This is a genomic window from Streptomyces sp. AC627_RSS907 (assembly GCF_019049165.1).
Genome location: NZ_JAGMUE010000092.1, coordinates 1 through 55,204, shown reverse-complemented (window position 1 = coordinate 55,204; position 55,204 = coordinate 1). Strand labels below are relative to the sequence as shown.

Sequence of the window (55,204 nt, the reverse complement as noted above, 5' to 3'; positions counted from 1 at the left end):
GCTGATCCAGAACCAGGTCCGTACGGGTCTCGCCCGTATGGAGCGCGTCGTGCGCGAGCGCATGACCACCCAGGACGTCGAGGCGATCACGCCGCAGACCCTGATCAACATCCGGCCGGTCGTCGCCTCCATCAAGGAGTTCTTCGGCACCAGCCAGCTGTCCCAGTTCATGGACCAGAACAACCCGCTGTCGGGGCTGACGCACAAGCGTCGTCTGAACGCCCTCGGCCCGGGTGGTCTCTCCCGTGAGCGGGCCGGCTTCGAGGTCCGTGACGTCCACCCGTCGCACTACGGCCGCATGTGCCCGATCGAGACGCCCGAAGGCCCGAACATCGGTCTGATCGGCTCGCTCGCCTCGTACGGCCGGATCAACCCGTTCGGCTTCATCGAGACGCCGTACCGCAAGGTCGTCGACGGCCAGGTCACCGACGAGGTGGACTACCTGACCGCCGACGAGGAGGACCGCTTCGTCATCGCGCAGGCCAACGCCACGCTCAACGACGACATGCGGTTCGCCGAGGCCCGCGTGCTGGTCCGCCGTCGTGGCGGCGAGGTCGACTACGTCCCCGGTGACGACGTCGACTACATGGACGTCTCGCCGCGCCAGATGGTGTCGGTCGCGACCGCCATGATCCCGTTCCTCGAGCACGACGACGCCAACCGTGCCCTCATGGGCGCGAACATGATGCGTCAGGCGGTGCCGCTCATCAAGAGCGAGTCCCCGCTGGTCGGCACCGGCATGGAGTACCGCTCCGCCGCCGACGCCGGCGACGTGGTCAAGGCCGAGAAGGCGGGTGTGGTCCAGGAGGTCTCCGCGGACTACATCACCACCACCAACGACGACGGCACGTACATCACGTACCGCCTGGCCAAGTTCGCCCGCTCCAACCAGGGCACCTCGGTCAACCAGAAGGTCATCGTCAACGAGGGCGACCGGGTCATCGAGGGCCAGGTCCTCGCCGACGGTCCGGCCACCGAGAACGGCGAGATGGCGCTCGGCAAGAACCTGCTGGTCGCCTTCATGCCGTGGGAGGGTCACAACTACGAGGACGCGATCATCCTGTCGCAGCGCCTCGTGCAGGACGACGTCCTCTCCTCGATCCACATCGAGGAGCACGAGGTCGACGCCCGTGACACCAAGCTCGGCCCCGAGGAGATCACCCGGGACATCCCGAACGTCTCCGAGGAGGTCCTCGCCGACCTCGACGAGCGCGGCATCATCCGCATCGGTGCCGAGGTCGTCGCCGGCGACATCCTCGTCGGCAAGGTCACGCCCAAGGGTGAGACCGAGCTGACCCCGGAGGAGCGCCTGCTCCGCGCGATCTTCGGTGAGAAGGCGCGCGAGGTGCGCGACACCTCCCTGAAGGTGCCGCACGGTGAGATCGGCAAGGTCATCGGCGTCCGCGTCTTCGACCGCGAAGAGGGCGACGAGCTGCCCCCGGGCGTGAACCAGCTGGTGCGCGTCTACGTCGCGCAGAAGCGCAAGATCACCGACGGTGACAAGCTCGCCGGCCGTCACGGCAACAAGGGCGTCATCTCCAAGATCAACCCGATCGAGGACATGCCGTTCCTGGAGGACGGCACGCCCGTCGACATCATCCTGAACCCGCTGGGTGTCCCGTCCCGAATGAACCCGGGACAGGTCCTGGAGATCCACCTCGGCTGGCTCGCCAGCCGCGGCTGGGACGTCTCCGGCCTCGCGGAGGAGTGGGCGCAGCGCCTCCAGGCCATCGGCGCCGACAAGGTCGAGCCCGGCACCAACGTCGCCACCCCGGTCTTCGACGGTGCGCGCGAGGACGAGCTCGCCGGTCTGCTCCAGCACACCATCCCGAACCGCGACGGCGAGCGCATGGTGCTCCCGACCGGCAAGGCGCGGCTGTTCGACGGCCGCAGCGGTGAGCCGTTCCCGGACCCGATCTCGGTCGGGTACATGTACATCCTCAAGCTCCACCACCTGGTCGACGACAAGCTGCACGCCCGGTCGACCGGCCCGTACTCGATGATCACCCAGCAGCCGCTGGGTGGTAAGGCCCAGTTCGGTGGCCAGCGCTTCGGTGAGATGGAGGTGTGGGCGCTGGAGGCTTACGGCGCCGCGTACGCCCTCCAGGAGCTGCTGACCATCAAGTCCGACGACGTGACCGGCCGCGTGAAGGTCTACGAGGCCATCGTCAAGGGCGAGAACATCCCTGAGCCCGGCATCCCCGAGTCCTTCAAGGTGCTCATCAAGGAGATGCAGTCCCTGTGCCTCAACGTGGAGGTGCTGTCCTCGGACGGCATGTCCATCGAGATGCGTGACACCGACGAGGACGTCTTCCGCGCTGCGGAGGAGCTCGGCATCGACCTGTCCCGGCGCGAGCCGAGCAGCGTCGAAGAGGTCTGACGGGAGTTTCGGCAGGCCTTGAGCGATCAAGGCCTGCCGGCCCCAGGACCCCCGTTTCAGACCCCAAGACTCACAACCCTGAGAGGGATTGACGCATAGTGCTCGACGTCAACTTCTTCGACGAGCTCCGGATCGGTCTGGCCACCGCTGACGACATCCGTCAGTGGAGCCACGGCGAGGTCAAGAAGCCCGAGACCATCAACTACCGCACCCTCAAGCCCGAGAAGGACGGACTCTTCTGCGAGAAGATCTTCGGTCCGACCCGGGACTGGGAGTGCTACTGCGGCAAGTACAAGCGCGTCCGCTTCAAGGGCATCATCTGCGAGCGCTGCGGCGTCGAGGTCACGCGCGCCAAGGTGCGCCGTGAGCGGATGGGCCACATCGAGCTGGCCGCTCCCGTCACCCACATCTGGTACTTCAAGGGCGTTCCGTCGCGGCTGGGCTACCTGCTCGACCTCGCCCCGAAGGACCTGGAGAAGGTCATCTACTTCGCGGCGTACATGATCACGTACGTCGACGAGGAGCGCCGCACCCGCGACCTGCCCTCGCTGGAGGCCCACGTCTCCGTCGAGCGCCAGCAGATCGAGAACCGCCGCGACGCCGACCTCGAGGCCCGCGCCAAGAAGCTCGAGACCGACCTGGCCGAGCTGGAGGCCGAGGGTGCCAAGGCCGACGTGCGCCGCAAGGTGCGCGAGGGTGCCGAGCGTGAGATGAAGCAGCTGCGCGACCGTGCGCAGCGCGAGATCGACCGCCTCGACGAGGTGTGGAACCGGTTCAAGAACCTCAAGGTCCAGGACCTGGAGGGCGACGAGCTGCTCTACCGCGAGCTGCGCGACCGCTTCGGCACCTACTTCGACGGCTCGATGGGCGCCGCCGCGCTGCAGAAGCGCCTGGAGTCCTTCGACCTCGACGAGGAGGCCGAGCGCCTCCGCGAGATCATCCGCACCGGCAAGGGCCAGAAGAAGACCCGTGCGCTCAAGCGCCTCAAGGTCGTCTCCGCGTTCCTGCAGACCAGCAACAGCCCCAAGGGCATGGTGCTGGACTGCGTGCCGGTCATCCCGCCGGACCTGCGTCCGATGGTGCAGCTCGACGGTGGCCGCTTCGCGACCTCCGACCTGAACGACCTGTACCGCCGCGTGATCAACCGCAACAACCGCCTGAAGCGGCTTCTCGACCTCGGCGCGCCCGAGATCATCGTGAACAACGAGAAGCGCATGCTCCAGGAGGCCGTCGACGCGCTCTTCGACAACGGTCGTCGTGGCCGCCCGGTCACGGGCCCCGGCAACCGTCCGCTGAAGTCGCTGTCCGACATGCTCAAGGGCAAGCAGGGCCGCTTCCGTCAGAACCTGCTCGGTAAGCGAGTCGACTACTCGGCGCGTTCCGTCATCGTCGTCGGCCCGCAGCTGAAGCTGCACCAGTGTGGTCTGCCCAAGGCCATGGCGCTGGAGCTCTTCAAGCCGTTCGTGATGAAGCGCCTGGTCGACCTGAACCACGCGCAGAACATCAAGAGCGCCAAGCGCATGGTCGAGCGCGGCCGCACGGTCGTGTACGACGTGCTGGAAGAGGTCATCGCGGAGCACCCGGTTCTGCTGAACCGTGCGCCCACCCTGCACCGCCTCGGCATCCAGGCCTTCGAGCCGCAGCTGGTCGAGGGCAAGGCCATCCAGATCCACCCGCTCGTCTGCACCGCGTTCAACGCGGACTTCGACGGTGACCAGATGGCCGTCCACCTGCCGCTCTCCGCGGAGGCGCAGGCCGAGGCCCGCATCCTGATGCTGTCCTCGAACAACATCCTCAAGCCGGCCGACGGCCGTCCGGTGACGATGCCGACCCAGGACATGGTCCTCGGTCTGTTCTTCCTCACCACCGACGGCGAGGGCCGCGACCTCAAGGGCGAGGGCCGTGCCTTCGGTTCCGCCGCCGAGGCGATCATGGCGTTCGACGCGGGCGACCTGTCGCTCCAGTCGAAGGTCGACATCCGCTTCCCGGTGGGCACCATCCCGCCCCGCGGCTGGGAGCCCCCGGCCCGCGAGGAGGGTGAGCCGGAGTGGCAGCAGGGCGACACCTTCACCCTGAAGACCACGCTGGGCCGCGCGCTCTTCAACGAGCTGCTGCCCGAGGACTACCCGTTCGTCGACTACGAGGTCGGCAAGAAGCAGCTCTCCGAGATCGTCAACGACCTCGCCGAGCGCTACCCGAAGGTCATCGTGGCGGCGACGCTCGACAACCTGAAGGCGGCCGGCTTCTTCTGGGCGACCCGTTCCGGCGTCACCGTGGCCATCTCCGACGTCGTCGTTCCCGAGGCGAAGAAGGAGATCGTCAAGGGCTACGAGGCGCAGGACGAGAAGGTCCAGAAGCAGTACGAGCGCGGTCTGATCACCAAGGACGAGCGCACGCAGGAGCTCATCGCGATCTGGACCAAGGCGACCAACGAGGTCGCCGAGGCGATGAACGACAACTTCCCGAAGACCAACCCGATCTTCATGATGGTGAACTCGGGTGCACGAGGCAACATGATGCAGATGCGTCAGATCGCCGGTATGCGTGGTCTGGTGTCGAACGCGAAGAACGAGACGATCCCGCGTCCGATCAAGGCGTCCTTCCGTGAGGGCCTGTCCGTGCTGGAGTACTTCATCTCCACGCACGGTGCCCGTAAGGGTCTGGCGGACACCGCTCTGCGTACCGCCGACTCGGGTTACCTCACGCGTCGTCTGGTCGACGTCTCCCAGGACGTGATCATCCGCGAGGAGGACTGCGGCACCGAGCGCGGTCTGCGGCTGCGGATCGCCGAGCGCGGCGCCGACGGTGTCCTGCGCAAGACGGACGACGTCGAGACCAGCGTGTACGCCCGCATGCTCGCCGAGGACGTCGTCATCGACGGCAAGGTGATCGCGCCGGCCAACGTCGACCTCGGTGACGTGCTCATCGACCAGCTGGTGCACCACGGTGTCGAGGAGGTCAAGACCCGCTCGATCCTGACCTGCGAGTCCCAGGTCGGCACCTGCGCCATGTGCTACGGCCGCTCGCTGGCCACCGGCAAGCTGGTCGACATCGGTGAGGCGGTCGGCATCATCGCCGCCCAGTCCATCGGTGAGCCCGGTACCCAGCTGACGATGCGTACCTTCCACACCGGTGGTGTGGCCGGTGACGACATCACCCAGGGTCTGCCGCGTGTCGTCGAGCTCTTCGAGGCCCGTACCCCGAAGGGTGTCGCCCCGATCTCCGAGGCCTCCGGCCGCGTCCGGATCGAGGAGACCGAGAAGACCAAGAAGATCGTCGTCACCCCGGACGACGGCAGCGACGAGACGGCGTTCCCGATCTCGAAGCGTGCCCGTCTGCTGGTGGCCGAGGGCGACCACGTCGAGGTGGGCCAGAAGCTCACCGTGGGTGCCACCAACCCGCACGACGTGCTGCGCATCCTGGGTCAGCGTGCCGTCCAGGTCCACCTGGTCGGCGAGGTCCAGAAGGTCTACAACTCGCAGGGCGTGTCGATCCACGACAAGCACATCGAGATCATCATCCGGCAGATGCTGCGCCGTGTGACGATCATCGAGTCCGGCGACGCCGAGCTGCTGCCCGGCGAGCTGGTCGAGCGCACGAAGTTCGAGACCGAGAACCGTCGCGTGGTCCAGGAGGGCGGTCACCCGGCCTCCGGTCGTCCGCAGCTGATGGGTATCACCAAGGCCTCGCTGGCGACCGAGTCGTGGCTGTCGGCGGCGTCCTTCCAGGAGACGACCAGGGTCCTCACGGACGCGGCGATCAACGCCAAGTCCGACTCCCTGATCGGTCTCAAGGAGAACGTCATCATCGGTAAGCTCATCCCGGCCGGTACGGGCCTGTCCCGCTACCGCAACATCCGGGTCGAGCCGACCGAGGAGGCCAAGGCCGCGATGTACTCGGCCGTCGGCTACGACGACATCGACTACTCGCCGTTCGGCACGGGCTCCGGCCAGGCCGTTCCGCTGGAGGACTACGACTACGGTCCGTACAACCAGTAAGCGAGTCGTCCGGTACGGCTGCTGAGACCGAAGGGCGGTCACCCCGTGGGGTGGCCGCCCTTCGGCGTGTGCGCGTCGCACCGCGCGGGGGCCGGTCGCACCGCGCGGGGGCCGAGGGCCGGGGCGCGGCGTGGTGCCGCGGGGCGGAAGGCCGGCTCCGTGCCGCCGGGCGCGAGGTGGAACGTCCGCTCTGCGAGGGAGACGGGGGCGCGGTGCGGAGGCAGGCGGCGGAGCGTGACGCGTGAGGGAGCCGACAGCTCGTCCGTGCGGCGGTACGGGGCGGGCCTGGCCGTCCGTGCGGCGGTAAGGGGCGGGGCTGGCCGCCCGTGAGGCCGTTCCCACGTGCCGCGCGGCGCGTCCCGGGCGGCCACGTCTCCCCGGACCGCCATGGACCGGCGCCGTACCGCGGACGCCGAGGGGCCGCCGCCCGTCGTCGCGGAGCCGGGCCCGGACCGGACCGGCCCGGCCCGGGCGGCACGGGACCACCGCGGTGGGGCCGCGGCCCGTCCGGGGGGCGGCACGGCGGCTGCCCAGGGCCCGTACGCGGTCCGGGACGCGGCGACGACTGCCCGGCCCGACCGGTCGGGCCGGGCAGCGTCAGAGCCCGGACGGACGCCGTGACGCCGGACGGGCGCCGTGACGCCGGGACGCCGGAGGGGCGCCGCGGCGCCCGGCCCGGGCTGCGGGGCCGTTACGGCACGCCGAGCTCGAAGATGACGTAGTGGGCGTACCAGCCGGAGGCGATCGCGGCCGTGGTGAAGAAGACCGCCAGGGCCGGGCGCCGCAGGCGGCTCAGGGCCGCGGCCGGGGCGAGGAGCAGGGGGAAGGCGGGCAGCAGGTAGCGCATCGTGTTGCCGAACATCTGCTGGGTGCCCAGGACGGTGACGATCGTCGCCAGGGTGTACGCGACCAGCACCAGCGGGGGGCGCTTGCGCAGCATCAGGGCGATCAGGAAGGGCAGCGCCAGGACCAGCTGCAGCGAGAGCAGGTCCGGGGTGGAGAAGGCGAAGGGGTAGTCGCCGCGGCCCACCGCGAGGTTGCGCAGCACGTCCAGGGTGTAGGCGCCGTAGTCGAAGAAGTGCGCCCAGCCCTCGCGCTGGAGCGTGAAGTACGCCGTGGCCTCGCCGGTGCTGTAGCCGACCCAGGCGATGTAGCCCAGCAGGCCCAGGGGCGCGACGACCATGGCGTAGACCGGGCCGCGCACCCCGTGTTCGCGTCGGCTCGCGGGGCGCGCGAGCGTCACCAGCGCGGCGAGTCCCACGGCACCTATGAGCACGGCGGACGTGGGACGGTTCAGGCCCGCGGTGAAGGCGAGCAGGCCTGCCGCCACCCAGTGCCGGGTCATCACGGCGTAGCAGGTCCAGGCGGCGAGGGCGACGAACAGGGACTCGGAGTACACCGCCCACTCGACGCCGGCGCCCGGGGCCACGGCCCACAGCCCGGCGGCGACGGTGCCGGCCCGGGCTCCCGCGATCAGGGAGATCACGGCGTAGATCCCGGCCGCGGCGACGAACGACGACAGGACGGAGACCAGGATCCCGGAGCCGTACAGGCCGAGGCCCGTGGACTCCGAGACCATGCGGATGAGGGCCGGGTAGAGGGGGAAGAAGGCGACCGAGTTCTGCTGGACCGTGAACAGGCCCTCGGAGTCGAGCCGCACCAGCGCGGGGTCGTAGCCGTGCTCGGCGACCTGGAGGTACCACCAGCCGTCCCAGGTGGCCAGGACGTCCCACCAGTGGGCGCCGCCGCCGAAGCGCGGGTTCTTCCCCCGGTAGTCCCCGGCGTACTCCAGCAGGGAGGCGAAGACCGCGAGGCCGACGAGCTTCGTGACGCCGTACAGGACGAGCGGGGCCAGGTAGGGCCGGGCGCCGGGCGGCAGGGCGGGGGGCCAGGTCCGCCAGGAGCGTTCCCGGTGCTCGTCGGTCGGCCGTTTCCCCGCGCCGGCCGACGCGCCGGTCGCCGTGCCGTCGGCAGCCGTGTCCATGGCTGTCATCCCCCTGGGTCCGCCCTCATCCGTCAGTTGCTGCCATAAGATCGCACAAGAGTCGCACATCTGTGCTCAGTGTCAGGCCGAGGGGAGGCGCGGTGCCCGAGGAACGGGACGCGGGGCAGCACGAACCGGTCGTGCTGTCGGTCGTCATTCCGATGTACGACGAGGAAGAGGTCCTGCCCGCGCTGGTCAGCAGGTTGCGGCCGGTCCTGACGGAGCTGGGGGTCCGCCACGAGGTCGTCGCGGTGGACGACGGCAGCGGTGACCGCACGGCGGAACTGCTCGCCGCCTTCCGGCTCGGCTGGCCGGAACTGCGCGTGGTCGCGCTGCGGCGCAACTCGGGGCACCAGGCCGCCCTCACCGCCGGGCTGGACCGGGCGGTGGGCGCCTACGTGGTCAGCCTGGACGCAGACCTCCAGGATCCGCCGGAGAAGATCCCCGACATGCTGGCGCTGGCCCGCGCCGAGGGCCTCGACATCGTGTACGGCGTCCGGGTCGACCGCAGTAGTGACTCCGGGTTCAAGCGGTGGTCGGCGGGCGCCTACTACCGGCTGATGCGGCGCCTGGCGGGTCCCTCGGTCACCGCGCAGGCGGGCGACTTCCGGCTGCTCAGCCGGGCCGCCGTGGAGGCCCTGAAGGCCCTGCCGGACCAGCAGCGGGTCTACCGGCTCCTCGTGCCCTGGCTGGGCTTCCCGAGCGGGCAGGTCACCTACGAGCGCGCGCCGCGCACCGCGGGCCGCACGAAGTACCCGCTGGGCCGGATGATCCGCCTGGCGGTCGACAGCGTCACCGGCTTCTCCGCGGCCCCGCTGCGGCTGGCCACCTGGCTGGGCGCCGGTGCCTTCGTGGTCTGCCTGGGGCTGCTGGTCTACACGCTGACCGCCTTCGCCCTGGGCAGTACGGTGCCCGGCTGGACCTCCCTCTTCACCGGGGTGGTGTTCATCGGAGCCGTCCAGCTCATCTGCGTCGGCCTGCTCGGCGAGTACGTCGGGCGCATCTACACGGCCGTGCAGAACCGGCCGACGTACTTCGTCCGCCACGACACGGCGACGTCACCGGCCGAGGACGAGACCGGCGGCACCGGGGCCGGCGCCCTCCCGCGCGACCCCGCGCGACCGCCGGACGGGACGAGCCTCCCGGTGCCGCGGGCCTGAGGCGCCGGGACGGCGGCGGGCGGTGCGCCGGATGCCCGTGCCGGTGCCCGCACGGCGCGTGGGTGTCTGCGCGCCGGGTGCGGGCCGGTCTCGCGGTCGACGTGCCCGTGTGCCGGCGAAGCCCGGCTCCCCGCGGGGCGGGCGCGGCCCGTGTTCGAGCGGGCGCCGCCCGGGGGAGGATCGGGAGGAACCGGTGCGAGACGGGTGTCGCCGCCGGTCCCGCGCATTTGTTTTGACCGCAGCGAATGCGATAGGTACGCTCAGACCTTGTGCCTGGGGTGTGCCCTGGCCCTTGTGCGTGCCTTGAACCGCACTGGGGGTCGTGAACGGCCACCGCAATCCGCGCTTCCTTCCGCCTGGCGGGTGGTTCCGCGGCATTCGACACACCCGACCGCGTGGGTCGGAGATGTTCCAGGTTAGCTTCACCATTCGGCACACAGAAACCGGAGAAGTAGTGCCTACGATCCAGCAGCTGGTCCGTAAGGGCCGGCAGGACAAGGTCGAGAAGAACAAGACGCCCGCACTCGAGGGTTCCCCTCAGCGTCGTGGCGTCTGCACGCGTGTGTTCACGACCACCCCGAAGAAGCCGAACTCGGCCCTGCGTAAGGTCGCGCGTGTGCGTCTGACCAGCGGTATCGAGGTCACTGCTTACATTCCGGGTGAGGGACACAACCTGCAGGAGCACTCCATCGTGCTCGTGCGCGGCGGCCGTGTGAAGGACCTGCCGGGTGTTCGCTACAAGATCATCCGCGGTTCGCTTGACACCCAGGGTGTGAAGAACCGCAAGCAGGCCCGCAGCCGTTACGGCGCCAAGAAGGAGAAGTAAGAATGCCTCGTAAGGGCCCCGCCCCGAAGCGCCCGGTCATCATCGACCCGGTCTACGGTTCTCCTCTGGTGACCTCCCTGATCAACAAGGTGCTGCTGAACGGCAAGCGCTCCACCGCCGAGCGCATCGTCTACGGCGCCATGGAGGGCCTGCGCGAGAAGACCGGCAACGACCCGGTCATCACGCTGAAGCGCGCTCTGGAGAACATCAAGCCGACCCTCGAGGTCAAGTCCCGCCGTGTCGGTGGTGCGACGTACCAGGTCCCGATCGAGGTCAAGCCCGGTCGTGCCAACACGCTCGCGCTGCGCTGGCTGGTCGGTTACTCCCGCGCCCGCCGCGAGAAGACCATGACCGAGCGTCTGCTGAACGAGCTCCTCGACGCCTCCAACGGCCTGGGTGCCGCTGTGAAGAAGCGCGAGGACACGCACAAGATGGCCGAGTCCAACAAGGCCTTCGCGCACTACCGCTGGTAGTCGCTACCCACATCGAGACCGAGAGAAGACTGAAGCCTTATGGCTACCACTTCACTTGACCTGGCCAAGGTCCGCAACATCGGGATCATGGCCCACATCGACGCGGGCAAGACGACCACCACCGAGCGGATCCTGTTCTACACCGGTGTGTCGTACAAGATCGGTGAGGTCCACGACGGCGCCGCCACGATGGACTGGATGGAGCAGGAGCAGGAGCGTGGCATCACGATCACGTCTGCTGCGACCACCTGTCACTGGCCGCTCGAGGACAACGACTACACGATCAACATCATCGACACCCCGGGGCACGTCGACTTCACCGTCGAGGTGGAGCGTTCCCTGCGTGTGCTCGACGGTGCCGTGACCGTGTTCGACGGTGTCGCCGGTGTCGAGCCGCAGTCCGAGACGGTGTGGCGTCAGGCCGACCGTTACGGCGTGCCGCGCATCTGCTTCGTGAACAAGCTGGACCGCACCGGCGCCGACTTCCACCGCTGCGTGGAGATGATCTCGGACCGCCTGGGTGCCCAGCCGCTGGTGATGCAGCTCCCGATCGGTGCCGAGGCCGACTTCCAGGGCGTCGTGGACCTCGTCCGCATGAAGGCGCTCGTGTGGTCCGCCGACGCGGCCAAGGGCGAGATGTACGAGACCGTCGACATCCCGGCCACGCACACCGAGGCCGCCGAGGAGTGGCGCGGCAAGCTGGTCGAGGCCGTCGCGGAGAACGACGAAGAGATCATGGAGCTGTTCCTGGAGGGCCAGGAGCCCACCGAGGAGCAGCTGTACGCCGCGATCCGTCGCATCACCATCGCCTCCGGCAAGTCCGACGACACCACCGTCACCCCGGTGTTCTGCGGCACCGCGTTCAAGAACAAGGGCGTCCAGCCCCTGCTCGACGCGGTCGTGCGCTACCTGCCGACCCCGCTCGACGTCGAGGCCATCGAGGGCCAGGACGTCAAGGACCCCGAGGTCGTCATCAAGCGCAAGCCGTCCGAGGACGAGCCGCTGGCCGCGCTCGCGTTCAAGATCATGAGCGACCCGCACCTCGGCAAGCTCACCTTCGTCCGGGTCTACTCGGGCCGCCTGGAGTCCGGCACCGCGGTGCTGAACTCCGTCAAGGGCAAGAAGGAGCGCATCGGCAAGATCTACCGCATGCACGCCAACAAGCGTGAGGAGATCGAGTCGGTGGGCGCCGGCGACATCGTCGCCGTCATGGGCCTGAAGCAGACCACCACCGGTGAGACGCTGTCCGACGAGAAGAACCCGGTGATCCTGGAGTCCATGGACTTCCCGGCGCCGGTCATCGAGGTCGCGATCGAGCCCAAGTCCAAGGGTGACCAGGAGAAGCTGGGTGTCGCCATCCAGCGTCTCGCGGAGGAGGACCCCTCCTTCCAGGTGCACACCAACGAGGAGACCGGCCAGACCGTCATCGGCGGTATGGGCGAGCTTCACCTCGAGGTGCTGGTCGACCGGATGAAGCGCGAGTTCAAGGTCGAGGCCAACGTCGGCAAGCCGCAGGTCGCCTACCGTGAGACGATCCGCAAGGCCGTCGAGCGCGTGGACTACACCCACAAGAAGCAGACCGGTGGTACCGGTCAGTTCGCCAAGGTGCAGATCGCGATCGAGCCGATCGAGGGCGGCGACGCCTCGTACGAGTTCGTGAACAAGGTGACCGGTGGCCGCATCCCGAAGGAGTACATCCCTTCGGTCGACGCCGGTGCGCAGGAGGCCATGCAGTTCGGCATCCTGGCCGGCTACGAGATGACGGGCGTCCGCGTCACGCTCATCGACGGTGGCTACCACGAGGTCGACTCCTCCGAGCTCGCGTTCAAGATCGCCGGTTCGCAGGCCTTCAAGGAGGCCGCGCGCAAGGCTTCGCCCGTGCTCCTGGAGCCGATGATGGCCGTCGAGGTCACCACGCCCGAGGACTACATGGGTGAGGTCATCGGCGACATCAACTCCCGCCGTGGCCAGATCCAGGCCATGGAGGAGCGGGCGGGTGCCCGCGTCGTGAAGGGCCTCGTGCCCCTGTCGGAGATGTTCGGCTACGTCGGAGACCTCCGCAGCAAGACGTCGGGTCGCGCAAGCTACTCGATGCAGTTCGACTCCTACGCCGAGGTTCCCCGGAACGTCGCCGAGGAGATCATCGCGAAGGCCAAGGGCGAGTAACGGACTCCGTTTAACGGACCCCCCGCACACGCTTTAGGCTTGACCCCGGAGCCTGCAAGGGTCATTCCGCCGCCAACCCGGCGGAATGACCCGGGTCCGGGTTTCCCAGCAAAGATCACCTGGCGCCGATGAGTAAGGCGTACCAGAACCACTCTCAGGAGGACCCCCGTGGCGAAGGCGAAGTTCGAGCGGACTAAGCCGCACGTCAACATCGGCACCATCGGTCACATCGACCACGGTAAGACGACCCTCACGGCCGCCATTACCAAGGTGCTGCACGACGCGTACCCGGACCTGAACGAGGCCTCGGCCTTCGACCAGATCGACAAGGCTCCCGAGGAGCGCCAGCGCGGTATCACCATCTCCATCGCGCACGTCGAGTACCAGACCGAGACGCGTCACTACGCCCACGTCGACTGCCCCGGTCACGCGGACTACATCAAGAACATGATCACGGGTGCGGCGCAGATGGACGGCGCCATCCTCGTGGTCGCCGCCACCGACGGCCCGATGCCGCAGACCAAGGAGCACGTGCTCCTGGCCCGCCAGGTCGGCGTTCCGTACATCGTCGTCGCCCTGAACAAGGCCGACATGGTGGACGACGAGGAGATCCTGGAGCTCGTCGAGCTCGAGGTGCGTGAGCTCCTCTCCGAGTACGAGTTCCCGGGCGACGACGTTCCCGTCGTCAAGGTCTCCGCTCTGAAGGCCCTCGAGGGCGACAAGGAGTGGGGCAACTCGGTCCTCGAGCTCATGAAGGCCGTGGACGAGGCCATCCCGGAGCCCGAGCGTGACGTCGACAAGCCGTTCCTGATGCCGATCGAGGACGTCTTCACCATCACCGGTCGCGGTACGGTCGTCACCGGCCGCATCGAGCGTGGTGTCCTCAAGGTCAACGAGACCGTCGACATCATCGGCATCAAGACCGAGAAGACCACCACCACGGTCACCGGCATCGAGATGTTCCGCAAGCTCCTCGACGAGGGCCAGGCCGGTGAGAACGTCGGTCTGCTCCTCCGTGGCATCAAGCGCGAGGACGTCGAGCGCGGCCAGGTCATCATCAAGCCGGGCTCGGTCACCCCGCACACCGAGTTCGAGGCGCAGGCCTACATCCTGTCCAAGGACGAGGGTGGCCGCCACACGCCGTTCTTCAACAACTACCGTCCGCAGTTCTACTTCCGTACGACGGACGTGACCGGCGTCGTGACCCTCCCCGAGGGCACCGAGATGGTCATGCCGGGTGACAACACCGAGATGAAGGTGGAGCTCATCCAGCCCGTCGCCATGGAAGAGGGCCTGAAGTTCGCCATCCGCGAGGGTGGCCGGACCGTGGGCGCCGGCCAGGTCACCAAGATCAACAAGTAAGCTCCGCTTGCTTGTCGGTCGACCTGACCTGACATGGGCTGATGCCTGAAAGGGCCCGTACGACTTCGGTCGTACGGGCCCTTTCGCATGCCCTCGCGGCGTGTCCTCCCTCCGTGGTCCCGCACCCCGGGCACCGGACGCCGCCGCCCCACGCCGCCGGCCTCGCGGAGGCCGGTCATGCACGGATGCCCGCGAGCTCCACCGACCGGCGGCGCAGGGCCAGCGCGGCCGGGACGACCGACGCGGCCACGGCGAGCACCGCACAGGCACCCACGGTCACACCGATGGCCCCCCACGGCAGCGCGGGAGTGGGCCGTACCGAGAGCAGACCCAGCGCCGCCCACATCCCGGACAGGTTGAGCCCGGCGACGCCCAGCCCGAGGAACGCGCCGACCACGACGACCATCAGCGACTCGGCACCCACCAGGCGCAGCACCTGGCCGTTGCCGGCCCCGGCCAGCCGCAGCACCGCCAGGTCGCGGACCCGGTCGGAGGTGGCCATCACCATCGTGTTGACCAGGGAGATGCCCGTGTAGAGCAGGGCGATGCCGAGGACGAGCAGGAGGCCGAGCCGGGTGGAGCGGTTGGTCTGCGGGCAGGTCGCGGTGACCCACTCGTCGCCGGTGAGCACCTGTCCGCCGGCCGACCGCACCGCCTCGCGCAGGAGGGCGGCCACGGCCCCGCTGTCGGCGCCGTCGGCGAGGGCGACGTCCACCCGGTCGACGGGGGCGGCGGGGGCGTTGGCCGCGGTGACGTAGACGCCGTTGTCGCCGGTGCCGGTGTGCATCACCGCGGCGATGCGCAGCGTCCTCCGCGTGCCGTCCCCGAGCCACACCCGCACGCTCTGCCCCACGGAGCGCCGCTCCCATTCCTCGTTGACGATGATCGAACCGTCGTCGAGGCCGGACACCCGGCCGGCGGTGAGCGGAAGCCGGGCGGTGGCGGCGAGCGCCTCGGGGCCGGTGACGGCACGCGCCTCGGACTTCACGAGCGCCACGCCCTCCTCCAGGACGTACACCGCGCTCGACGAGGTCGGCGACACCTCGGCGCCGGGCACGGCGCGCAGCCGCTCCACGGTCCGCGCGTCGAAGCCCGTGCCGCCGCCCGGCGCGGTGACGACGAAGGCGGCGGTGGTCCGCTCGCGCGTCTCGGTGGCCTTCGCCTCGTTCAGCGTGGCGGTGGCACCGAGCAGGGATCCGGCGAGGGCGACCGTGACCAGCACGGGCGCCGCGACGGCCGCGGTACGGCGCACGCCGGCGGCGGCGTTCTCCCGGACCAGCATGCCCGTGGCGCCCGGCAGCCGGGCCGGAAGCCAGGCCAGCAGCCGGGTCAGCGGGCGCACCACGACCGGCGCGAGCAGCGCGACCGCGCTGATCAGCAGCATCGGCCGGCTCACATAGGTCTTGCGCTGCAGCAGGTCGCCCGGGTCACCGGCCAGGGAGACGCCCAGTGTCACCAGCGCGGTCAGCAGCAGCCCGGCACCGAACAGCCACCGGCCCCGGGTCATCGCCCCGGCGTCGACGGAGGCTTCGCGCAGTGCCTCGACGGGGCCGGTGCGTCCCGCCCGCCACGACGCCGCGACCGCGCCGCACAGGGCGACGAGGAGTCCCGTCCAGAAGGCCGTGTGGTACGGCCAGGTGTGGTCGCCGATGGCGAACCAGGAAGGGGCCAGGCCCTCGTCGACCACCCACGCCGCCAGCCGCGGTGCGCCGTACGAGCCGAGCAGGCAGCCGGCCGCGGAGGCGAGCACGCCCACGACGAGGGCCTCGGTGAGCACCATCCGGCGGACCTGCCCCGGCGTGGCACCCGCGGTGCGCAGCAGCCCGAACTCCCGCCGCCGCTGGGCGACCGCGAAGGCGAAGGTGGACGCCACGACGAACACCGAGACGAAGGCGGTGACGCCACCGGCCGTGCCGAACAGGGCGTTCATCGCGGTCAGCGCCTCGCCGTCCCGCTCGGGGTCGGCGTCGGCGTAGCGCCGGTCGGTGCCGGTGAGCACCTGGACGCCCGTGCTGTCGCGCACCGCGCCCCGTACCGCGGACGCCTCCGCGTCGACCACCAGCTGCACGCTGGTCGGGGAGAGCCGGGCGGCCCGCGCGTCGGTGAAGAAGACGGCGTCCTCGAACCCGCGGTCGGGCACGGTACCCACGACCCGCAGGGTGCCCCGATCCGTGCCCAGGCGGTCGCCCGGCGCGGCCCAGCCGCCGGTGACGACGACCTCGTCGGCCGTGCGCGGCGCGCGGCCCGCGTCGAGGGCGTACGGGGCGAACGCGGCGGTCGACCAGGGGTGGCCCACCAGGCCACCGGGCCCGCCCTCGGCCCGTACGGGGAAGGACCGGTCCTCGACGACCGGGCCGAGCCGCTCCAGCTTCGCGACGGTCCGGGCGGGCACGGCCCGCGGCTGCGCGAGCTTCTGCGTACGGTCGCCGATCGGCGTCGGCACCCGCAGGGTGTCCTGGCCCCGGACCACCACCGGCGCGGCGGCGAACCGTTCCGGCGCACGGCCGGGCGCGTCCAGTGAGGACGCCAGGGCCAGACCCGTCACGGTGAGCAGGGCGACGCCCAGCGACAGCGCGACGAAACTGCCGGCGAAGGTGACCCAGCGGGTGCGCAGGGTGCGCAGCGCGGTGCTCAGCACGGGGTGGCCTCCGGAGTGTTCGTGCGGGTGGGGGCGGTGGCGGTGGCGGTGGCGTCGGTTCGGGGGAGGTCGCCGTGGAGCGGGCGGACGGAGGTCACCCGGTGGGTGCGCGGGGCGGTGCTCAGCACGGGACCGCCTCCAGCGTGGTCATGCGGGCCGCGATGGCGGGGGCGTCGGCGCCGGCCAGTTCGTCGTGGAGGCGTCCGTCGACGAGGAAGACGACGCGGTCGGCGTAGGAGGCGGCCACCGGGTCGTGGGTGACCATGACGACCGTCTGGCCCTCGCGGTCGACCATGCCGCGCAGCAGTGTCAGCACCTCGCGCCCGGTCCGCGAGTCCAGGGCGCCGGTCGGCTCGTCACCGAACAGCACATCGGGGCGGGTGATCAGCGCGCGGGCCAGGGCGACGCGCTGTTGCTGGCCGCCGGACATCTCGGTGGGCCGGTGCCGGGCCCGGTCACCGAGGCCGACCTGGGCGAGCACCTCACGCACCCGGGCCCGGGGAGGACGGCGGCCTGCCAGCCGCAGCGGGAGCGCCACGTTCTGCTCGGCGGTCAGCGACGGCAGCAGGTTGAACGCCTGGAACACGAACCCGATGCGCTCCCGGCGCAGCAGGGTCAGCCTCCGTTCGCTCAGCCCGGTCAGGTCGGTGCCGCCGACCACCACCGACCCCGACGTGGGCCGGTCCAGGCCCGCGGCACACTGCAGCAGGGTCGACTTGCCCGAGCCGGAGGGGCCCATGACGGCGGTGAACGTGCCCCTCGGGAAGGCGAGGGAGACCTCGTCGAGGGCCGTCACGGCACTGCCGCCCACCCCGTACCGTCTGCTGACGGAGCGCAACCGGATCGCGTCGTCGTTCATCTCTTCCGTCCCCACTCGTCGGCTTCTGCGTCGGTGACTCCACGAAACCGCCCGTGACCACCCCGGCGCAGTGCGGCAGGGGTGAGAAGTGGGGTGGGGCAGGCCATACCCCGGGTCCTCCTCCCGGGCCCATGGTTCCGCCGCCCGCCCCGGCTCTACGGTGATCCGCATGCATCCTCGGAATGTGTGGCAGGCCATGGCCCGCCCCGGCTTCCTGCTGTCCGCGTGGCCGTGGCGTTCGCTCGCCTACCTGGTGACCGGGGCGGTGGCCGGTGCCGTGACCCTGGTGGGGATCGCCGCCGCGGTGGCCGTCGGCGGTGTCCTCGCCGTCGTCCTGGTGGGCCTGCCGCTGCTGCTCCTCACCGCCCTCGCCGGCCTCCCCGTCGCCCAGCTGGAACGGCTCCGGCTGCGCCTGGTCGACCGCGACCCGGCAACCGGCCGGCACCGGCAGCCCGCCGCGGCGGGCCTGCGGGCCTGGCTGACGACCCGGCTGCGGGAGCGGGCGACCTGGCAGGAACTCGGCTACGCCCTGCTCTTCGCCGGCCTGCTCTGGCCGGTGGACGCCCTCGCCGTCACCACTGCCCTGGCCCTGCCGCTCGCCACGGTCGCCACCCCGCTGCTGATGGCCACCGTCGGCGACGGGGAGGAGGCCAAGGTGCTCAAGCAGTGGACGGTCACCACCTGGCCGACCGCGTGCGCGGTGGCGGTGCTGGGGCTGCTGCTCCTCGCCCTGGGCGCCTATGCGCTGGGCCTGGTGGCGGGCGCGCGGGCCGAGCTCGCCCGCGTACTCGTGGGGACCCCGCGCGAGGGCGACCTGGGCGAGAGGGTCGTCGAACTCACCCGCTCCCGCGTGCGGTTGGTGGACGCCTTCGAAGCCGAGCGGCGCCGGATCGAACGCGACCTGCACGACGGCGCCCAACAGCGCCTCGTCGCGCTGACGATGTCCCTCGGACTGGCCCGCCTCGACGCACCGCCGGGCCCCCTCGCCGACCAGCTGGCCAAGGCCCACGGGGAGGCGGGGAAGGCGCTGGAGGAGCTGCGCGAGCTGATCCACGGCATCCATCCCAAGGTGCTCGCCGACTACGGACTGGAGGCCGCGGTCGACGACGCCGCCGACCGGTCCGCCGTCCCCGTCGACGTACGCCTGGAGCTGCCCGGCAGGCTGCCCCAAGCAGTGGAGGCCGCCGCCTACTTCGTGGTGTGCGAGGCCCTCGCCAACGTCGCCAGGCACAGTGGCGCCGACCGCGCGGAGGTCACCGGCGGGCACGGCGACGGACGGCTGCTCCTCCAGGTCCGCGACGACGGCCGGGGCGGCGCGGCGGCCGGGGCGGGCAGTGGGCTGACCGGGCTCGCCGACCGGGTGTCGGTACTGGATGGCAGACTCTCCCTGTCCAGTCCGCCGGGCGGCCCGACCCTGTTGCGCGTGGAGATTCCTTGCGAGTTGACCGAACGCTTCGCGTAGTACTGGCCGAGGACAGCGTGCTGCTGCGGGACGGGCTGATCGGCCTGCTCACCCGCTGCGGCCACGAGGTCGTGGCGGCCGTCGGGGACGCGGAGGCACTGGTCGCGGCCGTGGAGGAGCACACCCCGGACGTCGTCGTCACCGACGTCCGCATGCCGCCCGGCTTCCAGGACGAGGGCCTGCACGCGGCGGTGCGGCTGCGGGAGAAGCGCCCCACCCTGCCCGTCCTCGTCCTCAGCCAGTACGTCCAGCGGGCCTACGCGGCCGAACTGCTGGACTCCGGCGACGGCACGGGCGTCGGCTACCTGCTGAAGGACCGCGTCGGCCAGGTCGAGGAGTTCGTCGACGCGCTGTCCGAGGTCGCGGACGGCGGCACGGTCGTCGACCCGGAAGTGGTACGCCAGTTGCTGCGCCGCCGCCGCGACCCCCTGGAGCGGCTCAGCCCGCGCGAGCGGGAGGTGCTGGCCCTGATCGCGGAGGGAAGGTCCAACGGCGCCATCGCCCGCGAACTCGTCGTCTCCGAGGCGGCCGTGGGCAAGCACATCGGCAGCATCCTCACCAAGCTCGACCTTCCCCCGGCAACCGAGACGCACCGCAGGGTGCTGGCGGTCCTGGCGTATCTGCGGGCCTGATCCCGAGGCGGCGGCGCGCCGTCGGCTGTCACAAGGTCCTGTCCCCACCACTGAACCACTGAACCACTGAACCACTGAACCACTGACCGGAAAGTGAGCCCGTGAGTATCGTCCCGCCTCCCGGCCGTCCCGACGACGATCCGGCACCCTCCCTGTCCGACGAGCAGCTGGAGTCGTTCCTGCGGGAAGCCGCCGAGGGCGGTGGGGCGGCGGCCCCCAAGGAGCCGTCGGCACGGGCGCGGATGGTGGCCCGGCGGTTGCGGGAGGAGGACGAGGCGGCACGGCGGGAACAGCGGCCCACCACCCCGCCGGGGTGGCGTACGGGCCCGTCGGCGCGGGCGGGGAACGATCGCCGGGCCCGCCGGCGCGGCGTGGGCGCGGTGGTCGGCGTGGTGACGCTGGCGGTGCTCGCGGTCGTCGCCGTACGGCCCTCGCTGGTGCCGGACCTGTTCCCCGGCGGGGACGGCGGCGGCTCCCGGAAGCCGCTGGCGGCCGAGACCGCGCTGCCGACCGGGGCTCCCGGGGAGGCCGCCGGGTCGGAACGGGCCACACGCGAGCACCCGTTCCGCGGCTCACCGGCCGAGCGGTGGGCCGAGGGCGCCGACGCCATCGAGATACCGAAGGCGAAGGCGCTGTCCGGCATGAGCGAGGACGACGTGGCGTTCGCGCTGCGCCGGACCAAGGAGCTCCTGGTCGCCGCCAACCTGGATCCCGCCGTACTGCGCGGCGAGTGGCCGGACAAGGCGCTGGCCGTCCTCGACCCGAAGCAGCCGGAGCTGCTGCCGAAGCTGCGCCGGTCACTGAGCGAACCGGACGTGGAGCACGACCCGCTCCGGCTCTTCACCCGCTTCGACCCGGACGAGGTCCGCCTGGCCGGTGACGTGGTCAAGGTCCGCGGCCACATGACCCTGACCGCCGGGAAGCCGGGCGTCGTGAAGGTCGACGCGGACTACACCTTCGTCTACCCGCTGGTGCGGACCCGCGGGGACGACGACCGGGTCGCGCGTACGATCGTCCGCCGTGTGCTGACGCTGACCCTCAACGACCCGGCCAGGTGGGACGTGACCGAGGGCAGGCTCCTGGTGGAGAAGTACTTCAGCGAGCACGGGAACACCAGCTGCGGTGTCCATGACGGATACCTGCACCCCGGGTTCGCCGACGGCGCCGGCGGTGACCCGGCCACCGGGCCCCTGACCGATCCCTACGACCGCAGCCAGCCCCTCACCGGGGCAGAGTCGGGAGACTGCGGTCGCGTGACCCGTACCTGAACGGAGTGACGCCGTGACCGGGCCCGGGTGCCCCACAGGTGCACCCGGGCCCTCCCCGTGCCTCCGACGTCTCAGCGTCGGCTGTGGCTCACACCCGTTGCCACAGCGCGGGGACGTTCGGAGGTTCCCAGCCCTGCCGGGCCTGGTGGCCCTGCAGGCAGCGGTAGGTGGCGCCGCCGTGGGTCACCGTGTCGCCCGGCTGGTAGACGGTGCCGGCCGCCCAGGTCCCGCCGGGCTCGCCCGGCTCCTCGCCGCCGTCACCGGTCGTCTTCAGGGTGAGGCCGTAGTTCTGGAGCAGCGGGTTGATCGGCTGGAAGAAGGTCTCGCCGCCGCTTCTGCAGTTGCCCGAGCCGCCCGAGGTGACGCCCTGCGCCTGGCTCCCGGAGATGTACGAGCCGCCGGAGTCGCCGGGCTCGGCGCACACCGTGGTGCGGGTGACGCCGCTGATGGTGCCCTCGGGGTAGGTCACGCTGGTGCCGTGCTGCTGGACGGTGCCGCAGTGCCACCCGGTCGTCGAACCGGAGCGGCAGACGGACGCGCCGACCGGGGCCTGCGTGGAGCCGGTGACCTGGACGCTCTGCCCGCCGGCACCGTTGACGTACGGGGTCGCCGTCCAACTGGAGTTGGTGGCCACCCACGCCATGTCACGGCCCGGGAAGACCGAGCCCTGGAAGGTTCCCTGCGCCACCCGGTTGGCGCCGCTCGTGCTCGCGCCGGCCCGTCCGCAGTGACCGGCGGTGGCGAAGCCCTGCTGGGTGCCCTTGGTGACCGGGAAGCCGATCGAGCAGCGCCCGCTGTTGTTGATGTAGTACGCCTCGCCGCCACGCAGGTCGTAGTACGTGCGGGGCCGCTCCGTGCGCGTCTCGACGCGGGCGAGGGACCGCTCGATCCCGGCCGCCGCCAGCAGCGAGCGGGCCGCCGCCGGGCGCACGGCCTCGACGACGAGGGCGTTGGTGGGCGTGTCGACGTACCAGACCGGTGCGTCGGCGGTGTTCCGGTCGGCCGCCGCGCGGTCCAGGCGGGCCTTGGCCGCGTCCAGGTCGGCGAGCGAGTGGCGTACGACCTTCGCCTCGGCCCCCCGCGCCTCGATCACCGCGACGTCGTCGGCGTCCGTCGTCGCCACGGTCAGGGTGCCGGACTCGGCGCCCCGCACCCAGGCACCCGCGAAGTCGCCGCCGAGCGCGGCGCGGAGCCGGCCCGCCGTCGCTCCCGCCTCGGCCTCGTTGACGAGGCGGCGCTCGGCCTGCTGCCGGTCGAGGCCGAGGTCGCGCTGCATGGCACGGAGCAGGGCGGGAGGCGCGGCGTCGGTGCGGAGGGTCTCGGCCGCGGTGGGCGCGGAGCCGGCGGGAGCCGTCCCGGCGCTCGCGGAGCCGCTGAGCCCGGCCACGAGCAGGGCGGCCGTCGCCGCGAGCGCGGCGCCCGCCGCTCTGACGCCGGGTCTGGTCGGTCGGTGGGGCATGGGGGATCTCCTCGGTTTCGGTGGGGAGGTGCCGAAACCGTAGGGAGGGACGACCGGCGCCCGGAAGACATCGGCCGACCCCCTCCCCGGCGTTATGGAAGGCGCACGGGACGCGTCACGAGGCGCGTCACGGGACGCGGTGCGCCGCCATCCACTCCGTGTAGCTGTCGCTGCCCGCCGCCACGCCCGCGTGCGCCATGCGGGCCTGGGCCAGCACGGTGGCGGCGGTGTCCTGCGGCTGCGTCACCGCGTGCCAGCCCAGCAGGTGCCGCCAGGCCAGCGGGGTGCCGGTGAGCGGCCGGGTGACGATGCCGGGCGTGGTCGGGAAGGTCGCCCGGCACAGTCCCACCGCCCGCCCCACCTGCACCAGGTGCACCAGGGACGCGGTGTCCGTCTCGTACATGCGGCGTGGGGTGAACCCGGCGCGGGCGCACGACGCGGCGAAGCAGTCGCCGAAGCAGCCGTCGCCGGGCACGCAGGCCCACTCCTCGTGCGCCAGCTCCGTCAGGTCCACCTCCGGCCGGTGGACGAGCGGGTGGTCCGCGGGCACCATGACGAACACCGGGTCCACGGCGACCTCCCGCCACACCAGCCCCTCGGCGCCGGGCGGGGAAGCGGAGCCGCAGGTGCCCGCGAGGGCGAAGTCCAGCCGCCCCTCGGCCAGTTGACCGGCCAGCTCCCGTTCCGACCACGAGGTGCAGGTCGTCATCCGGGCCTCCGGCGCCACGTCTGCCAGCCGGTCCACCAGGGCGCCCAGCAACGGCCCGTGGGTGCCGCCCAGCCGGAGGTGCCGCGCGGTGTGCGGCGCCCGCGCGAACCGCGCCGCCTCCTGCTGCAACTCGGTCACCGCGGGCAGCACGATCCGGGTCCGCTCCAGCACCAGCTCGCCCAGCGCGGTGGCCCGCACGCCGTGCCGTCCGCGCTCGAACAGGGCACCGCCCAGAGCCCGCTCGATCCGCTTGAGCTGTGCGCTCAGCGCGGGCTGCGCGAGGCCGAGAGCCGTCGCCGCCCTGGTGAGGCTCCCGGCGTCGGCGATGGCCCGTACCGTCTTGAGATGCCGCAACTCCAGCTCCATGAGGTGAGCTTGCGGCGCGGCCGGAGCGAGGGCAAGAGTCTGGTACAGACCAGTGCGGGGTCCCCGGGGGAGCGGGGGACGCCTCAGATGCGGTGCACCGTGTGCAGCGTCCTCGCGTACGTGCCGGTGCCGTCGAGGAGCGAGTTGCCGCTCAGGTCGGACATGGTCGGCCCGTTGACCGTCTTGCGACTGGAGAGGAAGCGGCGCCCGCCGGCGGTGTCCTCGCCGAGGTAGATGCCGACGTGGTCCGTCGTGGCGACCTCGTTGTCGTCACCGGAGTCGGCGTTGAACAGGACGAGGTCGCCGGGCTGGATCTGCTCGGCGGCGGGCGGACGCGTGCCGTCGGTCCGGGCGATGCGCACGCCGGGCGAGTGGTCGGCCATGTCCCGGGACCTGCGGGGCAGCCGGGTGCCGGAGGTGTCCTGGCCCGCCGCCATCGGTACGCCCATGTGGTAGCCGTAGACCATGCGCGTGTAGCCGGAGCAGTCCAGGTTGCCGACCTGCTTGCTGGACGCGCCGGTGTGGGTGCCGTCCGGGAAGGTCCAGCCGCTGTTCATGTACTCGTGGAAGTCGGCGCCCTCGGCGCGGTTGCCCCGCGGGTCCAGGTTGCCGTACCCCGCCTCGCCCAGGACCTGCCTGCCCTCGGCCGGACCGGAACCGGCGACCACGGGTGAGGCGCCGGGGAGGAACATGGCCGCGTGGGCGAGGACGTCCGGGGCGGTGGAGCCGGCCCAGCCGCGCACGACGTTCTCCAGTCCGGGCGTCCAGACGCCGTCGAAGGGTTCGGGCAGGACCCGTACCCAGTCGGAGTGGGTGACGACCGGCGGCTCCGCCCAGTTCGCGGCGTCCACCTGGAACCGGCTGACGAGCAGGGTGACCGGCAGGTTCGTACAGCCCCGGTTGGCGAGCGCGCGCAGGCCGACGCGGCCCTTGCCGAAGGTGGCGTCGGTGACGTCGAAGGCCCACCCGGACGGTTCCGCGCCGGCGGACCGCCAGGCCTTGGCCCGGATCCGGGTGCCCTCGCGGCGGACCCGTATCGTCCAGTCGGTGCCGGCGGGCACACCGGAGGCGAGCGTCACGGCCGTGGCGAGCTGGGTGACCGCGTCGTCGGCCTCCTTCTCCACCCTGAACTGGACCTCGCCGGAGGTGGTGAAGGACAGCCGGGCCCGGTAGCTGTTGCGGGTGTCCTGGTAGCCGAACGAGAGGGCGTAGGAGCAGGCGTCGCCGGTCGGCACCTTGTCGAACCGCGCGACGGAGCGGACGTCGACGTCGGTGATCTCGCCGTCCCGCAGGCTGGCGTGGCGACTGGCGTTGTCGGTGGTGAGGGCGATGGCCCCGGTGCCCGGCACCACCGAGTAGTCGGTGTCCGCCGGCCCGAGGGTGGACCAGCTTCCGCCGCCCGGGGAGGTGCCCCAGTACGCGCGCTCACCCACGGGCAGCGACGTGTCGGGCAGCGTCCGCGCGAAGTCGTCCACGAAGGGCTTCTTGTTCTCCGAGAACGTCCGCTGCGGCCCCGGCAGCAGCACGGTGCGGGCGCCGTGGGTCAGCAGCGCGACCCGTCTGCCGCCGGAGGTGACCTCGGTACGGGCCGGGGTGCCGGGCAACACGGTGGCGGTGAGCCGGGACGCCAGGGTGAGGCCGCTGAAGTACGCGGGGTTCAGCGGCGGGAGCGTCACGGAGGAACGCGCCGCGCTCAGACCGGCGGGCGGGGCGAGGGGGGCGACCGGCGCGGCGGTCGGCGTGGTGGCGCGCGCGGGGGAGGCGGAGGCCGTGTTGCCGCCGAGCGGGACCGTGGCCGCCGAGGCGGCGAGGACGGCGAGGACGCTGCGACGCGAGGTGTTTGTCATGATCGTAATAAATCAGCTCGGGCAGCGACAATGTGCGTCATCGGGCCAGATCGAAGACCGGCAGGACGGGCACGCGGGCTAGTAGGACGCGATCTGTCCTACTTCCGCCCTACGGTTCCTCCCATGACCACCACGGAGAACACCCCGGCACCCGTCGCGTTCCGCTACTCGGCCGTCACCTTCGACTGCCCCGACCCCGCCGAACTGGCCCGCTTCTACGGCGAGGCCCTCGCCCTGCCCGTCGTGTACTCCACCGACGACTTCGTCCTGCTCGGCGGCACGCGGGACGGCGCGCCCGGCCTCGGCTTCAACCGCCTGGCCGACTACCGCCGCCCCACGTGGCCGGACCCGGCCCAGGAGAAGCAGGCCCACATCGACCTCGGCGTCGACGACCTCGACAGGGCAGAGGCCCGCCTGCTGGCCCTCGGCGCCACCAAGCCCGACTTCCAGCCGGCGCCGGACCGGTGGCGGGTGCTGCTGGATCCGGCGGGGCACCCGTTCTGCGTGTCGACGGTGGCGTGAGGGCGGGACCGAAGGGGGTCAGTGGACGATGTGGTGCCGCGGTGGCGTGAAGCGGAGTTCGGCCCAGACGGTCTTGCGCGGAAAGCGCTCTTCCGCCACTCCCCAGCGGTCCGCCAGCGACTCCACGAGCAGCAGGCCCCGGCCGGACTCCGCGTCGAGGGCGGGTGTCTGCGGGCGGGGGAGTCGCTCGCCCCGGGTGTCGGTGACCTCGACGCGGAGGGTGTCACCGACGACGTAGAGCGTGAGCCGGAAATCTCGGCCGGGGACGCGTCCGTGGGCCACCGCGTTGCTCGCCAGCTCGGCGACGAGTTGCCGCGCCGGGTCCAGAGGCAGGCCCCAGGAACGGAGCTGCTCCGTCGCGAGCAGTCGGGCGAGGCGGGCGCCGCGCGGTGTGGAGGACAACTGCACGGTGAAATTGCGGACGGAGGCCGTGAGTGCGGGAGATTTCTGGTTCACGTCACTCAGCGTGGCGCCATGTGCGTACCGTGAGAGGTGACTCAGCGGGTACGTACGGTGACTGTCCGGTGGTTGTCCAGCGCTGTCGGTGCTGTCGGGGCGGGGCTTGCGGGTAGGGCGCTGGGGGCAACACGGCGAGCACGACGAAGGGGCGTGGGATGACGGTCGAGGCGGAGGCGGGCCGGCTCAAGGGCGAGGCGGACGAACCGGGGTGGGAGGTCGATCCCGACGACGAGTGGGGCATCGCGGTCATCACCACGGTGGGGCGGCAGTTGAAGCTTCGGCGCGAGGCGGTGGGGATGCGGGCCGCCGAGTTCGGGGCGGCGGTGGGGTACGGGGAGGACCTCGTCTACAAGGTCGAGGGCGGGAAGCGGATTCCCCGGCAGGAGTATCTGGACAGGGCCGACGAGGTGTTGGGCGCGGGCGGGCTCATCGCTGCGGCTTGGGAGGACGTGAAGAAGGTCCGGTACCCGAAGAAGGTCCGGGAGCTGGGGAAGCTGGAGGCGAAGGCCGTCGAGATCGGCATCTACGAGTGCAACAGCGTCCATGGGCTGTTGCAGACTCCGGAGCACGCTCGCGCGCTGATGGAGGCGGCACAGCCGCCGTACTCCTCGGACGACCTGGAACGAATGGTGGCCGCCCGTCTGGCGCGGCAGACAATTCTCGAGCGCGACCCGGCCCCGTCGATCCACTTCGTACTGGAAGAGGCGCCGTTGCGTCGCCCGGTTGGCGGCACAATGGTGTGGCAGCGCCAGCTCGAACGACTGCTGGAGGTGGGAAGGCTGAACCACGTCACGCTTCAGGTGATGCCGACGAACACCGATGCCCATCCAGGGGTGGACGGCAAGATCGAGTTGCTGAAGTTCCCGGATGGTACGGCCGTGGGCCGTTCCGATGGTGCGTTCAATGGGCGGCCCATTGCCGAGCCCAGGGACCTGCGCATCCTTGAGCTGCGCTATGGCACCATCCGGGCGCAGGCTCTCCCGCCGAGAGAGTCGCTCGCCTTCATCGGACAACTGCTGGGAGAGACATGATCCGCAAGGCCTCCGTCGGGGACGCCTCTGAACTGGTGTGGTTCAAGAGCAGCTACAGCAGCGGAACGGATGGCAACTCCTGCGTCGAACTGGCCCTCGCCCCCGGCACAGTCCACATCCGCGACTCCAAGACCGTGGAAGGCCCCCGCCTGACCGTCACTCCCCGCGCCTGGGCGACCTTCCTGCCGTACGCGTCGGAGCGCTGACCGGCGTCTCGACGATCTCCTGCGTCCCGACGACGCCGAGCAGATCCAGCAGCCCCGCACTGTCCGTGCCGACCGCCGGCGTGAACCAGAGCAACCGCTGCCGGCCGTCCTCGCTGAACAGGTTGAGGCAGTTGACCTCGATCACCCCGATCGTGGGGTGGACGATGCGTTTGCGGTCGTCCCGCCGGAAGGCCACGTCATGGTCGGCCCACAGCGCCGCGAACTCGGGGGAGACGTCGAGCAGCGTACGGATCATCGAGCCGACCTCCGGGTCCTTCGCGTCCCTCCGCGCCGCGGCGGCCCGCAGATCCGCGACGAACGCGCGGGACTGGGACTCGTGGTCGGCCTCGGGGTGCAGGCGCCGGGTGTCGGGCTCGGTGAACCACCGGTGGACGAAGCTCGCCCGGGGCCCCCGGAAGCCGGACTGGTCCCCGACCAGCGCCACGGCGAGCGGGTTCTGTACGAGGGTGACGTGCAGGTCGGTGATCACCTGCGCCGGGGTCGAGGACAGCCGGCCGAGCAGGTCGAGCATGCCGGGGTGCACGTGCGAGGCGGCGCCGCCCTGCACGGGCACGGGCCGGTCCGCGAGCCGGTAGAGGTAGTCCCGCTCGTCGCCGGACAGCCGCAGCGCCCTCGCCAGCGCGGCGATCATCTGCTCGGACGGCTGCGACCCGGCGCCCCGCTCCAGCTCGTTGTAGTAGTCCACCGACGCTCCGGCGAGCTGGGCGACCTCCTCACGGCGCAACCCGGGCACCCGGCGCCGCGGTCCGGCCGGGAGCCCGACGTCGGCCGGGCGGATGCGTTCCCGGCGTGATCGCAGGAAGGTTCCCAACTCGGCGTACTTCACGGCTGCCATGGCCCCATTCTGCGCCCGGCCGGGGCCGGCGACCCAGGGGATGTCATCCCCTGGTTGCGCGGGCCGGTGCCGCGCATCGTGGAGGACATGACCGCGAACACGGACACGGACACGAACACGAACCAGCACACCCCCGTACCGGCGGACGCACGGGTCGCCGTCGTCACCGGCGGATCACGCGGCATCGGCCGGGCGGTGTCCCGGAAGCTCGCCCGGGGCGGCCTGGCCGTCGTCGTGAACTACGCCCGCGACGCGTCCTCCGCCGAGGAGACGGTGGCGGCGATCACCGCCGACGGCGGGCGCGCGATCGCCGTACAGGCGGACGTGGCGGAGGAGAAGGAGGTCTCCGCTCTGTTCGACCGGGCGGAGGAGGAGTACGGCGGCGTCGACGTCGTCGTCAACGCGGCCGGGCGGATGGCCCTGGCGCCCATCGCCGACCTCGACCTGGCGGCGCTCGACGCCGTGCACCGCACCAACATCCGCGGCACCTTCGTCGTCGCCCAGCAGGCCGCACGGCGACTGCGCGCGGGCGGCTCGTTCGTGGGGTTCTCGACGTCCGTGGTCGGCACGCAGTTCCCCACCTACGGCGCGTACGCGGCGAGCAAGGGCGCCGTGGAGGCGATGACGCTGATCCTCGCCCGCGAGCTGCGCGGGCGGGACATCACCGTGAACACCGTCGCGCCCGGACCCACGGCCACGGACCTGTTCCTGGAGGGCAAGACGCCCGAGCGGATCGACGAGCTCGCCAAGGTCCCGCCCCTGGAGAGGCTGGGCACCCCGGAGGACATCGCCGCCGTGGTCGCCTTCCTCACCGGCCCGCAGGGGCGCTGGGTGAACGGCCAGATCCTGCGCGCCAACGGCGGCATGGCCTGACGCATCACCCACCGCCACGCGATCCGCACCGCCACGTGCGCCGCACCGCCACGTGGCGCCGCACCGCCACGTGCGCCGCACCGCCACGTGCGCCGCACCACCACCACCACAACAACACCCCTCAGGAGATCAACCATGCCTTTCGCCCACTTCAAGGTCCCCGCGGGCACCGTCACCGCCGAGGACAAGAAGAAGATCGTCGAGCGCACCACCGACCTGTACGCGGAGATCTACGGCGAGCGGGCCCGTCCCACCACCGTCGTCCTCGTCGACGAGGTCCCCGACGGCGGCTGGGGCGTCGCCGGCAACGTCCTCACCGCCGCGATGCTCAACGGGGACGAGTGACGGGCACCGCGTGATGAGCACCGCGTAACGGGCACGGCTCTTTAGGGGCATATCACCCGTTATGTGGAAGCTCGGTCTCACATAGTGGTCGCACTCTGGGCCGGGTGCTGGTCAGGAGGTTTACATGCGCGTAACACTGAAGTGTCCCGCGCGCGGCAACGGCGCCGAGCGCCCCTCACCGGACCGACCGACCGGACGGGTAGCCCCCTGTCCGGCAGGCCTCCGGTGTCCGCCGTGCCAGAAAGGGCCCCTGTGACGACGCGAAGCGAGACCAGGACCGCGCTCGACCACCTGCTCACCGAGATCGAGCACCGCAACCCGGCCCAGCCGGAATTCCACCAGGCCGCCCACGAGGTCCTGGAGACCCTCGCGCCGGTGCTCGCGGCCCGCCCCGAGTACGCCGAGCCGGGCCTCGTCGAGCGGCTGGTCGAGCCGGAGCGGCAGGTCATCTTCCGGGTGCCGTGGCAGGACGACCAGGGCCGCGTCCACGTCAACCGCGGCTTCCGCGTCGAGTTCAACAGCGCGCTGGGCCCGTACAAGGGCGGCCTGCGCTTCCACCCCTCCGTCAACCTCGGCGTCATCAAGTTCCTCGGCTTCGAGCAGGTCTTCAAGAACGCGCTGACCGGCCTCGGCATCGGCGGCGGCAAGGGCGGCAGCGACTTCGACCCGCACGGGCGCAGCGACGCGGAGGTCATGCGGTTCTGCCAGTCGTTCATGACGGAGCTGTACCGGCACATCGGCGAGCACACCGACGTCCCGGCGGGCGACATCGGCGTCGGCGGCCGGGAGATCGGCTACCTGTTCGGCCAGTACCGCCGGATCACCAACCGCTGGGAGGCCGGCGTCCTCACCGGCAAGGGCGCGGGCTGGGGCGGTTCGCTGATCCGTCCGGAGGCCACCGGCTACGGCAACGTCCTCTTCGCGGCGGCGATGCTGCGCGAGCGGGGCGAGGACCTGGAGGGCCAGACGGCGGTCGTCTCCGGCTCCGGGAACGTGGCGATCTACACGATCGAGAAGCTGGCAGCCCTCGGCGCGAACGCCGTGACCTGCTCGGACTCCTCCGGCTACGTCGTCGACGAGAAGGGCATCGACGTGGAGCTGCTGAAGCAGGTCAAGGAGGTCGAGCGGGGCCGCGTCGACACGTACGCCGAGCGCCGCGGCTCCTCGGCCCGCTTCGTGCCCGGCGGGCGGGTCTGGGAGGTCCCGGCCGACCTCGCGCTCCCGTCGGCCACGCAGAACGAGCTGGACGAGAACGACGCCGCCACCCTCGTCCGCAACGGCGTGAAGGCGGTCTCCGAGGGCGCGAACATGCCGGCGACGCCCGAGGCGGTCCACCTGCTCCAGCGCTCCGGCGTCGCCTTCGGCCCCGGCAAGGCGGCCAACGCGGGCGGTGTCGCGGTCAGCGCCCTGGAGATGGCGCAGAACCACGCCCGTACGTCGTGGACGGCGGCGCGGGTCGAGGAGGAGCTGACCCGCATCATGAACGACATCCACACCACCTGCCACGAGACCGCCGACCGCTACGGCGCCCCCGGCGACTACGTGACGGGCGCGAACATCGCGGGCTTCGAGCGCGTGGCCGACGCCATGCTGGCGCAGGGCGTCATCTGACGGGGGCCGGGCCGGCGGGGGCCCAGGGGCGGGGCGGCGCCGGCGTCATGTGAACCGGAGCGGAAGTCCCCGCGAACACCGCGGGGAGGGCGGGCGGCGCCTTGCCCAAACCCCTACCGCTGGTGCGAACACTGTTCTTGTCTGTTCGAATGGTGCGTGCAGCGGACAAGGAAACGTCGGTGCTCGAGCGGGCGGAGGGACGGTCGGGACGACCGCTCCCCCCGCTCGCCGTCGCCGCGCCGGCCGGGAAGCGCACGGGCGGCCGCCTGTACGTCATCGACGGCATCCGTCTGCTCGCCGCGCTGATGGTGGCCGCGCACCACTACGCCGGCACCTGGCGCGCCGACCGCCCCGGCAACCCGATCTGGGACCGCCCGGTCTCCGAGATCATGCCCACGGTGTTCCGCGTCGCCTCCTACGGCTGGATCGGCGTCGAGATCTTCTTCGTGATCAGCGGCTTCGTGATCTGCATGTCGTGCTGGGGCCGCACCCCGCGCCAGTTCTTCATATCCCGCGTGATCCGGCTCTACCCCGCCTACTGGTTCGCGGTCGCGTTCACCACGGCCGTACTGATCGCCGTACCGGGCGTGTGGGAACGCCTCCGCCTGCGCGAGGTCCTCCTCAACCTCACCATGCTCCAGTCCGGCTCCGGCGTCGCGAACGTCGACGGCGTCTACTGGACCCTCTGGTCCGAGCTGCGCTTCTACCTGCTCTTCCTGGTCGTGGTCGCCATGGGCCTGACCTACCGCAGGGTCGTGCTCTTCTGCTGCGTGTGGGGCGCGGTCGCGATGCTCGCCCCGGTCGCCGACCTCCGCCTGCTGGAGCTGGTCGCCAACCCGGACGGCGCCTGGTACTTCATCGCCGGACTCGCCCTCTACCTCATGCACCGCTTCGGCCAGGACCTGCTCCTGTGGGGCATCCTCGCCATGGCGTGGCTGATGGGCCAGATGGAGCTGGGCAAGCGGATCGAGGAGGTCGAACGCGTGTCGGGCTGGCGCGGCAGCGTGGCGATCTTCACCGTCTTCCTGCTCTTCATGGTCGCCGTCGCGCTCGGCCACACGGACCGCGTCCGCTGGAGGTGGCTGGTCACGGCGGGTGCCCTGACGTACCCGCTCTACCTCGTCCACTACGCGGCCGGCACGGCCCTCATCGCCCGCCTGCACGGCACCATGGACGCCCGGCTGCTGATCGCGCTGATCATCACGGGCTTCCTGCTGCTGAGCTACCTGGTCCACCGCTTCGTGGAACGGCCGGTGTCGCGGCTGCTGAAGAAGGGGCTGGACACGTCGTTCGCCCGGCTGCGGGCCGCGGAGAACCGGGCCTGAGGTCTGCGCACCGGTCAGTGCGAGGATGGTGCCCGACCGACTGGACGGCCGGAGAAGGAAACCATGGCCCGTTAGCCCGCGCGCCCAGGCACGCGGTCCGTCTGGTGGGCCGGCTGCCGCAGGGCGTTGTCCACGGCGTTGCCGACGAGCCAGAAGTCCCAGGTCACGGCCGGATCGCGGAAACGGTCATCGGACATCACCGCTTCCGCGTAGCTGCTGATCCGGCTGACCTCCGCCATGCCGAGAACGACACCGGGGCGTTTCAGCTCGACGACCAGGTGATGACCGCCCGAAGGAGGAGCACGTATCCGGAAGGGCCCGGGTTTGATCTTCGCCACCCCGGGGGTATTCTCTCCGGCCCGATTGGCCAGCCCCGCGTCCCGTATGGCAGACTAGCGGGGTTGCTCGGTCGAGTGCCGATGCTGCGCGCCTCCCGCCGGGGGGACCGGAAGCGAGTCCCACAGTACTCGTCGCCTCTGTTCAGGGGCGGAAGTACGGGAATCTTCCGGGAAGCGTCAGCGGGGTGCAGACCAGGCACCCGGTGGGCCTCTCGCCCCCGCCCGCGGTACCGGAAGGGCCCGCACTCCCCATTGCAGGGAAGTCCCGAAAGGGACATCCGTGTCAGCGGGAGCGCGACACGCCCGACCGCGTGGGTCGGAGGAGGGGAGGGTGAAGAGCAAGGAGCCACCGGGTTCCGGAGCGTTACGAGAGACAGGACTACGAAGTAGCCATGGCGGGACAGAAGATCCGCATCCGGCTCAAGGCCTACGACCACGAGGTCATCGACTCTTCGGCGAAGAAGATCGTCGAGACGGTGACTCGCACTGGTGCGTCGGTCGCGGGCCCGGTGCCGCTGCCCACTGAGAAGAACGTGTACTGCGTCATCAAGTCGCCGCACAAGTACAAGGACTCGCGCGAGCACTTCGAGATGCGCACGCACAAGCGCCTGATCGACATCCTCGACCCGACCCCCAAGACCGTTGACTCTCTGATGCGACTCGACCTCCCGGCCGGTGTCGACATCGAGATCAAGCTCTGAGGCCGGTGATCTGAAGATGACCAAGCAGATCAAGGGCATCCTGGGCGAGAAGCTCGGTATGACGCAGGTGTGGGACGAGAACAACCGTGTTGTTCCGGTCACCGTCGTCAAGGCCGGGCCCAACGTCGTCACCCAGGTCCGCACGAACGATGTCGACGGCTACGAGTCCGTCCAGATCGCCTTCGGCGAGATCGACCCGCGCAAGGTGAACAAGCCCCTCAAGGGCCACTTCGCCAAGGCCGACGTCACCCCCCGCCGCCACCTCGTCGAGATCCGCACGGCCGACGCCTCCGAGTACACGCTCGGTCAGGAAGTCACCGCCGAGGTCTTCGAGGCCGGCATCAAGGTCGACGTGACCGGCAAGAGCAAGGGCAAGGGCTTCGCCGGTGTCATGAAGCGTCACAACTTCAAGGGCCTCGGCGCCGGACACGGCACCCAGCGCAAGCACCGCTCGCCCGGTTCCATCGGTGGCTGCGCCACCCCGGGCCGCGTGTTCAAGGGCCTCCGCATGGCCGGCCGCATGGGCAACGAGCGGGTCACCACCCAGAACCTGACCGTCCACGCCGTTGACGCGGAGAAGGGTCTGCTGCTCATCAAGGGCGCGGTTCCCGGTCCGAACGGCGGCCTCGTCCTGGTCCGCACCGCGGCCAAGGGGGCCTGAGGTAACCGATGAGCACTGTTGACATCCTTTCGCCGGCGGGCGACAAGGCCGGCACCGTCGAGCTCCCCGCGGAGATCTTCGACGTTGAGAAGGTCAGCGTCCCGCTGATCCACCAGGTCGTCGTCGCGCAGCTGGCCGCTGCCCGCCAGGGCACGCACAAGACCAAGACCCGCGGTGAAGTCCGTGGTGGCGGCAAGAAGCCGTACCGCCAGAAGGGCACCGGCCGCGCCCGTCAGGGCTCGACCCGCGCGCCGCAGTTCGCCGGTGGTGGCGTCGTGCACGGTCCCGTGCCGCGCGACTACTCGCAGCGCACCCCGAAGAAGATGAAGGCTGCCGCCCTGCGTCACGCCCTCACCGACCGGGCGCGTCACAACCGCATCCACGTCGTCTCCGGCGTCGTCGAGGGCGAGAGCCCGTCGACGAAGGCCGCCCGGACGCTGTTCGGCAAGATCTCGGAGCGCAAGAACCTGCTCCTGGTCGTCGACCGCGCCGACGAGGCCGCGTGGCTGTCCGCCCGTAACCTGCCCCAGATCCACATTCTGGAGCCGGGCCAGCTGAACACGTACGACGTTCTCGTCTCGGACGACGTGGTCTTCACCCAGGCCGCTTTCGAGTCCTTCGTGTCTGGCGCGGCTAAGTCGCCGGCTGCTGAGACCGAAGGGAGCGAGGCCTGATGGCTACGCGTCACCCGAGCATCGCCTCGAAGGCCGCCAAGGCCGCCAAGGCCGCGCGCGTCGCCAAGGCGCGCCGCCACGAGGCCGAGGGCAAGAACACCGTCGTCACCCCGGCCAGCAAGGCGTTCACGGACCCCCGTGACGTGCTGCTGAAGCCGGTCGTGTCCGAGAAGAGCTACGCGCTCCTCGACGAGAACAAGTACACGTTCATCGTCGCGCCGGGCTCCAACAAGACCCAGATCAAGGAGGCCGTCCAGGCGGTCTTCTCGGTCAAGGTCACCGGGGTCAACACGATCAACCGCCAGGGCAAGCGCAAGCGGACCCGCACCGGCTTCGGCAAGCGTGCCGACAGCAAGCGCGCGATCGTGACCCTTGCCGAGGGCGACCGTATCGACATCTTCGGCGGTCCGACCTCCTGACGGAGGTCCGGATCGTCCGGAATCGGACGAGGACTGAGAAATGGGAATCCGCAAGTACAAGCCGACGACGCCGGGCCGCCGTGGCTCCTCCGTCGCCGACTTCGTCGAGGTCACGCGGTCCACGCCGGAGAAGTCGCTGGTCCGCCCGCTGCACAGCAAGGGCGGCCGTAACAACGCCGGTCGTGTGACCGTTCGCCACCAGGGTGGCGGACACAAGCGCGCCTACCGCGTGATCGACTTCCGTCGGCACGACAAGGACGGCGTGCCGGCGAAGGTCGCGCACATCGAGTACGACCCCAACCGCACCGCGCGCATCGCGCTGCTGCACTACGCCGACGGCGAGAAGCGCTACATCCTCGCCCCGCGCAACCTGCAGCAGGGTGACCGCGTCGAGAACGGTCCCGGGGCCGACATCAAGCCGGGCAACAACCTGGCCCTCCGCAACATCCCGGTCGGTACCACGATCCACGCGATCGAGCTCCGTCCCGGTGGCGGCGCCAAGTTCGCCCGCTCCGCCGGTGCCTCCGTGCAGCTGCTCGCGAAGGAGGGCTCGATGGCCCACCTGCGCATGCCGTCCGGAGAGATCCGCCTGGTCGACGTGCGCTGCCGCGCCACCGTCGGCGAGGTCGGCAACGCCGAGCAGTCGAACATCAACTGGGGCAAGGCGGGCCGCAAGCGGTGGCTGGGCGTTCGCCCGACCGTCCGTGGTGTGGTCATGAACCCGGTGGACCACCCGCACGGTGGTGGTGAGGGCCGGACCTCCGGTGGCCGCCACCCCGTGTCCCCGTGGGGCAAGAAGGAAGGCCGTACTCGTTCGCCCAAGAAGGCGTCGAACAAGTACATCGTCCGCCGCCGCAAGACGAACAAGAAGCGCTAAGGACGGGTTGAGATGCCTCGTAGCTTGAAGAAGGGACCCTTCGTCGACGACCACCTGATCAAGAAGGTGGACACGCAGAACGAAGCCGGTACCAAGAACGTCATCAAGACCTGGTCCCGTCGCTCGATGATCGTCCCGGCGATGCTCGGCCACACGATCGCGGTGCACAACGGCAAGACCCACATCCCGGTGTTTGTCACCGAGTCCATGGTCGGCCACAAGCTCGGCGAGTTCTCGCCGACGCGCACCTTCCGGGGTCACGTCAAGGACGACCGGAAGTCGAAGCGCCGCTAGTCAGCGGGGTGTGAAAGACCATGACAAACACTGAAGGGACAACCATGGAAGCCAGGGCCCAGGCGCGGTACATCCGCGTCACGCCCATGAAGGCCCGCCGCGTGGTGGACCTCATCCGTGGCATGGATGCCACGGAGGCTCAGGCGGTCCTGCGTTTCGCCCCGCAGGCCGCGAGCGTGCCGGTCGGCAAGGTGCTGGACAGCGCCATCGCCAACGCCGCGCACAACTACGACCACACTGATGTCGACAGCCTCTTCATTTCCGAGGCTTACGTCGACGAGGGCCCGACCCTGAAGCGGTTCCGTCCGCGCGCCCAGGGCCGTGCCTACCGGATCCGCAAGCGGACCAGCCACATCACCGTGGTCGTCAGCAGCAAGGAAGGAACCCGGTAATGGGCCAGAAGGTAAACCCGCACGGGTTCCGGCTCGGTGTCACGACCGACTTCAAGTCGCGTTGGTACGCCGACAAGCTGTACAAGGACTACGTCAAGGAAGACGTCGCCATCCGTCGGATGATGACGTCCGGCATGGAGCGCGCCGGCATCTCCAAGGTCGAGATCGAGCGCACCCGTGACCGCGTCCGCGTGGACATCCACACGGCTCGTCCGGGCATCGTCATCGGCCGCCGCGGCGCCGAGGCCGACCGCATCCGCGGTGACCTCGAGAAGCTGACGGGCAAGCAGGTCCAGCTGAACATCCTCGAGGTCAAGAACCCCGAGACGGACGCTCAGCTGGTCGCCCAGGCCGTCGCCGAGCAGCTCTCCTCCCGCGTCTCCTTCCGTCGGGCCATGCGCAAGAGCATGCAGTCCGCCATGAAGGCCGGCGCCAAGGGCATCAAGATCCAGTGCGGTGGCCGCCTCGGTGGCGCCGAGATGTCCCGCTCGGAGTTCTACCGCGAGGGCCGTGTGCCCCTGCACACGCTCCGCGCGAACGTGGACTACGGCTTCTTCGAGGCCAAGACGACCTTCGGCCGCATCGGTGTGAAGGTCTGGATCTACAAGGGCGACGTCAAGAACATCGCCGAGGTCCGCGCCGAGAACGCTGCCGCCCGTGCGGGTAACCGCCCGGCCCGCGGTGGCGCCGACCGCCCGGCCCGTGGTGGCCGCGGTGGCGAGCGGCGCGGTCGCAAGCCGCAGCAGCAGTCGGCTCCGGCCGCCGAGGCCCCCAAGGCCGACGCGCCCGCCGCTGCCGCTCCGGCTGAGAGCACCGGAACGGAGGCCTGACCGAAATGCTGATCCCCCGTAGGGTCAAGCACCGCAAGCAGCACCACCCGAAGCGCAACGGCATGTCCAAGGGTGGGACGCAGGTTGCGTTCGGCGAGTACGGCATCCAGGCGCTGACCCCGGCCTACGTCACGAACCGCCAGATCGAGGCGGCTCGTATCGCGATGACCCGCCACATCAAGCGTGGCGGCAAGGTCTGGATCAACATCTACCCGGACCGTCCGCTCACCAAGAAGCCGGCCGAGACCCGCATGGGTTCCGGTAAGGGTTCTCCGGAGTGGTGGATCGCCAACGTCAAGCCCGGACGCGTCATGTTCGAGCTGTCGTACCCCAACGAGAAGATCGCCCGTGAGGCGCTGACCCGTGCGGCCCACAAGCTGCCGATGAAGTGCCGGATCGTCAAGCGCGAGGCAGGTGAAGCGTGATGTCGGCCGGTACCAAGGCGTCCGAGCTGCGCGAGCTGGGCAACGAGGAGCTTCTGGCGAAGCTCCGCGAGGCCAAGGAAGAGCTGTTCAACCTCCGCTTCCAGGCGGCGACCGGTCAGCTCGAGAACCACGGTCGGCTGAAGGCCGTCCGTAAGGACATCGCGCGGATCTACACCCTGATGCGTGAGCGCGAGCTGGGCATCGAGACGGTGGAGAGCGCCTGATGAGCGAGAGCAACGTGACTGAGAACACCGAGGCACGCGGATTCCGCAAGACCCGTGAGGGTCTGGTCGTCAGCGACAAGATGGACAAGACCGTCGTCGTCGCCGTCGAGGACCGTGTCAAGCACGCGCTGTACGGCAAGGTCATCCGCCGTACGAGCAAGCTCAAGGCCCACGACGAGCAGAACGCCGCGGGCGTCGGCGACCGCGTCCTCCTCATGGAGACCCGGCCGCTGTCCGCGACGAAGCGCTGGCGCGTCGTCGAGGTCCTCGAGAAGGCCAAGTAATTCCTGCGGGGCTACCCGCGGGCCAGATGCGCCGCCTCGGCGGGGGTTCGTGAACCGACTCACGGACCCCCGCCGGGAAACCGGCCGGGCCGCGTGCGTCGTACGCGTTTTCACGCGCGTGTGACGCACGCGGCCGGGCCGGGGGCGGCCTCGTAATTCCTGCGGGGACCATCCGCAGGACAGTTCCGCCAGGCTCTCCGGGCTCGACCCCGGAGGGAACCGGCAGACAATCAGGAGATAGACGTGATCCAGCAGGAGTCGCGGCTGCGTGTCGCCGACAACACGGGTGCGAAGGAAGTCCTCTGCATCCGTGTGCTCGGTGGCTCCGGCCGCCGCTACGCGGGTATCGGTGACGTCATCGTCGCCACCGTCAAGGACGCGATCCCCGGTGGCAACGTGAAGAAGGGTGACGTCGTCAAGGCGGTCATCGTTCGCACCGTCAAGGAGCGCCGCCGTCCGGACGGCTCGTACATCCGCTTCGACGAGAACGCCGCCGTCATTCTGAAGAACGACGGCGACCCTCGTGGCACCCGTATCTTCGGCCCGGTCGGCCGTGAGCTGCGCGAGAAGAAGTTCATGAAGATCATCTCCCTCGCGCCGGAGGTGCTGTGAGCATGAAGATCAAGAAGGGCGACCTGGTCCAGGTCATCACCGGTAAGGACAAGGGCAAGCAGGGCAAGGTCATCGCGGCCTTCCCCCGCGAGGACCGCGTCCTGGTCGAGGGTGTCAACCGGGTCAAGAAGCACACCAAGGCCGGGCCGACCGCTCGCGGTTCGCAGGCCGGCGGCATCGTCACCACCGAGGCCCCGATCCACGTCTCCAACGTCCAGCTGGTCGTGGAGAAGGACGGCAACAAGGTCGTGACCCGCGTCGGTTACCGCTTCGACGACGAAGGCAACAAGATCCGCGTTGCCAAGCGGACGGGTGAGGACATCTGATGACGACCACCACCACTCCGCGTCTGAAGACGAAGTACCGCGAGGAGATCGCGGGCAAGCTGCGTGAGGAGTTCTCCTACGAGAACGTCATGCAGGTTCCCGGCCTCGTCAAGATCGTGGTCAACATGGGTGTGGGCGACGCCGCCCGCGACTCCAAGCTGATCGAGGGCGCCATCCGCGACCTCACCACGATCACCGGTCAGAAGCCGGCCGTCACCAAGGCCCGCAAGTCCATCGCGCAGTTCAAGCTGCGCGAGGGCCAGCCGATCGGTGCCCACGTCACGCTCCGTGGCGACCGCATGTGGGAGTTCCTGGACCGCACCCTGTCGCTCGCGCTGCCGCGCATCCGCGACTTCCGCGGCCTGTCCCCCAAGCAGTTCGACGGCCGTGGCAACTACACCTTCGGTCTCACGGAGCAGGTCATGTTCCACGAGATCGACCAGGACAAGATCGACCGCGTCCGGGGTATGGACATCACCGTGGTCACCACGGCGACCAACGACGCTGAGGGCCGCGCGCTCCTTCGTCACCTCGGCTTCCCGTTCAAGGAGGCGTGAGCGAGATGGCGAAGAAGGCTCTGATCGCTAAGGCTGCTCGCAAGCCCAAGTTCGGTGTGCGTGGCTACACCCGCTGCCAGCGCTGCGGCCGCCCGCACTCCGTCTACCGCAAGTTCGGCCTGTGCCGCGTGTGCCTTCGTGAGATGGCTCACCGTGGCGAGCTGCCGGGCGTGACCAAGAGTTCCTGGTAATCCGGTAATTCCGGGTTATTCAGACTCTCGGTAAGCATCTGGGTCGGCAGAGGCCCGGCTCCCCATGCCGTAGGCTGGCGGGGTTGGGCGTCTGCCGCCCGTACGCCCGCAGGCAGTGCCTGCAAATGTTTGCTTACTACGCCGTAGGTCCACCGCGCCGCACCCGTCCCGTCTCGGATCGGGGAGAGGGATGGCGCACCAGGAAACCCCGGCGAGAGAGGCCGAAGGCCAATTCATGACCATGACTGATCCGATCGCAGACATGCTTACGCGTCTGCGGAACGCTAACTCGGCGTACCACGACTCCGTGACGATGCCGGCGTCCAAGATCAAGTCTCACATCGCGGAGATCCTCCAGCAGGAGGGCTTCATCACGGGCTGGAAGGTCGAGGACGCCGAGGTCGGCAAGAACCTCGTCCTCGAGCTGAAGTTCGGCCCGAACCGTGAGCGCTCCATCGCGGGCATCAAGCGGATCTCCAAGCCCGGTCTCCGGGTGTACGCGAAGTCCACCAACCTGCCCAAGGTGCTGGGTGGCCTCGGCGTGGCGATCATCTCCACGTCGCACGGGCTCCTCACCGACAAGCAGGCCGGCAAGAAGGGCGTGGGTGGGGAAGTCCTCGCCTACGTCTGGTAGCGGAAGGGAACGGAGGAAACAGCTATGTCGCGCATCGGCAAGCTCCCCATCGCGGTTCCCGCCGGCGTGGACGTCACCATCGACGGCCGTACGGTCGCGGTCAAGGGCCCCAAGGGCACGCTGACCCACACCGTCGTGGCGCCGATCGACATCGCCAAGGGTGAGGACGGCGTTCTGAACGTCACCCGCCCCAACGACGAGCGTCAGAGCAAGGCCCTGCACGGCCTGTCCCGCACGCTGGTGGCGAACATGATCACCGGCGTGACCCAGGGTTACGTGAAGAAGCTCGAGATCAGCGGTGTCGGTTACCGCGTGGTCGCCAAGGGTTCGAACCTGGAGTTCTCCCTCGGCTACAGCCACCCGATCACCGTCGAGGCCCCCGAGGGCATCACCTTCAAGGTGGAGTCCCCGACCCGTTTCTCGGTCGAGGGCATCGACAAGCAGAAGGTCGGCGAGGTTGCGGCCAACATCCGCAAGCTGCGCAAGCCCGACCCGTACAAGGCCAAGGGCGTCAAGTACGAGGGCGAAGTCATCCGCCGCAAGGTCGGAAAGGCGGGTAAGTAAGCCATGGCATACGGGCAGAAGATCCTCAAGGGCGACGCCTACAAGCGCGCCGCGATCAAGCGCCGTCACATCCGTATCCGCAAGCGGATCGCGGGTACCGCGGAGCGTCCCCGTCTGGTCGTGACCCGCTCCAACCGCCACATCGTGGCCCAGGTGATCGACGACCTCAAGGGGCACACCCTTGCGTCGGCGTCCACCCTGGACACCTCGATCCGTGGTGGCGAGGCCGACAAGTCCGCGCAGGCCAAGCAGGTCGGCGCCCTGGTCGCGGAGCGCGCCAAGGCCGCCGGTGTCGAGGCCGTCGTGTTCGACCGCGGTGGCAACCAGTACGCCGGGCGCATCGCCGCTCTGGCGGACGCCGCCCGCGAAGCCGGACTGAAGTTCTGAGCCGGTTCCGTAGCTAGCGGAAACAGAGAGAGGTAATTCCAATGGCTGGACCCCAGCGCCGCGGTGGCGGTGCCGGTGGCGGCGAGCGGCGGGACCGGAAGGGCCGTGACGGCGGCGCAGCTGCCGCCGAGAAGACCGCTTACGTTGAGCGCGTCGTCGCGATCAACCGTGTCGCCAAGGTTGTGAAGGGTGGTCGTCGCTTCAGCTTCACCGCGCTGGTCGTGGTGGGCGACGGTGACGGCACCGTGGGTGTCGGTTACGGCAAGGCCAAGGAGGTGCCGGCCGCCATCGCCAAGGGCGTTGAGGAGGCCAAGAAGCACTTCTTCAAGGTCCCCCGCATCCAGGGCACCATCCCGCACCCCATCCAGGGTGAGAAGGCTGCCGGCGTCGTGCTGCTCAAGCCCGCGTCCCCGGGTACCGGTGTTATCGCCGGTGGTCCGGTGCGCGCCGTGCTCGAGTGCGCCGGTATCCACGACGTGCTGTCGAAGTCGCTCGGCTCCGACAACCAGATCAACATCGTGCACGCGACCGTGGAGGCCCTCAAGGGCCTGCAGCGTCCCGAGGAGATCGCGGCCCGCCGTGGTCTGCCGCTCGAGGACGTCGCTCCCGCGGCTCTTCTCCGTGCGCGTGCCGGGGCGGGTGCGTAATCATGGCGCAGCTCAAGATTACGCAGGTCAAGTCCTACATCGGCAGCAAGCAGAACCACCGTGACACCCTGCGTTCCCTTGGTCTCAAGGGGATCAACACGCAGGTCGTCAAGGAGGACCGCCCCGAGTTCCGCGGCATGGTGCACACCGTCCGCCACCTCGTGACGGTCGAGGAGGTCGACTGATCATGGGTGAGCAGAACCCGCTCAAGATCCACAACCTCCGTCCCGCCCCGGGCGCCAAGACCGCCAAGACCCGTGTCGGTCGTGGTGAGGCGTCGAAGGGTAAGACGGCCGGTCGTGGTACGAAGGGCACGAAGGCCCGTTACCAGGTTCCGGAGCGCTTCGAGGGTGGCCAGATGCCCCTCCACATGCGTCTCCCGAAGCTGAAGGGCTTCAAGAACCCGTTCAAGACCGAGTTCCAGGTCGTGAACCTCGACAAGCTGGCCGCGCTGTACCCCGAGGGTGGCGAGGTCACCGTCGAGGGCCTCGTGGCCAAGGGTGCCGTTCGCAAGAACAGCCTCGTCAAGGTCCTCGGCCAGGGCGAGATCTCCGTGGCGCTGCAGGTGTCGGTCGACGCCGTCTCCGGCTCCGCCAAGGAGAAGATCACCGCCGCCGGTGGTACCGTCACCGAGCTCGTCTGATCCCTTCAGGCGTCTCGATGACTTGAGCGATCCCGACCGGGGATACCCACGAGAAGGGGTATCCCCGGTTGGTCGTTCCAAGGGCAGTGGTCCGCCGGTAAGGTGGCCTGCGCTGCCCTCTTTCACGGGTGCGTCACATGAGGCACTCTGAGCGGCAGTTGACCGTTCCTTACTTTGTCGTCAGTCGAACCTCAAGACCGTCACCCTTGACGCAGTAGCGCGGGGGTCGCAGGAGGCACCGTGCTCACCGCGTTCGCCCGGGCGTTCAAGACGCCCGACCTGCGCAAGAAGCTGCTCTTCACGCTCGGCATCATCGTGGTCTACCGGCTCGGTACCCACGTCCCGATTCCGGGCGTCGACTACAAAAGCGTCCAGGAGTGCGTGGACCAGGCGTCGGGCAACCAGGGCCTCTTCGGGCTGGTCAACATGTTCAGCGGCGGTGCGCTGCTGCAGATCACGGTCTTCGCGCTCGGCATCATGCCGTACATCACGGCGAGCATCATTCTGCAGCTGCTGACCGTGGTGATCCCGCGTCTGGAAGCCCTCAAGAAGGAGGGCCAGGCCGGCACGGCGAAGATCACGCAGTACACCCGTTACCTGACCATCGCGCTCGCCATCCTCCAGGGCACCGGCCTGGTGGCCACCGCGCGCAGCGGTGCCCTCTTCTCCGGTTGCACCGTCGCGGGCCAGATCGTGCCCGACCAGTCGATCTTCACCACCGTCGTCATGGTGATCTGCATGACCGCCGGCACGGCCGTCGTCATGTGGCTCGGCGAACTCGTCACCGACCGCGGCATCGGCAACGGCATGTCGATCCTCATGTTCATCTCGATCGCCGCGACCTTCCCGTCCGCCCTGTGGGCCATCAAGACCGAGGGCGAGCTGGCGGACGGCTGGATCGAGTTCGGCACCGTGATCCTCGTCGGCCTGGTCATGGTCGGCCTGGTGGTCTTCGTGGAGCAGGCCCAGCGCCGCATTCCCGTCCAGTACGCGAAGCGCATGATCGGCCGTCGCTCCTACGGCGGTACGTCGACGTACATCCCGCTCAAGGTGAACCAGGCGGGTGTCATCCCCGTCATCTTCGCCTCGTCGCTGCTCTACATCCCGGCGCTGATCGTCCAGTTCTCGAACTCGACGGCGGGCTGGGCCACCTGGATCACGAGGAACCTCGCCGACACGGCCGCGACGCCGCACATCGTCCTGTACTTCTTCCTGATCGTCTTCTTCGCCTTCTTCTACGTGGCCATCTCGTTCAACCCCGAGGAAGTCGCGGACAACATGAAGAAGTATGGTGGCTTCATCCCGGGCATCCGGGCTGGCCGACCGACCGCTGAGTACCTGAGCTACGTACTCAACCGGATCACCTGGCCGGGTTCGCTGTATCTGGGCCTGATCTCTCTCGTGCCGACAATGGCGTTGGCTGGTTTCGGGGCAAACCAGAACTTCCCGTTCGGCGGTACCAGCATCCTGATCATCGTGGGTGTCGGTCTTGAGACGGTGAAGCAGATCGAGAGCCAGCTCCAGCAGCGCAATTACGAAGGGTTCCTCCGCTGATGCGAATCGTCCTCGTCGGGCCTCCGGGCGCCGGAAAGGGAACGCAGGCCACCCGCCTCGCCGAGACGCTGCACATCCCGCACATCTCCACGGGTGACCTGTTCCGCGCGAACATCAGCCAGCAGACCGAGCTGGGCAAGCTCGCGAAGTCGTACATGGACGCCGGCAACCTGGTCCCGGACGAGGTCACCATCGCCATGGCGAAGGACCGCATGGAGCAGCCCGACGCCGAGGGCGGCTTCCTGCTGGACGGCTTCCCGCGCAACGTGTCCCAGGCGGAGGCGCTGGACGAGCTCCTCGAGACCGAGAACATGAAGCTCGACGCGGTGCTGGACCTGGAGGCCCCCGAGGGCGAGGTCGTCAAGCGGATCGCCGGCCGGCGCGTCTGCCGCAACAACTCGGCGCACGTCTTCCACGTGACGTACACCCCGCCGAAGGAGGAAGGCGTCTGCGACGTCTGCGGCGGCGAGCTGTACCAGCGGGACGACGACTCCGAGGAGACGGTCCGCAAGCGGCTCGAGGTCTACCACACGCAGACCGAGCCGATCATCGACTACTACAAGGCGCAGGGCCTGGTCGTCACCATCTCGGCGATGGGAGCGGTGGACGAGGTCACCGGCCGTGCGCTGGAGGCGCTGAAGCGCGACAAGTAGTTCTTGCCCGGTTGCAGCCGCGGTCCCTTGCTCAGGGGGGCCGCGGCTGAGCTGTGGGGTGGGAGGGTCCCGGGTCCCGCCCCGTATCGTTGGAAGCGTTCGTCGTCTCTCCGGTCCAGAAAGGCCGCAGCCCCCATGGTGCAGATCAAGAGCCCCGAGCAGATCGCCAAGATGCGTGAGGCGGGGCTGGTCGTCGCCGCCATCCACGCGGCCACGCGTGAGGCGGCCGTGCCCGGCGCCACGACCAAGGACCTGGACATGGTCGCGCGCAAGGTCCTCGCGGAGCACAACGCCAAGCCGAACTTCCTGGGCTACGGCGGCTTCCCGGCGACCATCTGCACGTCGGTGAACGAGGTCGTCGTCCACGGCATCCCGTCCGACGACGTGGTCCTCAAGGACGGCGACATCATCTCCATCGACTGCGGCGCCATCATCGACGGATGGCACGGTGACGCCGCCTACACCGCGTTCGTCGGCTCCGGTCACGCCCCGGAGCTGGTGGAGCTCTCCCGGGTGACGGAGGAGTCGATGTGGGCGGGCATCGCGGCCATGAAGCAGGGCAACCGGCTCGTGGCCGTCTCCCGGGCCATCGAGACGTACATCCGCCGCCAGCCCAAGCCCGGCGGCGGCAAGTACGGGATCATCGAGGACTACGGCGGCCACGGCATCGGCACCGAGATGCACATGGACCCGCACCTGCTGAACTACGTCGACCGCCGGCGCGGCAAGGGCCCGAAGCTGGTCCCCGGCTTCTGCCTGGCCATCGAGCCGATGGTGTCCCTCGGCACCCCGCGCACCGAGGTCCTCCAGGACGACTGGACGGTCATCACGACGGACGGCACCTGGTCCTCCCACTGGGAGCACTCGGTGGCCCTCACGGAGCAGGGCCCCCTGGTCCTGACGGCGCCGGACGGCGGCAAGGCGAAGCTGGCGGAGCTGGGCATCACGGCGGCGCCGGACCCGCTGGGCTGAGGCGGGCCCGGGCCACCGCGGCCGGCCGGAGGCCGGCGCAGCCGCTCGAAGCCCGTGAGGCGCCCCGGGCGCCGAGCCCGCGAGAGGGGCGTCGGGGGTCGGGTCGGCGGCAAGGCGAAGCCGGCGGAGCTGGGCATCACGGCGGCGCCGGACCCGCTGGGCTGAGGCGGGCCGGGCCACGCGGCCGGCCGGAGGCCGATCCGCTGGGACGGCGGTGCGCATAACGATCGCCGCACTGGGGCAGGCTTCCTCGTTTCGCCTTTCCGGGTGTGCTGACGTAGACTGACGCGTCGGCTCTAGTGCACCCGCATGCCTGCATGCGCCAACAGGGTGTAACGGAGTCGATCAAGGTAGTCGATTCGAAGGGCGAAGCGTGGCCAAGAAGCAAGGTGCCATCGAGATCGAGGGCACTGTCGTCGAGTCTCTTCCGAACGCCATGTTCAAGGTCGAGCTCCAGAACGGCCACCAGGTCCTGGCACACATCAGCGGCAAGATGCGCATGCACTACATCCGCATCCTCCCTGACGACCGGGTCGTGGTGGAGCTGTCTCCGTACGACCTGACGCGTGGCCGGATCGTTTACCGATACAAGTGAGCTTGGGCGGGTCCCGTACCCGCCCCGGCGGCCGGGAGGGTCGCCGCTGGACAGGCTCGTCCTGTCAAACTCCCCGGAGCGATCCAGGGAAGGGCCTTCCCGCCCGTCGGGAAGCGAACTCCAACGGTACAAGTAGATCTTTCCCCTGCCCCGGCTCCGTATGGTGCGGGGGCACTGAGCCCGGAGAACTTCACTCAATGAAGGTCAAGCCGAGCGTCAAGAAGATCTGCGACAAGTGCAGGGTGATCCGCCGTCACGGCCGGGTCATGGTCATCTGCGACAACCCGCGCCACAAGCAGCGCCAGGGCTGACGCACGACCGTTCCCTCCGCGATTCGCAGGACTTCGCGCGACGCGAGCTGAATATGTTCATACGCAGAGCCCGGGCACCCAGGTGCCCGACACCCCCGGTTCGGAGGCCGGGGACCCGATCCGTACCTGATACGGCGGCCGGGAGCCGGTTCTGTGGAAGACCTCCGAAGATCAACTGGAGCCATTGAATGGCACGCGTTTCCGGTGTTGACATCCCGCGCGAAAAGCGCGTGGAGATCGCCCTCACCTACGTGTTCGGCATCGGCCGGACCCTCTCGCAGCAGACGCTCGCTGCCACCGGCGTGGACCCGAACACCCGTGTTCGTGACCTCTCCGAGGAGCAGCTCGTCGCGATCCGCGAGTACGTCGACAACAACATCAAGACCGAGGGTGACCTCCGTCGCGAGATCCAGGCCGACATCCGCCGCAAGGTCGAGATCGGCACCTACCAGGGTCTGCGGCACCGCCGCGGTCTGCCCGTCCGCGGCCAGCGCACCAGCACCAACGCCCGCACCCGCAAGGGCCCGCGTCGCGCCATCGCCGGCAAGAAGAAGCCGGGCAAGAAGTAGTCCGCAGCGGACTCGCCGTCCAGCGGTCTTCGCTGTAGGACCGACCACCTCCCGTAGGAGTACGACATGCCCCCCAAGGGACGTCAGGGCGCTGCCAAGAAGGTGCGCCGCAAGGAAAAGAAGAACGTCGCTCACGGCCACGCGCACATCAAGAGCACGTTCAACAACACGATCGTTTCGATCACGGACCCGTCCGGCAACGTGATCTCCTGGGCCTCCGCCGGCCACGTCGGCTTCAAGGGCTCCCGGAAGTCCACGCCGTTCGCCGCGCAGATGGCCGCCGAGTCGGCTGCCCGCCGCGCCCAGGAGCACGGCATGCGCAAGGTCGACGTGTTCGTCAAGGGCCCGGGTTCCGGTCGTGAGACCGCGATCCGCTCCCTCCAGGCCACCGGCCTCGAGGTCGGCTCGATCCAGGACGTCACGCCGACCCCGCACAACGGCTGCCGTCCGCCGAAGCGCCGTCGCGTCTGACGCGTCCGGTCTCGCTTCACCAGGGTTTTCACGGGCGGTACGGCTCTTCCGGGTCGTATCGCCCGTACCCTTGCAGTACTAGTCGGGCGTCAAATAGCGGGCGCCCCTGACTGAAGGATTCGCACATGCTGATCGCTCAGCGTCCCTCGTTGACCGAAGAGGTCGTCGACGAGTTCCGCTCCCGGTTCGTCATCGAGCCGCTGGAGCCGGGCTTCGGCTACACCCTCGGCAACTCCCTGCGTCGTACGCTCCTCTCCTCGATCCCGGGTGCGGCGGTCACGTCCATCCGCATCGACGGTGTCCTGCACGAGTTCACCACCGTGCCGGGCGTCAAGGAGGACGTCACCGACCTGATCCTCAACATCAAGCAGCTGGTCGTCTCCTCGGAGCACGACGAGCCGGTCGTGATGTACCTGCGCAAGCAGGGCCCGGGTCTGGTCACCGCCGCCGACATCGCGCCGCCGGCCGGTGTCGAGGTGCACAACCCCGACCTCGTCCTCGCCACGCTCAACAGCAAGGGCAAGCTGGAGATGGAGCTGACCGTCGAGCGCGGTCGCGGCTACGTCTCCGCCGTGCAGAACAAGCAGGTGGGCCAGGAGATCGGCCGTATCCCGGTCGACTCGATCTACTCGCCGGTGCTCAAGGTCACGTACAAGGTCGAGGCCACGCGTGTCGAGCAGCGCACCGACTTCGACAAGCTGATCGTCGACGTCGAGACCAAGCAGGCCATGCGTCCGCGCGACGCCATGGCGTCGGCCGGCAAGACCCTCGTCGAGCTGTTCGGTCTCGCCCGCGAGCTGAACATCGACGCCGAGGGCATCGACATGGGTCCGTCCCCGACGGACGCCGCGCTCGCCGCCGACCTGGCGCTGCCGATCGAGGAGCTGGAGCTCACCGTTCGGTCGTACAACTGCCTCAAGCGTGAGGGCATCCACTCCGTGGGTGAGCTCGTCGCCCGCTCCGAGGCCGACCTGCTCGACATCCGCAACTTCGGTGCGAAGTCGATCGACGAGGTCAAGGCCAAGCTCGCGGGTATGGGGCTGGCGCTGAAGGACTCGCCTCCCGGGTTCGACCCGACCGCCGCGGCGGACGCCTTCGGCGCCGACGACGACGCGGACGCGGGCTTCGTGGAGACCGAGCAGTACTGAGAGCTCGGGCCTTCCGGTCCGTACTCGGGTGCGGGGGCGCTGTGGCCGGCCGCGTCCACGCGACGGAGTCGCATGCCGACACCGCCCCGCACCCCCTCCGGACGGGTCCCCACGGGGCCCTGTCCGGATCTCCGACAGGCGACCGCCTGCTCGGATACTGACTCCGGTACCTGATACGGCCGGGGCAGACACCTAGGAGAAACACCATGCCGAAGCCCACCAAGGGTGCCCGTCTGGGCGGCAGCGCCGCGCACGAGAAGCTGCTCCTCGCGAACCTCGCGAAGTCGCTGTTCGAGCACGGCCGCATCACCACCACCGAGGCGAAGGCGCGCAAGCTGCGTCCGTACGCCGAGCGTCTGGTCACCAAGGCGAAGAAGGGCGACCTTCACAACCGCCGTCAGGTGCTCCAGGTGATCACGGACAAGAGCATCGTCCACACGCTCTTCACCGAGATCGGCCCGCGCTACGAGAACCGTCCCGGTGGTTACACCCGGATCACCAAGATCGGTAACCGCCGTGGCGACAACGCGCCCATGGCCGTCATCGAGCTGGTCGAGGCGCTGACCGTGGCGCAGCAGGCCACCGGCGAGGCCGAGGCCGCGACGAAGCGTGCCGCCAAGGACGCCGAGGGCTCCGCCGAGGCTGCCGAGGCCAAGGTCGACACGGCCAAGGCCGACGACGAGGCTGCCGCCGAGGAGTCGAAGGACGCGTAAGCGTTCTGCCGGGGGCTGTGCGACGGCGGCTGCGGCTTCGGCGTGGTGTGTCGCGCAGTTCCCCGCGCCCCTTCAGGGCGTTGGCGGGTCCGCTCCTTTTACAGGGGCGGGCCCGCTTTCGTGTGGGTGAGAGGATCTCTGGGTGAGTGACGAAGTACAGCCCGGGTTCGTGCGGGTGCGGCTGGATCTTTCCTACGACGGGACCGCGTTCTCCGGCTGGGCCAAGCAGGCCGGCGGTCGCCGGACGGTGCAGGGGGAGATCGAGGACGCGCTGCGGACGGTCACGCGGTCCGGTGAGACGTACGAGCTGACCGTGGCGGGACGGACCGACGCCGGGGTGCACGCCCGGGGGCAGGTCGCCCACGTCGACCTGGAGCGCGAGGTGTGGGCCGAGCACCACGCGAAGCTGCTCAAGCGGCTCGCGGGGCGGCTGCCGAGGGACGTGCGGGTGTGGGCCCTCAGGGAGGCGCCCAGCGGCTTCAACGCGCGGTTCTCGGCGGTCTGGCGGCGCTACGCCTACCGGGTCACCGACAACCCCGGCGGTGTCGACCCCCTGCTGCGCGGCCACGTCCTGTGGCACGACTGGCCCCTCGACGTGGACGCCATGAACGAGGCCGCCCGGGAGCTGCTGGGGGAGCACGACTTCGCCGCCTACTGCAAGAAGCGGGAGGGGGCCACCACCATCCGGACGCTCCAGGAGCTGAGCCTGGTGCGCGGCGAGGACGACGGGATCATCACCGCCACCGTGCGGGCCGACGCGTTCTGCCACAACATGGTGCGCTCCCTCATCGGGGCGCTGCTGTTCGTCGGCGACGGACACCGCACGCCGGACTGGCCGGCCAAGGTGCTCGCCGCCCGCGTACGCGACTCGGCCGTGCACGTCGTACGGCCGCACGGGCTGACGCTGGAGGAGGTCGGCTACCCGGCCGACGAGCTGCTCGCGGCCCGGAACAAGGAGGCGCGCAACAAGCGGTCCCTGCCGGCGGCCGGCTGCTGCTGAGCGGACGTCCGGGGCCCGGGTCAGTCATCGGCCCAGGAGGTGAGCAGTCCGGCCACGGCGCTCGCGGCCTCGTCGGCGTCGCGGCCGTCGCCCCGGGCGTCGGGGGCCAGCTCCAGGTGGACGAAGGTCGCGTGCTGCCGCTGGGCCGCCCGGCCCTGGACGTTGGTCCTGCCCTCCAGCGGGCAGCGCGCCGACCAGGCCCGGCAGACCCGCAGCCCGTCCGACTCCAGGCGGTCGGCCAGGGCGGAGACCTCGCCGGGGGCGCTGCGGGCGGCACCCGTGGACAGCACGGCGTCGTAGCGGTCCGTCGTGGACTCGGCGAAGCCGTGCAGCTGGATCCCGGGCACCCCGCGTTTCTGCAGCTCCAGGACGATGCCGTGGAAGGCGCTGTCCTCGCGGTGGGCGACGTCGGCGGCGTCGCCGGGCCCGGCCCGGCGGTGGGCGCCGGCCAGGACCAGAGCGCCGCCGGGAGTGTCCTCCAGCAGTCGCACGCCCAGCTCCTCGGTGTCCCGGTCGGAGACGGGGTGCGGTACCTGCGCGCTCCAGCGGACGCTTGAGTCGGCGTTCAGGTACAGCCGGCCCCACTGGGCGCTCTCGCCCGTGCCGGTGGCCGCGACCTCGTCGTAGCGGCGGCCGGACTCGGCGTCGGTGAGCCGGGTGACGCCGAGGCCGAGCGGGGCGAGCAGGCGTTCGGCGTCGCGCGCGTTCCCCTCCAGCAGGCTCGTGACCCCCCGGGCCAGCCGGGCGCGCTGCTCCTCGTCGGGGGGCGAGTAGGGGCCGTCGGGGGACAGGGCCTTCGTGTATGACAGGACGCGGTCACGCAGGTCGACGCGCTCTTGGGCCTTCGGTTGCGAGGCATGTGTGGAGGCCTCGGAGGACTCCTGACACCCGGACAACACCAGGAGGACACCGAGCAGACAGAAGACGCGCACCAGTAACTGACTGGTAATCACACGGTCAGAGTGAGTTCTGAGGCTCATGTGAACGTGCTTCGGTGACATTACGTGAGTCTCTCCGTGTCGGGCGTGCCGTGGCGGTGCTGGCTGCCGTCGCCTCGGTGGCCACCGCGTGCGCCTCCGGGTCCGTGGAGCCGCAGGCGAAGCCGGGCGGACGCTCGTTCACCGTAGCCGCCGCGGGTGACGTGCTGGTTCACCCCGCGTTGGTGGAGCAGGCGGCCGAGGACGCCGGGAGGACCGGCGGGGGCGAGGCCGGACTGGACTTCGGGCCGCTGCTCGCCGGGGTGAAGCCGGTCATCGGCGAGGCGGACCTCGCGATCTGTCACATGGGGACGCCCGTCGGGAAGCCCGAGGGACCCTTCCAGGGGCATCCGGAGTTCCTGGTGCCGCCGCAGATCCTGACGGCTCTGAAGGACGTGGGGTACGACACCTGTTCCACGGCCTCCCACCACACCTTCGACCACGGTCCCGAGGCCGTACGGCGGACGCTGGACGCCATGGACGAGGTGGGCCTCGGTCACGCCGGCTCGGCGCGCACGCCCGCGGAGGCGGAGCGGATCGACATCCGTGACGTGAGGGGCGTCAGGGTGGCCCATCTCGCGTACTCCGGGGAGTCCCTCCGCGGCCCCGCGCCCGAGGCGGAGAGCTGGGCGGTCAGCCGGAGCAGTGCCGAGGAGATCAGGAAGGACGAGAGCCGGGCCCGTGAGGCGGGGGCCGAGGTGGTGCTCCTGTCGGTCCACTGGGGACTGGAGCACTCCAACGAGCCGAGCGTGCCGCAGGTCGAGCTGGCCCGGCGGATCACCGAGGAGACCGGTGTCGACCTGGTGATCGGACACCACGCGCACGTGGTCCAGCCGATCCAGAAGGTGAACGGCACCTGGGTCGCCTACGGCCTCGGCAACCAGGTGGCCCGGCACTTCTCCCCGACCGGGCTGACCGAGGAGGGGGCGATCGGCTGGTTCGATTTCCGGGAGCGGGCCGAGGGCGGCTGGGACGTCACCGCCCGCTACCGCCCCACGCTGGTGGACATCCCGCCGGAGCCGGAGCGGGGTGAGGAACGGACCGACGGAGCCGTCGAGGACCACCGGCTGGTGGACGTGCGGCACGAGATCGACCACCCGGACGGCCTGTCCGACGAGCGGCTCGCCCGCTACCGGCTCGCCGCCGACCGCACCCGCGGCTTCCTCCACAACCGGGGCGGGCCCGGCGGTGACGGCCTGAGACCGCTGTCCCTGGAGGAATGAGCGCAGCCGCCGCCCGTTCCGCGGCGGGGCCGCACCCCGACGGCATTCATCAGGGTTCCACGTGACGGCGTCGCGCGACCGCGGCAGCGGTGCGTCCAGCGTGCGCCGGGCACCCGCAGCAACCAAGGAAGAAGACCGGTGACATCGAGTCGTGCCGCGTACTTCGGGCGGAAGAACCGGCAACGCAGCCGCAGGCGGGCGGACATGCCGCTGCTGGGCGGCGTCCGCCCCCCGATCGCGGTGCTGTGCCTGCTGATCGTCGCCCTGGCCGGGCTCACGGCGAAGGTGCTCGGTCCCGGTGACGACGCCGTGGTGCCCAGGGCGGTGCTGTCCTCGCAGCGGCACTTCGCGGAGGACGGCGCCGTCGCGCTGCGCGCATCGATCGACGAGCGGGTCACTGACCTGCGGCGCACCGCCGCGGCGCGGAACGCGCAGGAGCCCGAGGAGCCGGAGCGCGTCCTGTCCGACCTGGGCCGGACCTACCAGAAGTGGACCGGCACCACCGTGGTCGGCCTGGAGAGCGGCGAGGTGCTCGCCGCGCGTGGAGAAAGGATTCCTCTCGGCTGGCTCGACGGGGACGTCCTCACCGGCGAGCACGCCCTCACCCCGCGCATGGTGCGGCTGGAGACGGGGGACGTCCGGCTGATGACGATGGCCGTCCTCGACGGGAGGGGCGGGGCGCGGCAGCTGCTGATCGCGGCCAGCAGCCTGTCCGTACCCGCCATCAACCTGGGGCCGTTCCGCGGCATGGCGGTCGTCACCCGGGACGGCGAGGTCCTCGCGGCCGAGGGCTTCGAGCATCCCGGGGCCTCCGGCTCCGGTCAGAGGCGCGCGGAGCTCGCCTTCCTGCGGCGGCAGCTGTCGCTCCTCTCCGACCGGGCCGCCGAGCGGACCGAGGAGCACCCGGTCAGTGCCAGGGAGCCCGGATCCCGCGGTTACCCCGGCGTCAGCGGCACCCTGCTGGGAGACGACCGCGACGGCCGGATCGTCACCGCCGGATACGCCTCCCTCGCCTCCTACGACCCGCAGGAGAAGGACAGCGTCGCCGCGGGCCTCGGCCTCACGGTGGTGGCCCTGCTGCCCGTGGTCCAGCAGCAGGGTGCCGCCGACACGGACCGGGAGCTGTACGGGCTGGTCGCGGCCGGGGCCCTGGTCGTGCTCGGGCTGGCCGCCGCGGCCGTGCTGTGGGCGGGCGTACAGCGCCCCCTGCTGCGGCTGTTCCTGGAGTCCCGCCGGCTCGCCCGCGGCGACCTGGCCCGGCCGGTCGCGGTGCCCCGCTGGGGCGAGGCGGCCCGGATCGGCACCGCGCTGGAACGCCTGCGGGGGCGGCTCCTCGGGGACGGAGCCGGGCGCGGTGAAGGGCTGGGCGCCGGGGTGCCGGGTGCCGGAACGGGTGGGGTGTCGGGTGCTGGAGGCGGTGGGGTGTCGGGTGCCGGAACGGGTGGGGTGTCGGGTGCCGGAACCGGTGGGGTGTCGGGTGCTGGAGGCGGTGGGGTGCCGGGTGCCGGAACCGGTGGGGTG

Annotated in this window: 60 protein-coding genes and 1 pseudogene (1 of these 61 cut by a window edge); 50 read left to right on the top strand and 11 right to left on the bottom strand. The window is 70.1% G+C overall.

Annotated elements, in window-relative coordinates; genetic code table 11:
* A protein-coding gene (rpoB, locus tag KUM32_RS20295; protein WP_217143334.1) for a DNA-directed RNA polymerase subunit beta crosses the window boundary here: on the top strand, window positions 1-2,380 show its 3' portion. The gene continues 1,106 nt to the left of window position 1, outside the view; only the last 2,380 of its 3,486 coding nucleotides appear in the window; its start codon lies beyond the left edge, outside the window; it ends in the stop codon at window positions 2,378-2,380.
* 98 nt (window positions 2,381-2,478) lie between these two features.
* Window positions 2,479-6,378 (top strand): DNA-directed RNA polymerase subunit beta', encoded by a 3,900-nt coding sequence (locus KUM32_RS20290; RefSeq protein WP_217143333.1) that lies wholly within the window; start codon window positions 2,479-2,481, stop codon window positions 6,376-6,378.
* A 691-nt stretch (window positions 6,379-7,069) separates the two neighbouring features.
* Here the strand turns inward: KUM32_RS20290 and KUM32_RS20285 are convergent.
* On the bottom strand, window positions 7,070-8,362 hold the full coding sequence (locus KUM32_RS20285) for a glycosyltransferase family 39 protein (protein WP_254405855.1): 1,293 nt from the start codon (window positions 8,360-8,362) through the stop codon (window positions 7,070-7,072).
* Window positions 8,363-8,463: 101 nt separating this feature from the next.
* On the opposite strand from KUM32_RS20285, the gene KUM32_RS20280 reads away from it, so the two are divergent.
* The 5 genes from KUM32_RS20280 (at window position 8,464) to tuf (ending at window position 14,349) form a co-directional block, all read left to right on the top strand.
* Window positions 8,464-9,522 (top strand): glycosyltransferase family 2 protein, encoded by a 1,059-nt coding sequence (locus KUM32_RS20280; protein ID WP_308408688.1) that lies wholly within the window; start codon window positions 8,464-8,466, stop codon window positions 9,520-9,522.
* 454 nt (window positions 9,523-9,976) lie between these two features.
* Complete coding sequence (rpsL, locus tag KUM32_RS20275; RefSeq protein WP_003948652.1) at window positions 9,977-10,348, top strand: 30S ribosomal protein S12; 372 nt, start codon at window positions 9,977-9,979, stop codon at window positions 10,346-10,348.
* Window positions 10,349-10,350: 2 nt separating this feature from the next.
* Window positions 10,351-10,821 carry a 30S ribosomal protein S7 gene (rpsG, locus tag KUM32_RS20270; RefSeq protein WP_003974303.1) on the top strand — a complete coding sequence of 157 codons (471 nt, stop codon included), beginning with the start codon at window positions 10,351-10,353 and terminating at the stop codon, window positions 10,819-10,821.
* A 39-nt stretch (window positions 10,822-10,860) separates the two neighbouring features.
* Window positions 10,861-12,987 carry an elongation factor G gene (fusA, locus tag KUM32_RS20265; protein WP_217143331.1) on the top strand — a complete coding sequence of 709 codons (2,127 nt, stop codon included), beginning with the start codon at window positions 10,861-10,863 and terminating at the stop codon, window positions 12,985-12,987.
* 168 nt (window positions 12,988-13,155) lie between these two features.
* Complete coding sequence (tuf, locus tag KUM32_RS20260; RefSeq protein WP_161166423.1) at window positions 13,156-14,349, top strand: elongation factor Tu; 1,194 nt, start codon at window positions 13,156-13,158, stop codon at window positions 14,347-14,349.
* 175 nt (window positions 14,350-14,524) lie between these two features.
* Here tuf and KUM32_RS20255 read toward each other — a convergent pair whose 3' ends face one another.
* The 3 genes from KUM32_RS20255 to KUM32_RS20250 are packed head-to-tail and all read right to left on the bottom strand — an operon-like array spanning window position 14,525 to window position 17,846.
* Complete coding sequence (locus KUM32_RS20255) at window positions 14,525-16,987, bottom strand: FtsX-like permease family protein (protein ID WP_217143330.1); 2,463 nt, start codon at window positions 16,985-16,987, stop codon at window positions 14,525-14,527.
* Complete coding sequence (locus KUM32_RS44735; protein WP_302185166.1) at window positions 16,981-17,115, bottom strand: hypothetical protein; 135 nt, start codon at window positions 17,113-17,115, stop codon at window positions 16,981-16,983. The genes KUM32_RS20255 and KUM32_RS44735 overlap by 7 nt, the downstream gene beginning before the upstream one ends.
* Window positions 17,109-17,846, bottom strand: a complete 738-nt coding sequence (locus KUM32_RS20250; RefSeq protein WP_217143329.1) for an ABC transporter ATP-binding protein — start codon at window positions 17,844-17,846, stop codon at window positions 17,109-17,111. Before KUM32_RS20250 ends, KUM32_RS44735 begins: the two co-directional genes overlap by 7 nt.
* 169 nt (window positions 17,847-18,015) lie before the next feature.
* On the opposite strand from KUM32_RS20250, the gene KUM32_RS20245 reads away from it, so the two are divergent.
* The 3 genes from KUM32_RS20245 to KUM32_RS20235 all read left to right on the top strand — a co-directional run bounded on the left by KUM32_RS20245 (window position 18,016) and on the right by KUM32_RS20235 (window position 21,208).
* On the top strand, window positions 18,016-19,308 hold the full coding sequence (locus KUM32_RS20245) for a sensor histidine kinase (protein ID WP_217143328.1): 1,293 nt from the start codon (window positions 18,016-18,018) through the stop codon (window positions 19,306-19,308).
* A complete protein-coding gene (locus tag KUM32_RS20240) occupies window positions 19,281-19,940 on the top strand; it encodes a response regulator transcription factor (protein WP_217143327.1) in 660 nt (219 codons plus the stop codon). Before KUM32_RS20245 ends, KUM32_RS20240 begins: the two co-directional genes overlap by 28 nt.
* 101 nt (window positions 19,941-20,041) lie before the next feature.
* The gene (locus tag KUM32_RS20235; protein ID WP_217143326.1) at window positions 20,042-21,208 is read left to right on the top strand and encodes a hypothetical protein; all 1,167 of its coding nucleotides are present in this window, start codon (window positions 20,042-20,044) and stop codon (window positions 21,206-21,208) included.
* Window positions 21,209-21,296: 88 nt separating this feature from the next.
* Here KUM32_RS20235 and KUM32_RS20230 read toward each other — a convergent pair whose 3' ends face one another.
* The 3 genes from KUM32_RS20230 to KUM32_RS20220 all read right to left on the bottom strand — a co-directional run bounded on the left by KUM32_RS20230 (window position 21,297) and on the right by KUM32_RS20220 (window position 25,589).
* Entirely contained in the window at window positions 21,297-22,667 is a 1,371-nt protein-coding gene (locus KUM32_RS20230) for an alpha-lytic protease prodomain-containing protein (protein ID WP_217143325.1), read from the bottom strand.
* 127 nt (window positions 22,668-22,794) lie between these two features.
* Window positions 22,795-23,742, bottom strand: coding sequence for a LysR family transcriptional regulator (locus KUM32_RS20225; RefSeq protein ID WP_217143324.1), 948 nt, complete (start codon window positions 23,740-23,742; stop codon window positions 22,795-22,797).
* 83 nt (window positions 23,743-23,825) lie between these two features.
* Complete coding sequence (locus KUM32_RS20220) at window positions 23,826-25,589, bottom strand: NlpC/P60 family protein (RefSeq protein ID WP_217143323.1); 1,764 nt, start codon at window positions 25,587-25,589, stop codon at window positions 23,826-23,828.
* A gap of 123 nt (window positions 25,590-25,712) precedes the next feature.
* Here KUM32_RS20220 and KUM32_RS20215 point away from each other — a divergent pair, with 123 nt between their 5' ends.
* Window positions 25,713-26,111: a VOC family protein gene (locus KUM32_RS20215; protein ID WP_217143322.1), complete on the top strand. Its 399-nt coding sequence runs from the start codon at window positions 25,713-25,715 to the stop codon at window positions 26,109-26,111.
* Between the two features lie 18 nt (window positions 26,112-26,129).
* On the opposite strand, the gene KUM32_RS20210 is transcribed toward KUM32_RS20215, so the two are convergent.
* Window positions 26,130-26,567, bottom strand: coding sequence for an ATP-binding protein (locus tag KUM32_RS20210; protein ID WP_217143321.1), 438 nt, complete (start codon window positions 26,565-26,567; stop codon window positions 26,130-26,132).
* A 158-nt stretch (window positions 26,568-26,725) separates the two neighbouring features.
* Between KUM32_RS20210 and KUM32_RS20205 the strand changes: the two genes are divergently transcribed.
* Window positions 26,726-27,601: a helix-turn-helix transcriptional regulator gene (locus tag KUM32_RS20205; protein ID WP_217143320.1), complete on the top strand. Its 876-nt coding sequence runs from the start codon at window positions 26,726-26,728 to the stop codon at window positions 27,599-27,601.
* Window positions 27,598-27,807 carry a DUF397 domain-containing protein gene (locus tag KUM32_RS20200; protein WP_217143319.1) on the top strand — a complete coding sequence of 70 codons (210 nt, stop codon included), beginning with the start codon at window positions 27,598-27,600 and terminating at the stop codon, window positions 27,805-27,807. The genes KUM32_RS20205 and KUM32_RS20200 overlap by 4 nt, the downstream gene beginning before the upstream one ends.
* Here the strand turns inward: KUM32_RS20200 and KUM32_RS20195 are convergent.
* Window positions 27,758-28,663: a helix-turn-helix transcriptional regulator gene (locus KUM32_RS20195; RefSeq protein WP_217143318.1), complete on the bottom strand. Its 906-nt coding sequence runs from the start codon at window positions 28,661-28,663 to the stop codon at window positions 27,758-27,760. The genes KUM32_RS20200 and KUM32_RS20195 overlap by 50 nt on opposite strands.
* Before the next feature lie 87 nt (window positions 28,664-28,750).
* Here KUM32_RS20195 and KUM32_RS20190 point away from each other — a divergent pair, with 87 nt between their 5' ends.
* From KUM32_RS20190 to KUM32_RS20175, 4 genes are all read left to right on the top strand, one after another.
* Window positions 28,751-29,536, top strand: coding sequence for an SDR family oxidoreductase (locus KUM32_RS20190; protein ID WP_217143317.1), 786 nt, complete (start codon window positions 28,751-28,753; stop codon window positions 29,534-29,536).
* Between the two features lie 135 nt (window positions 29,537-29,671).
* On the top strand, window positions 29,672-29,881 hold the full coding sequence (locus KUM32_RS20185) for a 4-oxalocrotonate tautomerase family protein (RefSeq protein WP_217143316.1): 210 nt from the start codon (window positions 29,672-29,674) through the stop codon (window positions 29,879-29,881).
* 252 nt (window positions 29,882-30,133) lie between these two features.
* The gene (gene gdhA, locus KUM32_RS20180) at window positions 30,134-31,492 is read left to right on the top strand and encodes an NADP-specific glutamate dehydrogenase (protein WP_217143315.1); all 1,359 of its coding nucleotides are present in this window, start codon (window positions 30,134-30,136) and stop codon (window positions 31,490-31,492) included.
* Between the two features lie 179 nt (window positions 31,493-31,671).
* Window positions 31,672-32,817 carry an acyltransferase gene (locus KUM32_RS20175; RefSeq protein WP_308408687.1) on the top strand — a complete coding sequence of 382 codons (1,146 nt, stop codon included), beginning with the start codon at window positions 31,672-31,674 and terminating at the stop codon, window positions 32,815-32,817.
* A 71-nt stretch (window positions 32,818-32,888) separates the two neighbouring features.
* Here the strand turns inward: KUM32_RS20175 and KUM32_RS20170 are convergent, their stop codons facing one another.
* Window positions 32,889-33,155, bottom strand: a complete 267-nt coding sequence (locus KUM32_RS20170; protein ID WP_254405854.1) for a hypothetical protein — start codon at window positions 33,153-33,155, stop codon at window positions 32,889-32,891.
* Between the two features lie 392 nt (window positions 33,156-33,547).
* Here KUM32_RS20170 and rpsJ point away from each other — a divergent pair, with 392 nt between their 5' ends.
* The 31 genes from rpsJ (at window position 33,548) to truA (ending at window position 51,483) form a co-directional block, all read left to right on the top strand.
* Window positions 33,548-33,856: a 30S ribosomal protein S10 gene (gene rpsJ, locus KUM32_RS20165; protein WP_003948644.1), complete on the top strand. Its 309-nt coding sequence runs from the start codon at window positions 33,548-33,550 to the stop codon at window positions 33,854-33,856.
* A 16-nt stretch (window positions 33,857-33,872) separates the two neighbouring features.
* The gene (gene rplC, locus KUM32_RS20160) at window positions 33,873-34,517 is read left to right on the top strand and encodes a 50S ribosomal protein L3 (RefSeq protein WP_019329642.1); all 645 of its coding nucleotides are present in this window, start codon (window positions 33,873-33,875) and stop codon (window positions 34,515-34,517) included.
* Window positions 34,518-34,525: 8 nt separating this feature from the next.
* Window positions 34,526-35,191, top strand: coding sequence for a 50S ribosomal protein L4 (gene rplD / locus KUM32_RS20155; protein WP_217143313.1), 666 nt, complete (start codon window positions 34,526-34,528; stop codon window positions 35,189-35,191).
* Window positions 35,191-35,610, top strand: a complete 420-nt coding sequence (gene rplW, locus KUM32_RS20150; protein WP_007443985.1) for a 50S ribosomal protein L23 — start codon at window positions 35,191-35,193, stop codon at window positions 35,608-35,610. The genes rplD and rplW overlap by 1 nt, the downstream gene beginning before the upstream one ends.
* Window positions 35,611-35,650: 40 nt before the next feature.
* Window positions 35,651-36,487 (top strand): 50S ribosomal protein L2, encoded by an 837-nt coding sequence (gene rplB, locus KUM32_RS20145; protein WP_217143312.1) that lies wholly within the window; start codon window positions 35,651-35,653, stop codon window positions 36,485-36,487.
* Between the two features lie 12 nt (window positions 36,488-36,499).
* A complete protein-coding gene (rpsS, locus tag KUM32_RS20140; protein WP_003974263.1) occupies window positions 36,500-36,781 on the top strand; it encodes a 30S ribosomal protein S19 in 282 nt (93 codons plus the stop codon).
* 44 nt (window positions 36,782-36,825) lie between these two features.
* On the top strand, window positions 36,826-37,173 hold the full coding sequence (rplV, locus tag KUM32_RS20135) for a 50S ribosomal protein L22 (RefSeq protein WP_006130776.1): 348 nt from the start codon (window positions 36,826-36,828) through the stop codon (window positions 37,171-37,173).
* Window positions 37,173-38,003, top strand: a complete 831-nt coding sequence (rpsC, locus tag KUM32_RS20130; protein WP_100569745.1) for a 30S ribosomal protein S3 — start codon at window positions 37,173-37,175, stop codon at window positions 38,001-38,003. The genes rplV and rpsC overlap by 1 nt, the downstream gene beginning before the upstream one ends.
* 5 nt (window positions 38,004-38,008) lie before the next feature.
* A complete protein-coding gene (gene rplP, locus KUM32_RS20125) occupies window positions 38,009-38,428 on the top strand; it encodes a 50S ribosomal protein L16 (protein ID WP_009190136.1) in 420 nt (139 codons plus the stop codon).
* Window positions 38,428-38,652, top strand: a complete 225-nt coding sequence (rpmC, locus tag KUM32_RS20120) for a 50S ribosomal protein L29 (RefSeq protein ID WP_003974259.1) — start codon at window positions 38,428-38,430, stop codon at window positions 38,650-38,652. The genes rplP and rpmC overlap by 1 nt, the downstream gene beginning before the upstream one ends.
* On the top strand, window positions 38,652-38,936 hold the full coding sequence (gene rpsQ / locus KUM32_RS20115; protein WP_217143311.1) for a 30S ribosomal protein S17: 285 nt from the start codon (window positions 38,652-38,654) through the stop codon (window positions 38,934-38,936). Before rpmC ends, rpsQ begins: the two co-directional genes overlap by 1 nt.
* A 243-nt stretch (window positions 38,937-39,179) precedes the next feature.
* Window positions 39,180-39,548 (top strand): 50S ribosomal protein L14, encoded by a 369-nt coding sequence (gene rplN / locus KUM32_RS20110; RefSeq protein ID WP_030831680.1) that lies wholly within the window; start codon window positions 39,180-39,182, stop codon window positions 39,546-39,548.
* Window positions 39,549-39,550: 2 nt separating this feature from the next.
* Window positions 39,551-39,874 (top strand): 50S ribosomal protein L24, encoded by a 324-nt coding sequence (rplX, locus tag KUM32_RS20105; RefSeq protein WP_003992365.1) that lies wholly within the window; start codon window positions 39,551-39,553, stop codon window positions 39,872-39,874.
* Window positions 39,874-40,431, top strand: coding sequence for a 50S ribosomal protein L5 (gene rplE / locus KUM32_RS20100; RefSeq protein ID WP_189229139.1), 558 nt, complete (start codon window positions 39,874-39,876; stop codon window positions 40,429-40,431). Before rplX ends, rplE begins: the two co-directional genes overlap by 1 nt.
* 5 nt (window positions 40,432-40,436) lie before the next feature.
* Window positions 40,437-40,622, top strand: a complete 186-nt coding sequence (locus KUM32_RS20095) for a type Z 30S ribosomal protein S14 (protein WP_003948630.1) — start codon at window positions 40,437-40,439, stop codon at window positions 40,620-40,622.
* Between the two features lie 235 nt (window positions 40,623-40,857).
* Entirely contained in the window at window positions 40,858-41,256 is a 399-nt protein-coding gene (gene rpsH, locus KUM32_RS20090) for a 30S ribosomal protein S8 (protein WP_007384075.1), read from the top strand.
* Window positions 41,257-41,280: 24 nt separating this feature from the next.
* Window positions 41,281-41,820 (top strand): 50S ribosomal protein L6, encoded by a 540-nt coding sequence (rplF, locus tag KUM32_RS20085; protein ID WP_217143310.1) that lies wholly within the window; start codon window positions 41,281-41,283, stop codon window positions 41,818-41,820.
* Window positions 41,821-41,823: 3 nt separating this feature from the next.
* The gene (gene rplR, locus KUM32_RS20080) at window positions 41,824-42,207 is read left to right on the top strand and encodes a 50S ribosomal protein L18 (RefSeq protein WP_217143309.1); all 384 of its coding nucleotides are present in this window, start codon (window positions 41,824-41,826) and stop codon (window positions 42,205-42,207) included.
* A gap of 41 nt (window positions 42,208-42,248) precedes the next feature.
* The gene (rpsE, locus tag KUM32_RS20075; RefSeq protein ID WP_004927232.1) at window positions 42,249-42,854 is read left to right on the top strand and encodes a 30S ribosomal protein S5; all 606 of its coding nucleotides are present in this window, start codon (window positions 42,249-42,251) and stop codon (window positions 42,852-42,854) included.
* Between the two features lie 2 nt (window positions 42,855-42,856).
* A complete protein-coding gene (gene rpmD, locus KUM32_RS20070; protein WP_003974250.1) occupies window positions 42,857-43,039 on the top strand; it encodes a 50S ribosomal protein L30 in 183 nt (60 codons plus the stop codon).
* Between the two features lie 2 nt (window positions 43,040-43,041).
* Complete coding sequence (gene rplO, locus KUM32_RS20065) at window positions 43,042-43,497, top strand: 50S ribosomal protein L15 (protein ID WP_217143308.1); 456 nt, start codon at window positions 43,042-43,044, stop codon at window positions 43,495-43,497.
* 240 nt (window positions 43,498-43,737) lie between these two features.
* Window positions 43,738-45,051, top strand: a complete 1,314-nt coding sequence (gene secY / locus KUM32_RS20060; RefSeq protein WP_217143307.1) for a preprotein translocase subunit SecY — start codon at window positions 43,738-43,740, stop codon at window positions 45,049-45,051.
* Window positions 45,051-45,704 (top strand): adenylate kinase, encoded by a 654-nt coding sequence (locus KUM32_RS20055; protein WP_217143306.1) that lies wholly within the window; start codon window positions 45,051-45,053, stop codon window positions 45,702-45,704. The genes secY and KUM32_RS20055 overlap by 1 nt, the downstream gene beginning before the upstream one ends.
* Window positions 45,705-45,839: 135 nt before the next feature.
* Window positions 45,840-46,676, top strand: a complete 837-nt coding sequence (gene map, locus KUM32_RS20050; protein WP_217143305.1) for a type I methionyl aminopeptidase — start codon at window positions 45,840-45,842, stop codon at window positions 46,674-46,676.
* Window positions 46,677-47,049: 373 nt separating this feature from the next.
* A complete protein-coding gene (infA, locus tag KUM32_RS20045) occupies window positions 47,050-47,271 on the top strand; it encodes a translation initiation factor IF-1 (protein WP_003948620.1) in 222 nt (73 codons plus the stop codon).
* A 197-nt stretch (window positions 47,272-47,468) separates the two neighbouring features.
* Complete coding sequence (gene rpmJ, locus KUM32_RS20040) at window positions 47,469-47,582, top strand: 50S ribosomal protein L36 (protein WP_003974245.1); 114 nt, start codon at window positions 47,469-47,471, stop codon at window positions 47,580-47,582.
* Window positions 47,583-47,770: 188 nt separating this feature from the next.
* Entirely contained in the window at window positions 47,771-48,151 is a 381-nt protein-coding gene (gene rpsM / locus KUM32_RS20035; RefSeq protein WP_004984507.1) for a 30S ribosomal protein S13, read from the top strand.
* 66 nt (window positions 48,152-48,217) lie between these two features.
* On the top strand, window positions 48,218-48,622 hold the full coding sequence (gene rpsK, locus KUM32_RS20030) for a 30S ribosomal protein S11 (RefSeq protein WP_003956432.1): 405 nt from the start codon (window positions 48,218-48,220) through the stop codon (window positions 48,620-48,622).
* A gap of 125 nt (window positions 48,623-48,747) precedes the next feature.
* Window positions 48,748-49,770, top strand: coding sequence for a DNA-directed RNA polymerase subunit alpha (locus KUM32_RS20025; protein WP_031080491.1), 1,023 nt, complete (start codon window positions 48,748-48,750; stop codon window positions 49,768-49,770).
* Between the two features lie 206 nt (window positions 49,771-49,976).
* Complete coding sequence (gene rplQ / locus KUM32_RS20020) at window positions 49,977-50,483, top strand: 50S ribosomal protein L17 (RefSeq protein WP_217143304.1); 507 nt, start codon at window positions 49,977-49,979, stop codon at window positions 50,481-50,483.
* 142 nt (window positions 50,484-50,625) lie between these two features.
* Complete coding sequence (gene truA / locus KUM32_RS20015; protein ID WP_217143303.1) at window positions 50,626-51,483, top strand: tRNA pseudouridine(38-40) synthase TruA; 858 nt, start codon at window positions 50,626-50,628, stop codon at window positions 51,481-51,483.
* Between the two features lie 20 nt (window positions 51,484-51,503).
* Here truA and KUM32_RS20010 read toward each other — a convergent pair whose 3' ends face one another.
* Window positions 51,504-52,484 (bottom strand): hypothetical protein, encoded by a 981-nt coding sequence (locus KUM32_RS20010; RefSeq protein WP_374227535.1) that lies wholly within the window; start codon window positions 52,482-52,484, stop codon window positions 51,504-51,506.
* A gap of 29 nt (window positions 52,485-52,513) precedes the next feature.
* Between KUM32_RS20010 and KUM32_RS20005 the strand changes: the two genes are divergently transcribed.
* Both KUM32_RS20005 and KUM32_RS20000 read left to right on the top strand, forming a co-directional pair.
* Window positions 52,514-53,683 (top strand): CapA family protein, encoded by a 1,170-nt coding sequence (locus tag KUM32_RS20005; RefSeq protein WP_308408685.1) that lies wholly within the window; start codon window positions 52,514-52,516, stop codon window positions 53,681-53,683.
* 138 nt (window positions 53,684-53,821) lie between these two features.
* A pseudogene (locus KUM32_RS20000) lies at window positions 53,822-55,204 on the top strand (HAMP domain-containing protein); the annotation flags it as partial.

What these genes read in the sequence shown, in the direction of transcription:
- rpsG (WP_003974303.1), top strand. Translation starts at nt 10,351, where the DNA reads ATGCCTCGTAAGGGCCCCGCCCCGAAGCGCCCGGTCATCATCGACCCG.
- KUM32_RS20230 (WP_217143325.1), bottom strand. Translation starts at nt 22,667, where the DNA reads ATGCCCCACCGACCGACCAGACCCGGCGTCAGAGCGGCGGGCGCCGCG.
- rplF (WP_217143310.1), top strand. Translation starts at nt 41,281, where the DNA reads ATGTCGCGCATCGGCAAGCTCCCCATCGCGGTTCCCGCCGGCGTGGAC.
- rplO (WP_217143308.1), top strand. Translation starts at nt 43,042, where the DNA reads ATGGGTGAGCAGAACCCGCTCAAGATCCACAACCTCCGTCCCGCCCCG.
- rplV (WP_006130776.1), top strand. Translation starts at nt 36,826, where the DNA reads ATGGAAGCCAGGGCCCAGGCGCGGTACATCCGCGTCACGCCCATGAAG.
- rpsK (WP_003956432.1), top strand. Translation starts at nt 48,218, where the DNA reads ATGCCCCCCAAGGGACGTCAGGGCGCTGCCAAGAAGGTGCGCCGCAAG.
- rpsM (WP_004984507.1), top strand. Translation starts at nt 47,771, where the DNA reads ATGGCACGCGTTTCCGGTGTTGACATCCCGCGCGAAAAGCGCGTGGAG.
- rpmD (WP_003974250.1), top strand. Translation starts at nt 42,857, where the DNA reads ATGGCGCAGCTCAAGATTACGCAGGTCAAGTCCTACATCGGCAGCAAG.
- rplD (WP_217143313.1), top strand. Translation starts at nt 34,526, where the DNA reads ATGAGCACTGTTGACATCCTTTCGCCGGCGGGCGACAAGGCCGGCACC.
- rpmC (WP_003974259.1), top strand. Translation starts at nt 38,428, where the DNA reads ATGTCGGCCGGTACCAAGGCGTCCGAGCTGCGCGAGCTGGGCAACGAG.
- fusA (WP_217143331.1), top strand. Translation starts at nt 10,861, where the DNA reads ATGGCTACCACTTCACTTGACCTGGCCAAGGTCCGCAACATCGGGATC.
- KUM32_RS20195 (WP_217143318.1), bottom strand. Translation starts at nt 28,663, where the DNA reads ATGGCAGCCGTGAAGTACGCCGAGTTGGGAACCTTCCTGCGATCACGC.
- rplW (WP_007443985.1), top strand. Translation starts at nt 35,191, where the DNA reads ATGGCTACGCGTCACCCGAGCATCGCCTCGAAGGCCGCCAAGGCCGCC.
- rpsE (WP_004927232.1), top strand. Translation starts at nt 42,249, where the DNA reads ATGGCTGGACCCCAGCGCCGCGGTGGCGGTGCCGGTGGCGGCGAGCGG.
- KUM32_RS20055 (WP_217143306.1), top strand. Translation starts at nt 45,051, where the DNA reads ATGCGAATCGTCCTCGTCGGGCCTCCGGGCGCCGGAAAGGGAACGCAG.
- KUM32_RS20245 (WP_217143328.1), top strand. Translation starts at nt 18,016, where the DNA reads ATGCATCCTCGGAATGTGTGGCAGGCCATGGCCCGCCCCGGCTTCCTG.
- KUM32_RS20025 (WP_031080491.1), top strand. Translation starts at nt 48,748, where the DNA reads ATGCTGATCGCTCAGCGTCCCTCGTTGACCGAAGAGGTCGTCGACGAG.
- rplP (WP_009190136.1), top strand. Translation starts at nt 38,009, where the DNA reads ATGCTGATCCCCCGTAGGGTCAAGCACCGCAAGCAGCACCACCCGAAG.
- rpsH (WP_007384075.1), top strand. Translation starts at nt 40,858, where the DNA reads ATGACCATGACTGATCCGATCGCAGACATGCTTACGCGTCTGCGGAAC.
- rpsJ (WP_003948644.1), top strand. Translation starts at nt 33,548, where the DNA reads ATGGCGGGACAGAAGATCCGCATCCGGCTCAAGGCCTACGACCACGAG.
- KUM32_RS20190 (WP_217143317.1), top strand. Translation starts at nt 28,751, where the DNA reads ATGACCGCGAACACGGACACGGACACGAACACGAACCAGCACACCCCC.
- rplE (WP_189229139.1), top strand. Translation starts at nt 39,874, where the DNA reads ATGACGACCACCACCACTCCGCGTCTGAAGACGAAGTACCGCGAGGAG.
- rplQ (WP_217143304.1), top strand. Translation starts at nt 49,977, where the DNA reads ATGCCGAAGCCCACCAAGGGTGCCCGTCTGGGCGGCAGCGCCGCGCAC.
- KUM32_RS20220 (WP_217143323.1), bottom strand. Translation starts at nt 25,589, where the DNA reads ATGACAAACACCTCGCGTCGCAGCGTCCTCGCCGTCCTCGCCGCCTCG.
- rpsC (WP_100569745.1), top strand. Translation starts at nt 37,173, where the DNA reads ATGGGCCAGAAGGTAAACCCGCACGGGTTCCGGCTCGGTGTCACGACC.
- rplB (WP_217143312.1), top strand. Translation starts at nt 35,651, where the DNA reads ATGGGAATCCGCAAGTACAAGCCGACGACGCCGGGCCGCCGTGGCTCC.
- KUM32_RS20205 (WP_217143320.1), top strand. Translation starts at nt 26,726, where the DNA reads ATGACGGTCGAGGCGGAGGCGGGCCGGCTCAAGGGCGAGGCGGACGAA.
- KUM32_RS20185 (WP_217143316.1), top strand. Translation starts at nt 29,672, where the DNA reads ATGCCTTTCGCCCACTTCAAGGTCCCCGCGGGCACCGTCACCGCCGAG.
- rplC (WP_019329642.1), top strand. Translation starts at nt 33,873, where the DNA reads ATGACCAAGCAGATCAAGGGCATCCTGGGCGAGAAGCTCGGTATGACG.
- KUM32_RS20285 (WP_254405855.1), bottom strand. Translation starts at nt 8,362, where the DNA reads ATGGACACGGCTGCCGACGGCACGGCGACCGGCGCGTCGGCCGGCGCG.
- KUM32_RS20010 (WP_374227535.1), bottom strand. Translation starts at nt 52,484, where the DNA reads ATGTCACCGAAGCACGTTCACATGAGCCTCAGAACTCACTCTGACCGT.
- rpsQ (WP_217143311.1), top strand. Translation starts at nt 38,652, where the DNA reads ATGAGCGAGAGCAACGTGACTGAGAACACCGAGGCACGCGGATTCCGC.
- rplX (WP_003992365.1), top strand. Translation starts at nt 39,551, where the DNA reads ATGAAGATCAAGAAGGGCGACCTGGTCCAGGTCATCACCGGTAAGGAC.
- KUM32_RS20095 (WP_003948630.1), top strand. Translation starts at nt 40,437, where the DNA reads ATGGCGAAGAAGGCTCTGATCGCTAAGGCTGCTCGCAAGCCCAAGTTC.
- KUM32_RS20250 (WP_217143329.1), bottom strand. Translation starts at nt 17,846, where the DNA reads ATGAACGACGACGCGATCCGGTTGCGCTCCGTCAGCAGACGGTACGGG.
- KUM32_RS20215 (WP_217143322.1), top strand. Translation starts at nt 25,713, where the DNA reads ATGACCACCACGGAGAACACCCCGGCACCCGTCGCGTTCCGCTACTCG.
- rpmJ (WP_003974245.1), top strand. Translation starts at nt 47,469, where the DNA reads ATGAAGGTCAAGCCGAGCGTCAAGAAGATCTGCGACAAGTGCAGGGTG.
- KUM32_RS20200 (WP_217143319.1), top strand. Translation starts at nt 27,598, where the DNA reads ATGATCCGCAAGGCCTCCGTCGGGGACGCCTCTGAACTGGTGTGGTTC.
- map (WP_217143305.1), top strand. Translation starts at nt 45,840, where the DNA reads ATGGTGCAGATCAAGAGCCCCGAGCAGATCGCCAAGATGCGTGAGGCG.
- KUM32_RS20225 (WP_217143324.1), bottom strand. Translation starts at nt 23,742, where the DNA reads ATGGAGCTGGAGTTGCGGCATCTCAAGACGGTACGGGCCATCGCCGAC.
- rplR (WP_217143309.1), top strand. Translation starts at nt 41,824, where the DNA reads ATGGCATACGGGCAGAAGATCCTCAAGGGCGACGCCTACAAGCGCGCC.
- rpsS (WP_003974263.1), top strand. Translation starts at nt 36,500, where the DNA reads ATGCCTCGTAGCTTGAAGAAGGGACCCTTCGTCGACGACCACCTGATC.